This is a genomic window from Arthrobacter sp. B6, from assembly GCF_001663775.1.
Classification (GTDB): Bacteria; Actinomycetota; Actinomycetes; order Actinomycetales; family Micrococcaceae; genus Arthrobacter.
In genome coordinates this window covers 979665-1036776 of record NZ_KV467169.1, presented here as the reverse complement: position 1 = coordinate 1036776, position 57112 = coordinate 979665, and the positions used below count along the sequence as shown (strand labels likewise).

At 66.3% G+C, this 57112-nt stretch carries 54 protein-coding genes and 2 tRNA genes (2 of these 56 only partly in view); 32 read left to right on the top strand and 24 right to left on the bottom strand.

Annotation, left to right across the window (positions count from 1 at the left end; all coding sequences use genetic code 11):
• Nucleotides 1–795: the 3' portion of an AMP-binding protein gene (locus AU175_RS19475; protein WP_066293509.1), read on the top strand. 882 nt of this gene lie to the left of the window's left edge; only the last 795 of its 1677 coding nucleotides appear in the window; its start codon lies beyond the left edge, outside the window; it ends in the stop codon at nucleotides 793–795.
• Nucleotides 796–876: 81 nt separating this feature from the next.
• Here the strand turns inward: AU175_RS19475 and AU175_RS19470 are convergent, their stop codons facing one another.
• Nucleotides 877–1311 (bottom strand): ester cyclase, encoded by a 435-nt coding sequence (locus AU175_RS19470; RefSeq protein WP_066293506.1) that lies wholly within the window; start codon nucleotides 1309–1311, stop codon nucleotides 877–879.
• A gap of 267 nt (nucleotides 1312–1578) precedes the next feature.
• Here AU175_RS19470 and AU175_RS22575 point away from each other — a divergent pair, with 267 nt between their 5' ends.
• The gene (locus tag AU175_RS22575; protein WP_066293498.1) at nucleotides 1579–3267 is read left to right on the top strand and encodes a LuxR C-terminal-related transcriptional regulator; all 1689 of its coding nucleotides are present in this window, start codon (nucleotides 1579–1581) and stop codon (nucleotides 3265–3267) included.
• Nucleotides 3268–3288: 21 nt separating this feature from the next.
• On the opposite strand, the gene AU175_RS19460 is transcribed toward AU175_RS22575, so the two are convergent.
• From AU175_RS19460 to AU175_RS19450, 3 genes are read right to left on the bottom strand one after another with little or no spacing between them, the layout of a single operon-like run.
• Nucleotides 3289–3870, bottom strand: a complete 582-nt coding sequence (locus AU175_RS19460; RefSeq protein ID WP_156642474.1) for a hypothetical protein — start codon at nucleotides 3868–3870, stop codon at nucleotides 3289–3291.
• Nucleotides 3871–3899: 29 nt separating this feature from the next.
• Nucleotides 3900–5387 carry a multicopper oxidase family protein gene (locus tag AU175_RS19455; RefSeq protein ID WP_066293494.1) on the bottom strand — a complete coding sequence of 496 codons (1488 nt, stop codon included), beginning with the start codon at nucleotides 5385–5387 and terminating at the stop codon, nucleotides 3900–3902.
• On the bottom strand, nucleotides 5371–5853 hold the full coding sequence (locus tag AU175_RS19450) for a hypothetical protein (protein WP_066293492.1): 483 nt from the start codon (nucleotides 5851–5853) through the stop codon (nucleotides 5371–5373). Before AU175_RS19450 ends, AU175_RS19455 begins: the two co-directional genes overlap by 17 nt.
• Nucleotides 5854–6057: 204 nt before the next feature.
• On the opposite strand from AU175_RS19450, the gene AU175_RS19445 reads away from it, so the two are divergent.
• Nucleotides 6058–8076: a sensor histidine kinase gene (locus AU175_RS19445; RefSeq protein WP_066293490.1), complete on the top strand. Its 2019-nt coding sequence runs from the start codon at nucleotides 6058–6060 to the stop codon at nucleotides 8074–8076.
• A complete protein-coding gene (locus AU175_RS19440) occupies nucleotides 8069–8773 on the top strand; it encodes a response regulator transcription factor (RefSeq protein ID WP_231938656.1) in 705 nt (234 codons plus the stop codon). The genes AU175_RS19445 and AU175_RS19440 overlap by 8 nt, the downstream gene beginning before the upstream one ends.
• Nucleotides 8774–8843: 70 nt before the next feature.
• On the opposite strand, the gene AU175_RS19435 is transcribed toward AU175_RS19440, so the two are convergent.
• The 3 genes from AU175_RS19435 to AU175_RS19425 all read right to left on the bottom strand — a co-directional run bounded on the left by AU175_RS19435 (nucleotide 8844) and on the right by AU175_RS19425 (nucleotide 11756).
• Nucleotides 8844–9650: an ABC transporter permease gene (locus tag AU175_RS19435; protein ID WP_066293488.1), complete on the bottom strand. Its 807-nt coding sequence runs from the start codon at nucleotides 9648–9650 to the stop codon at nucleotides 8844–8846.
• The gene (locus AU175_RS19430; protein WP_066293486.1) at nucleotides 9650–10618 is read right to left on the bottom strand and encodes an ATP-binding cassette domain-containing protein; all 969 of its coding nucleotides are present in this window, start codon (nucleotides 10616–10618) and stop codon (nucleotides 9650–9652) included. Before AU175_RS19430 ends, AU175_RS19435 begins: the two co-directional genes overlap by 1 nt.
• 166 nt (nucleotides 10619–10784) lie before the next feature.
• Nucleotides 10785–11756 carry a DNA-3-methyladenine glycosylase family protein gene (locus AU175_RS19425; RefSeq protein WP_066293484.1) on the bottom strand — a complete coding sequence of 324 codons (972 nt, stop codon included), beginning with the start codon at nucleotides 11754–11756 and terminating at the stop codon, nucleotides 10785–10787.
• A gap of 144 nt (nucleotides 11757–11900) precedes the next feature.
• Between AU175_RS19425 and AU175_RS19420 the strand changes: the two genes are divergently transcribed.
• From AU175_RS19420 to AU175_RS19395, 6 genes are all read left to right on the top strand, one after another.
• Nucleotides 11901–12293: a VOC family protein gene (locus AU175_RS19420; RefSeq protein WP_066293483.1), complete on the top strand. Its 393-nt coding sequence runs from the start codon at nucleotides 11901–11903 to the stop codon at nucleotides 12291–12293.
• Between the two features lie 43 nt (nucleotides 12294–12336).
• Nucleotides 12337–13722 carry a cystathionine beta-synthase gene (locus AU175_RS19415; protein ID WP_066293482.1) on the top strand — a complete coding sequence of 462 codons (1386 nt, stop codon included), beginning with the start codon at nucleotides 12337–12339 and terminating at the stop codon, nucleotides 13720–13722.
• Between the two features lie 15 nt (nucleotides 13723–13737).
• Nucleotides 13738–14901, top strand: coding sequence for a cystathionine gamma-synthase (locus tag AU175_RS19410; RefSeq protein ID WP_066293480.1), 1164 nt, complete (start codon nucleotides 13738–13740; stop codon nucleotides 14899–14901).
• A complete protein-coding gene (locus AU175_RS19405) occupies nucleotides 14898–16184 on the top strand; it encodes a glycosyltransferase 87 family protein (protein ID WP_066293474.1) in 1287 nt (428 codons plus the stop codon). Before AU175_RS19410 ends, AU175_RS19405 begins: the two co-directional genes overlap by 4 nt.
• Nucleotides 16185–16315: 131 nt before the next feature.
• Nucleotides 16316–17755 carry a glycosyltransferase 87 family protein gene (locus AU175_RS19400; RefSeq protein ID WP_082979290.1) on the top strand — a complete coding sequence of 480 codons (1440 nt, stop codon included), beginning with the start codon at nucleotides 16316–16318 and terminating at the stop codon, nucleotides 17753–17755.
• 9 nt (nucleotides 17756–17764) lie between these two features.
• Nucleotides 17765–18538, top strand: coding sequence for an SDR family oxidoreductase (locus tag AU175_RS19395; protein WP_066293472.1), 774 nt, complete (start codon nucleotides 17765–17767; stop codon nucleotides 18536–18538).
• A gap of 103 nt (nucleotides 18539–18641) precedes the next feature.
• Here the strand turns inward: AU175_RS19395 and AU175_RS19390 are convergent, their stop codons facing one another.
• The 4 genes from AU175_RS19390 to AU175_RS19375 are packed head-to-tail and all read right to left on the bottom strand — an operon-like array spanning nucleotide 18642 to nucleotide 23272.
• Nucleotides 18642–19853 (bottom strand): acyl-CoA dehydrogenase family protein, encoded by a 1212-nt coding sequence (locus tag AU175_RS19390; protein ID WP_066293470.1) that lies wholly within the window; start codon nucleotides 19851–19853, stop codon nucleotides 18642–18644.
• Complete coding sequence (locus tag AU175_RS19385; protein ID WP_066293468.1) at nucleotides 19850–21388, bottom strand: APC family permease; 1539 nt, start codon at nucleotides 21386–21388, stop codon at nucleotides 19850–19852. Before AU175_RS19385 ends, AU175_RS19390 begins: the two co-directional genes overlap by 4 nt.
• A 31-nt stretch (nucleotides 21389–21419) precedes the next feature.
• Entirely contained in the window at nucleotides 21420–22631 is a 1212-nt protein-coding gene (locus AU175_RS19380; protein WP_066293466.1) for a glutathionylspermidine synthase family protein, read from the bottom strand.
• Nucleotides 22632–22633: 2 nt separating this feature from the next.
• Complete coding sequence (locus AU175_RS19375) at nucleotides 22634–23272, bottom strand: Tat pathway signal protein (RefSeq protein ID WP_066293464.1); 639 nt, start codon at nucleotides 23270–23272, stop codon at nucleotides 22634–22636.
• A gap of 171 nt (nucleotides 23273–23443) precedes the next feature.
• Between AU175_RS19375 and AU175_RS19370 the strand changes: the two genes are divergently transcribed.
• The 5 genes from AU175_RS19370 (at nucleotide 23444) to AU175_RS19350 (ending at nucleotide 27939) form a co-directional block, all read left to right on the top strand.
• Entirely contained in the window at nucleotides 23444–24097 is a 654-nt protein-coding gene (locus AU175_RS19370; protein WP_066293462.1) for an MOSC domain-containing protein, read from the top strand.
• A gap of 442 nt (nucleotides 24098–24539) precedes the next feature.
• Nucleotides 24540–26798: a DEAD/DEAH box helicase gene (locus tag AU175_RS19365; protein WP_066293460.1), complete on the top strand. Its 2259-nt coding sequence runs from the start codon at nucleotides 24540–24542 to the stop codon at nucleotides 26796–26798.
• A 257-nt stretch (nucleotides 26799–27055) separates the two neighbouring features.
• Nucleotides 27056–27613, top strand: coding sequence for a LysM peptidoglycan-binding domain-containing protein (locus AU175_RS19360; RefSeq protein ID WP_066293458.1), 558 nt, complete (start codon nucleotides 27056–27058; stop codon nucleotides 27611–27613).
• A gap of 119 nt (nucleotides 27614–27732) precedes the next feature.
• Nucleotides 27733–27804 (top strand) — tRNA-Thr (locus AU175_RS19355).
• 61 nt (nucleotides 27805–27865) lie between these two features.
• A tRNA-Met gene (locus AU175_RS19350) sits at nucleotides 27866–27939 on the top strand.
• A gap of 114 nt (nucleotides 27940–28053) precedes the next feature.
• On the opposite strand, the gene AU175_RS19345 is transcribed toward AU175_RS19350, so the two are convergent.
• The gene (locus AU175_RS19345; RefSeq protein ID WP_066293457.1) at nucleotides 28054–29238 is read right to left on the bottom strand and encodes an acyltransferase family protein; all 1185 of its coding nucleotides are present in this window, start codon (nucleotides 29236–29238) and stop codon (nucleotides 28054–28056) included.
• Nucleotides 29239–29459: 221 nt separating this feature from the next.
• Here AU175_RS19345 and yidC point away from each other — a divergent pair, with 221 nt between their 5' ends.
• The gene (yidC, locus tag AU175_RS19340) at nucleotides 29460–30290 is read left to right on the top strand and encodes a membrane protein insertase YidC (RefSeq protein WP_082979289.1); all 831 of its coding nucleotides are present in this window, start codon (nucleotides 29460–29462) and stop codon (nucleotides 30288–30290) included.
• A 71-nt stretch (nucleotides 30291–30361) separates the two neighbouring features.
• Here yidC and AU175_RS19335 read toward each other — a convergent pair whose 3' ends face one another.
• Entirely contained in the window at nucleotides 30362–31159 is a 798-nt protein-coding gene (locus AU175_RS19335) for an IclR family transcriptional regulator (RefSeq protein WP_066293453.1), read from the bottom strand.
• Nucleotides 31160–31308: 149 nt separating this feature from the next.
• Here AU175_RS19335 and AU175_RS19330 point away from each other — a divergent pair, with 149 nt between their 5' ends.
• The 3 genes from AU175_RS19330 (at nucleotide 31309) to AU175_RS19320 (ending at nucleotide 34009) form a co-directional block, all read left to right on the top strand.
• Nucleotides 31309–32631: a YjiH family protein gene (locus AU175_RS19330; RefSeq protein WP_066293451.1), complete on the top strand. Its 1323-nt coding sequence runs from the start codon at nucleotides 31309–31311 to the stop codon at nucleotides 32629–32631.
• An 84-nt stretch (nucleotides 32632–32715) separates the two neighbouring features.
• A complete protein-coding gene (locus AU175_RS19325) occupies nucleotides 32716–33273 on the top strand; it encodes a dihydrofolate reductase family protein (protein WP_066293449.1) in 558 nt (185 codons plus the stop codon).
• A gap of 76 nt (nucleotides 33274–33349) precedes the next feature.
• Nucleotides 33350–34009 carry an NAD(P)H-binding protein gene (locus AU175_RS19320; RefSeq protein ID WP_066293443.1) on the top strand — a complete coding sequence of 220 codons (660 nt, stop codon included), beginning with the start codon at nucleotides 33350–33352 and terminating at the stop codon, nucleotides 34007–34009.
• A 95-nt stretch (nucleotides 34010–34104) separates the two neighbouring features.
• Here the strand turns inward: AU175_RS19320 and AU175_RS19315 are convergent, their stop codons facing one another.
• Nucleotides 34105–35307 (bottom strand): ROK family transcriptional regulator, encoded by a 1203-nt coding sequence (locus AU175_RS19315; protein ID WP_066293440.1) that lies wholly within the window; start codon nucleotides 35305–35307, stop codon nucleotides 34105–34107.
• Between the two features lie 136 nt (nucleotides 35308–35443).
• On the opposite strand from AU175_RS19315, the gene AU175_RS19310 reads away from it, so the two are divergent.
• From AU175_RS19310 to AU175_RS19260, 11 genes are all read left to right on the top strand, one after another.
• Nucleotides 35444–36832 carry an ABC transporter substrate-binding protein gene (locus tag AU175_RS19310; RefSeq protein ID WP_231938655.1) on the top strand — a complete coding sequence of 463 codons (1389 nt, stop codon included), beginning with the start codon at nucleotides 35444–35446 and terminating at the stop codon, nucleotides 36830–36832.
• A gap of 26 nt (nucleotides 36833–36858) precedes the next feature.
• A complete protein-coding gene (locus AU175_RS19305) occupies nucleotides 36859–37797 on the top strand; it encodes a carbohydrate ABC transporter permease (protein ID WP_066293437.1) in 939 nt (312 codons plus the stop codon).
• On the top strand, nucleotides 37797–38693 hold the full coding sequence (locus tag AU175_RS19300; protein ID WP_066293434.1) for a carbohydrate ABC transporter permease: 897 nt from the start codon (nucleotides 37797–37799) through the stop codon (nucleotides 38691–38693). Before AU175_RS19305 ends, AU175_RS19300 begins: the two co-directional genes overlap by 1 nt.
• A gap of 53 nt (nucleotides 38694–38746) precedes the next feature.
• Complete coding sequence (locus tag AU175_RS19295) at nucleotides 38747–40459, top strand: glycoside hydrolase family 13 protein (RefSeq protein ID WP_066293432.1); 1713 nt, start codon at nucleotides 38747–38749, stop codon at nucleotides 40457–40459.
• Nucleotides 40460–40545: 86 nt separating this feature from the next.
• On the top strand, nucleotides 40546–41514 hold the full coding sequence (locus tag AU175_RS19290; RefSeq protein ID WP_066293428.1) for an aldo/keto reductase: 969 nt from the start codon (nucleotides 40546–40548) through the stop codon (nucleotides 41512–41514).
• Between the two features lie 167 nt (nucleotides 41515–41681).
• The gene (locus AU175_RS19285; protein ID WP_066293425.1) at nucleotides 41682–42545 is read left to right on the top strand and encodes an HpcH/HpaI aldolase/citrate lyase family protein; all 864 of its coding nucleotides are present in this window, start codon (nucleotides 41682–41684) and stop codon (nucleotides 42543–42545) included.
• 27 nt (nucleotides 42546–42572) lie between these two features.
• Nucleotides 42573–43514: a DUF2797 domain-containing protein gene (locus tag AU175_RS19280; RefSeq protein WP_082979288.1), complete on the top strand. Its 942-nt coding sequence runs from the start codon at nucleotides 42573–42575 to the stop codon at nucleotides 43512–43514.
• A 22-nt stretch (nucleotides 43515–43536) separates the two neighbouring features.
• Nucleotides 43537–43761: a DUF3188 domain-containing protein gene (locus AU175_RS19275; RefSeq protein ID WP_066293423.1), complete on the top strand. Its 225-nt coding sequence runs from the start codon at nucleotides 43537–43539 to the stop codon at nucleotides 43759–43761.
• A 56-nt stretch (nucleotides 43762–43817) separates the two neighbouring features.
• Nucleotides 43818–44279 (top strand): FAS1-like dehydratase domain-containing protein, encoded by a 462-nt coding sequence (locus AU175_RS19270; RefSeq protein WP_066293416.1) that lies wholly within the window; start codon nucleotides 43818–43820, stop codon nucleotides 44277–44279.
• A gap of 2 nt (nucleotides 44280–44281) precedes the next feature.
• Entirely contained in the window at nucleotides 44282–44719 is a 438-nt protein-coding gene (locus AU175_RS19265) for a MaoC family dehydratase (protein WP_066293415.1), read from the top strand.
• Nucleotides 44720–44761: 42 nt separating this feature from the next.
• The gene (locus tag AU175_RS19260; RefSeq protein ID WP_066293414.1) at nucleotides 44762–45829 is read left to right on the top strand and encodes a UDP-N-acetylmuramate dehydrogenase; all 1068 of its coding nucleotides are present in this window, start codon (nucleotides 44762–44764) and stop codon (nucleotides 45827–45829) included.
• On the opposite strand, the gene AU175_RS19255 is transcribed toward AU175_RS19260, so the two are convergent.
• Nucleotides 45810–46322 carry a hypothetical protein gene (locus AU175_RS19255; RefSeq protein ID WP_156642472.1) on the bottom strand — a complete coding sequence of 171 codons (513 nt, stop codon included), beginning with the start codon at nucleotides 46320–46322 and terminating at the stop codon, nucleotides 45810–45812. The genes AU175_RS19260 and AU175_RS19255 overlap by 20 nt on opposite strands.
• 111 nt (nucleotides 46323–46433) lie before the next feature.
• Between AU175_RS19255 and AU175_RS19250 the strand changes: the two genes are divergently transcribed.
• Both AU175_RS19250 and AU175_RS19245 read left to right on the top strand, forming a co-directional pair.
• Complete coding sequence (locus tag AU175_RS19250; RefSeq protein ID WP_066293410.1) at nucleotides 46434–47540, top strand: winged helix DNA-binding domain-containing protein; 1107 nt, start codon at nucleotides 46434–46436, stop codon at nucleotides 47538–47540.
• A gap of 185 nt (nucleotides 47541–47725) precedes the next feature.
• Nucleotides 47726–48703: a type IV toxin-antitoxin system AbiEi family antitoxin domain-containing protein gene (locus tag AU175_RS19245; protein WP_082979287.1), complete on the top strand. Its 978-nt coding sequence runs from the start codon at nucleotides 47726–47728 to the stop codon at nucleotides 48701–48703.
• An 81-nt stretch (nucleotides 48704–48784) separates the two neighbouring features.
• Here AU175_RS19245 and asd read toward each other — a convergent pair whose 3' ends face one another.
• From asd to AU175_RS19200, 9 genes are all read right to left on the bottom strand, one after another.
• Complete coding sequence (gene asd, locus AU175_RS19240) at nucleotides 48785–49915, bottom strand: aspartate-semialdehyde dehydrogenase (RefSeq protein ID WP_066293405.1); 1131 nt, start codon at nucleotides 49913–49915, stop codon at nucleotides 48785–48787.
• Nucleotides 49916–49955: 40 nt separating this feature from the next.
• A complete protein-coding gene (locus AU175_RS19235; protein WP_066293402.1) occupies nucleotides 49956–50219 on the bottom strand; it encodes a hypothetical protein in 264 nt (87 codons plus the stop codon).
• A 124-nt stretch (nucleotides 50220–50343) separates the two neighbouring features.
• Nucleotides 50344–50562, bottom strand: coding sequence for an NF038396 family protein (locus AU175_RS19230; protein ID WP_066293400.1), 219 nt, complete (start codon nucleotides 50560–50562; stop codon nucleotides 50344–50346).
• 1 nt (nucleotide 50563) lies between these two features.
• A complete protein-coding gene (locus tag AU175_RS19225) occupies nucleotides 50564–51148 on the bottom strand; it encodes a dihydrofolate reductase (protein ID WP_066293390.1) in 585 nt (194 codons plus the stop codon).
• Nucleotides 51145–51948: a thymidylate synthase gene (locus AU175_RS19220; protein WP_066293387.1), complete on the bottom strand. Its 804-nt coding sequence runs from the start codon at nucleotides 51946–51948 to the stop codon at nucleotides 51145–51147. Before AU175_RS19220 ends, AU175_RS19225 begins: the two co-directional genes overlap by 4 nt.
• Before the next feature lie 78 nt (nucleotides 51949–52026).
• A complete protein-coding gene (locus tag AU175_RS19215; RefSeq protein ID WP_066293385.1) occupies nucleotides 52027–52416 on the bottom strand; it encodes a GntR family transcriptional regulator in 390 nt (129 codons plus the stop codon).
• Nucleotides 52413–54050: a hypothetical protein gene (locus AU175_RS19210; protein ID WP_231938654.1), complete on the bottom strand. Its 1638-nt coding sequence runs from the start codon at nucleotides 54048–54050 to the stop codon at nucleotides 52413–52415. Before AU175_RS19210 ends, AU175_RS19215 begins: the two co-directional genes overlap by 4 nt.
• 90 nt (nucleotides 54051–54140) lie before the next feature.
• Complete coding sequence (locus AU175_RS19205) at nucleotides 54141–55109, bottom strand: NUDIX hydrolase (RefSeq protein WP_066294487.1); 969 nt, start codon at nucleotides 55107–55109, stop codon at nucleotides 54141–54143.
• A 10-nt stretch (nucleotides 55110–55119) separates the two neighbouring features.
• Nucleotides 55120–57112 carry the 3' portion of an RNA degradosome polyphosphate kinase gene (locus AU175_RS19200; RefSeq protein WP_066293382.1) on the bottom strand. It continues 257 nt past the right edge of the window, so 1993 of the gene's 2250 nt are visible here — the last part of the coding sequence; its start codon lies beyond the right edge, outside the window; its stop codon occupies nucleotides 55120–55122.

The following is a 57112-nucleotide window of genomic DNA, read 5'->3' as shown; positions in this document are numbered from 1 at the left end:
CTGTACGGAGTGCCCACCATGTTCATCGCCGAACTGGCGCTTCCCGACTTCGCTTCCTACGACCTCGCCACGCTCCGCACCGGCGTCATGGCCGGATCCGTGTGCCCCATCGACGTGATGAACCGGGTCATCTCCGACATGCACATGGCAGACGTTGCAATCTGCTATGGCATGACCGAGACCTCGCCGGTGTCCACCATGACCCGGAAGGGCGACACCCTGCAGCAGCGTACGGAGACCGTGGGCCGCACCATGCCCCGGCTGGAAAGCCAGATCATCGACCCCGGCTCCGGCGAGGTGCTGGAACGGGGCAGGATCGGCGAGTTGTGTACCCGCGGGTACGCGGTCATGTCTGGTTACTGGGGCCAGCCGGACAAGACCGCAGAAGCCATCGACGCCGACGGCTGGATGCATACCGGCGACCTCGCACGGATGGACGACGACGGCTACGTGGTGATTGAGGGCAGGATCAAGGACATGGTGATCCGCGGCGGCGAAAACATCTACCCGCGCGAGATCGAGGAATTCCTGTACAGCCATCCCTCCGTCCGGGATGTGCAGGTGATCGGGGTGCCGGACGCCAAATACGGCGAGGAGCTCATGGCCTGCATCATCCTCAACCCGGGCGCGGAACCCTTGGACGAGGCCGCGGTCGCCGAATTCTGCCGGGGGAAGCTGGCGCACTACAAGATTCCGCGCTACGTGGACGTCCGGGAAAGCTTCCCGATGACGGTGTCAGGGAAGATCCGCAAGGTGGAGATGCGCGAGGAAGCCGTGGCCCGCCTGGGACTCTGACGCTTGGGCGCCAATTGTACGTTCGCGCCCCACGAACCCTCGTTTAGCGCGAACGTACACATGTGGCCCTGTCCGCAGGGCTCAGGTTGCCGGCGCCAACTCGATCTGTGCGATCAATCCTGCAACATCGTAGTAGCGGCGTTCCTCGATGACTTCTCCGGCAGCGTTGAACTTCGAGAAGACAGCCCCGTTGTTCTTGATGGAATTTCCGGTAGGGGGAATCTCACCGTCGGGCGCCGCCAACGGACCCAGGTGCGTCCCGCCCAGGGTGAACTCGCCCGCTACCGTCTCACCGTCCTGAAGCAGTTGCCCGACGGTGAAACGGGCATCCGGAAACGCCCGCAGGAGTTCCACCATGTCCTGCTCAATGGCGTCCCGCCCCTTCAGCGGCTGCGGATAGAGCGGATCGTGGACCACCGCGTCCGCTGCGTAAGTTGCAGCAAAGGCCTTCGCATCATGGGCGTTGACGGCTTCCACTGCCTTGGCAAATGCGCTCGTGAGTGCGCTGGTGCTCATTGTTTGCTCCTTGATTGTTCCTGTTTGTCCGTTTTTCGGGACACCTTCAGACTCCCCGGATCCGCTGCCGCAGGGATCGGTCAAATGACCCATTTCTGAGCCCAATTGGAGATTTTGTCCACATATGGGGAGTTCGCGCCGCCGGAAGTCGCTGCATCTGGACAAAAACTCCCCGGGATGCGAGCGGCAGGAGGGTCGGAGACGAACGCTGTCCCGGGCCCAGCCTGTTCCCTAGGGAACGGCGGTATGAGGTGCTGTAATTGAAGCGTGACGCTGGAGGATCTGACAGCGAAAGGCCACCAGGCACTGGACGCGGGACGGTGGACGGAGGCCCGCGCCGCGTTTGAGGAAGCACTTGCGGGCACGGGATCGGCGGACGCCCTCGCAGGTCTGGGCGATGCCCTATTCTTCCTCGGCGACGTCGGCGAAAGCGTCCACTGCCGCGAGCGCGCTTACGCTGCCAGCCGCCGAGCCGGCAATGTTCCCGAGGCCATCGATTCAGCCGTCTGGCTGTGCCTTGTCTACGGGATGTCCCTTGGCAATGAAGCGGCGGCGCGGGGCTGGCTCGCCCGTGCCGAGAGCATGGCGGACCCCGACGACGGGCTGTCGCTGGCGTGGGTCGACTACTGCGCGGCGCTGCTGGCTACGGATGCCCAAACCTGCCGGGAGCTGATCGAGCGGGCGCTGGCCACGTCGCACGAGTTGGGCGACCCGGACCTGGCAGTCTGTGCGCTCGCGGAGCGCGGGGTGGTTCTGGTCAAGGAGGGAGAGGTCCAGGCCGGGCTTCGCTGCGTTGACGAGGCGATGGCGAGCGCCCTGGGCGGCGATGGTTCGAGCTTCTACACCGTGGTCATGGCGAGCTGTTCGATGCTGACGGTCTGCGACCTCCTCAGCGATCTTGGACGGGCCACCCAGTGGTCGCAGGCCGCCGACGACTATATGAGGTCCTACGGCTGCCCTTACCTTTACGCCCAGTGCCGCATGGTCCACGGGCGCGTCCTCCTCCTGACCGGTCACTGGGCCGAAGCCGACGACGAGCTGCGGCGGGCGGCGGCCGGTACGAGGGGCGTCTTCCCAGGCATGTTCCACCGGGCTATAGCCAGCCTCGCCGAGCTCCGCGTGCGCCAGGGACACTTCGACGAGGCGAGGGCACTGATTGAGGGCATCGGCGCGCCCGTCGAGACCAGCCTGGCGGCGGCAGGCCTGTCCCTCGGAATTAATGAACCGGTGGCGGCCGTGGCTCTGGCAGAACGTTGGCTTCGTTCGGAAAATGGCAGCACCGACGACGTCGTTCCCCAGCTGCACGCCGGCGGCCAACGGACGTCCCTCGAGACAGCCGGTGCACGCGGGCTGCTGGTGGAGGCACAGCTGGCGGCCGGTAATCCCGCCGCTGCCGCTGCGGCTGCCCAGCACCTCGCCGAGCTCGACGCCGGCGCCGGCGGAGTGCGCTTGTTGTCTGCACATGCCGCTCTGGCCAGAGGGCGCGTTGCAGCCGCCGAGGGCCGGCAGGAGCCTGCCACAGTTTACTTTGAAGAAGCCCTCAAATGGTTCGGGCACTTGGAGCTCCCACTGGAGGCAGCGCGCTCGCGGCTGGAACTTGCGCGTGTCTTGGCGCAGGGTCAACCGTCGCTCGCTGTCTCCGAGGCCCGCGCAGCCCTGTCGGTGCTCGACAAGCTGGGGGCGTCCCATGATGCCGACGTGGCCGCGGCGCTGTTGCGGTCGTGGGGAGCCGGAGGCAGGTCCGTTCCCCGCGAAGCCGGCGTCCTCACCCGGCGTGAGCAGGAAATCCTGCGGCTCCTCGTCCAGGGCTATTCGAATCATGAAATTGCGGGGCAGCTGTTCATCAGCAGCAAGACGGTGGCCCACCATGTGAGCAGCGTGCTGGAGAAGCTGGGCCTGCGCAACCGCGCCGAAGCCGCAGCTTACGCCGCCCGCCTCCCCGGCCAACTCAGCTGATCAGCTGAGCCAGGGGCGTGGTCAGGCCAGCTCGGCGCGCACAGGCGCAGCAGAGCGGATACCGCTCAGGGACCAGCCAAGCAGGGTCCACAGCACAGCATTTAGCGCCAGTGCGACTATACCGAGCTGAACCGGCCCCAAGGCCAGGGCCAGGAGCATCACCACGTTGTAGGCTCCCAGGGCGAGAGGGAGGAACCGGCCCGGGCCGTTCCACGTCCTCTGGTGCAGCACGGAGCCCCCGGCTATGGACAGACCGACGACAGTCAGCAGGGACCCGAGGCCGAACGCCGTCTCGGAGCCGGGTCGGCTGACGAGCAGCGTCAGCTCGGCGACGGCGAAGGTGGCGGCGCCTGCCGCCGCCAGCCACAGACCGACCATACCGGCGCGGCCGACGGCCCCGGTGAGGCCGATTGCCGCCATCCCGGCCATCTGGCCCACGTGGAGGACAGCCAGGAGGACCTGGAGCCACACTACGGGCGGGGCCCCCGGCGCCAGCGCGGGTACAGCCAGGGCTACGATCGCAAGGATGAAAAACCCGGCCCCACCGGCCATGCAAGCGCGGGCAGCGAGACGGACCTGGGGAGTGACGGACATTGATGGCATGGGATTCTACTTTCTACGGTTGAGCGGATTTACTCGGGCTGATTGCCGGCGCCGCCGTTGATGGTGAAAGGCGTAGAGACTCCCTCGTACATCACGTGGGCCACGAGGCCGTCGACGGCGTGGGGGAGGGTATGGCAGTGGTCGCTCCAGATGCCGGGGTTGTCGGCAATGAAGGCGATCTCGTACTTCTCGCCGGGGTGGACGTCGAGCGAGTCGACCCACCACGGGCTTCCCGATGCCGGGTTGCCGTCGCGTGAGAGCACGAGGACGTGGTGGCCGTGCAGGTGCATGGGATGTACCTCTCCCGAGTCGTTGACGACGCGCATGACGACGACGTCACCCTCGCGAACGTGGAACATCGGTACGTCGGGGAAGAGCCGTCCGTTGATCGTCCAGAAGTTGCCGGGGCGGCCGTCGATGAGGCCCAGACGACGTCCGATCACGTAGTCGAACGTGCGGTCCGGCGACTGTGGGTCGAAGCCGGGAGGGGCAGGATCGCCATATGCCAGCAGGTCGAGGGTCTCCGAGGACTGCCGCGCTGATGGCGTTGCGCCGGCATCCCCGGCGCCCGGATCGCCGATGGAGATGCTGCGGGCCCCGCCGACGTGCAGTCGCCCCGAGCGGTGCGCGGGGGCCTGCACCGCGAAGTCCACCCGCCCTCCGGCGGGAATGAGTACTTTGCGGCCTTCGACGACGGCGGGGCCGTTGACCTCGTGCCCATCGGTGGCGACAACACGGAAGGGAGAGGCTGACCAAACTGCGGCAGTTCCCTGGTCGGTGTTGATGACGCGGATCCTCGCTGTGGCACCGGGCTCTGTCGGCAGGTGTTCGTCCTGAACGCGCCCGTTGAGTGTGTGCTGGCCACCGTAGACGTGCAGCAGCGCGACGGCGTCCGTGTCGCCGGTGCCCGCCGGCGGCTGGACGGGTTCGATCACGATCGCACCGAGCAGCCCGCCCTCGACCTGTTCATGTGACACCTGGTGGGAGTGATACCAGTACGTGCCGGCGTCGTCTGCAGTGAACCGATAGGTATGGTGTCCTCCGGCTGGAACTGCGTCCTGGGTGATTCCCGCGACCCCGTCAGCCGCGTTGGGCACGTCAATGCCATGCCAGTGCAGGGTGGCACCGGCGGCTACTGATTCATTGCGGAATTCCACCTCGACGAGATCGCCCTGCCGCGCCCGGATCGTCGGTCCCGGGGAGGTGCCGTTCACGGTGTACCCCTCCACCGGGCGCCCACCAGGAATTTCGATCGTCTGCTGGCGGGCAACAAGTTCGACGCGCACGTCAGGCACCCGGAGGGGATCCGCGACCAGTTCCGTCACGCTGAGGCCACTGCCCGGGCTGCCCGGGCCGGTGCGGGTCCCGTGGGCATGGGCGGCCTGACCGCCACCCATGTCCATAACCGAGTACTCGCCAAGCAGCGTTGAGCCCCATCCGAGCGCGCCGAGGCCAAGGGCGCTGGTCACCGCGATGGCGGCGGCTGCCCGATGGACGAGGTCACGTCGTGATGGCATTGGCCGCGGGTTCCTCAGCAACGGACAGGGCTGCCCGCCTGACGCGCAACGCCGCGTAGACCGCAGCGAGCAGCACAGCCAGAGCGTTCGCACCGTGGATCAGGCCGAGGTAGGGCATGTCGACGATCGAATAGCCCAGGGTGATCTGAAGCGCGACCAGACCGAGCACGATGCCTGCCCACAGCCGTGCACCCCGCACTCGGGCGCCCTGCGCCTTCACGAAGAACGCGACGATGAGCAGCGCCACGGCCGCGAGCGGTATGACCATCCCGCCCACGATGCCGTGGATGGGGAAGCCGAGGTCACCGGTGAATGTTGCCTGGCGGCTCTCGACGAGGGCCTTGTCGATGACACCCCCATCCTGGACGTAGCGGCCGATGCCACCGAGGGCGAAGGCGATCGAGGCTGCCTGCACCACAACGCCGCCGGCGATGATCCAGGCGATGGCCGAGTAAATCCTGCGCATGATGTCATCCTCCTTGTTGTGCGGTCACCGTTCCGCGGCATCCGCTCGAGCCCACCGTAGGCGCCAGCAGGATGTGCCCGGAACGCGGGTGGCCGCAGGGTAGTTGGAGGCCAGCCACCATAGGGGTTGGGTAGGTACCCCCTCCCGGGAATCGGGCCAAGGGCGGATCATAGGAGTGTGCTCCGCAGATGGGGATTGCCCGCAGTGCTGGCTCCGATCGGGGCGGCGTCGCTGCTCTACGTCGTCATCACCCGGGGATTTGTCGACTCAGCTGCGGACCACGGCCTGGCCTGGCCGCTCCTTGGCGTGCTGCCTACACTGGTTTTTGGCATTTGGCTGCTCACAGTGTCGTCGTCCCGGTCCGCCGTCTTCATCGCGACGGCATCCACCGCCATGGCTGTAGGCTCCGCGTGCGAGACCTTCGTGCAGCGGAACGTTGAGCTGATCCAGCAGCCGTGGTTCCCGCTCTTCAATATGCTCGGGCTGACGGCGGATGCAGTGGCAACCGCCGCCTTCCTGGCCCTGTTCGCTACCTACCCGACCGGCACGCCGGAGCGGAGATGGCAAAAAGTCGCGGTCGCCTTCGTCTGGGTACCGGTGCTGGTTGGCCCGCTCACGCTGCTCACTACCCCGCACGTCGTGATGCAGCCGTACGTCGGCATCAGCGGTGATGCTGTTCCGAATCCGTTCGCCGTGCCCTGGCTCGAGTGGGCCGCCCCTGCGGTGCAGTACGCCATCTACCAGCCGTGGCCGAGCGTCCTCCTGGGACTCAGCGTCCTCTACTCGCGGGCGCTCTTCGGCGATGCCGAAGTCCGTGCGCGCACGCGCGTCATGACCTGGGTTGTTACAGCGGCACTGGCCAGCTTTGTCATGTGGACGTTCGCCCCGCTGACTTGGATCACCACGGCCGCCGTCTTCGCGTCGCTGGCCGCCGTGCCGCTCGCAGCCATCCACGGCATCCTCCGGTACGGAGCATTTGACATCGCACCGGATGACCGCGGTCGGCTGGTCTCCCGCTCGTCGAACCTGCTGATCACAGTTCTCTTCGGGGTCGCCACCGCGACGCCGGCCGTGCTGCTCGCCGGCAGTCTTTCGGTCACAGGTGCCATCCTGCTGACCACGCTCCTTGCCGTCTGCCTGCTTCCGGCGCGCGGGTGGCTGAGGGGCTGGATCCAGCGCGCCGTCTTCGGTGACCGGGAGCGCCAGTTCACGCTGCTCAGCCAGCTCGGCACCCAGCTGGATCAAGCGGTAGACCCGAACGACCTTCTCACCCGGCTGGCCGGCGCCGTGCGCGACGGCCTGGACGCCACCTGGGTGCGGATCAGGCTGTCGGGACACGACGGCAGTCTCGCTCAGTCCCCGGAAGGCGCCGCCGGCGAGGCAGGCGGGGAGCCGGTCGTCTCATGCGGCCTGGTGAGGGGCGATGAGACCCTCGGGCGCATCGACGTCGGCCCGCGCCGGAAAGGGGAATACAGCGACGCCGAACGTGACCTGCTCCGGACCGTCGCCAGCCAGGCCTCGCCATCCGTGGCCAACGTGCGCCTCAGCGCCCAACTCGCCCAGCAACTCGATGATCTGACCGCGTCCCGGGAACGGCTCGTCGCCGCGCAGGACGACGAGCGCAAGCGCCTGGAGCGGGACCTGCACGACGGGATCCAGCAGAACGTGGTCGCCCAGATAGCCGGCCTACGCCTGGCCCGCAACAGGCTGCAGCGCGGCGAGCTCACGGCGGACGAGCTTGCGGGACTGCAGGATCAGGCCCGGGAAACGCTCTCCGACCTGCGGGAACTCGCGCATGGCATCCATCCGCCCGTGCTGAGCGACAACGGCCTCGTGGCGGCCATCGAGTCGAGCGCGGCCAGGTTCCCCATCCCGCTAACAGTGGAAGCCGACGACGGCGTCCGGGCTGAGCGGTTCCCCGAGGATGTGGAAACGACGGCGTACTACGTTGTCCGTGAGGCGCTCGCCAACACGGCGAAGCACGCGAACGCCACCACGGCCTCAGTGGGGCTCGCACGGGAGAACGGGCATCTGCAAATCGCGATCACCGACGACGGGTGCGGCATCGGAACCCTCCCGCCGGCGGCCAGTGGCGGCCTGGCGAACATCCGTGACCGGGTGGCAGCGCTGCGGGGCAGCCTGAATGTTTCGGACCACGACCCGTCGGGCACCACCGTGCTGGTCGAGCTCCCGGTGAAGCGGGAGGGGGAGCACCTTGGGTGAATCCGGTGTGCTGCGGGTGGTGATCGCCGAGGACAACTACCTCGTCCGCGAGGGAATCCGCCGTTTGCTGGAAGACTCCGGCGAGATCGACGTGGTCGCCTCCACGGGCAACGCAACCGAACTGCTCGATGCGGTGCGCCGGTTTTCCCCGGACGCGGTCCTCACCGACATCCGGATGCCGCCAAGCCATCATATGGAGGGTATAGAGGCAGCCCGCGCCATACGTGCCGCGCACCCGGAGACAGGGGTTGTTGTGCTGTCACAGCACGCCGACCAGAGCTACGCGCTCGCGCTTTTCGCCGACGGCTCGGCGGGCCTCGGCTACCTGCTCAAGGACCGGATCGGTGATCTGGAGGACCTCGTACACGCGCTCCGCGAGGTTCGGATGGGCGGCTCGGTCATCGACCCGCAGATCGTGGACACGCTCGTGCGCCGCCGCAGCGCGGGGGCGACGAACCCGCTCTCCGAACTATCCCCGCGTGAAATCGACGTGCTGCGCGAAATGGCCCAGGGAAGGACAAACGCCGGCATTGAGCAGTCGCTCTACCTGTCGTCCTCCACCGTGGAGAAGCACGTCAACTCGATCTTCACCAAGCTCCGCCTCCCCGCGACGGGCGTGCACCGCCGTGTCGCCGCGGTGCTTGCCTTCCTGCAGGGCGACGGCCGCGAAGCCGGTTCCGGGGAACGCGATCAGTAGGGCCGCAAGTGTACGTTCGCGCCCCACGGACAGGCGGGATGCGCGAACGTACAGTTGAGGCCCTCCCCGCTCAGCGGATGTTGCGGTTGATGGCGCGGATCCCCACTGCAAGTCCGACGGCGGCGCTCACCACCGCGGCGAGCAGGCCCAGGAGCGTGTCCGTCCCGACGCTGCCGGCGAACAGTTCCCGCTCCGCGTTGACCAGGTACGTCAGGGGATTGAAGAGGCTGGCCGTCTTCATCCAGCCCGGGCCGGCTTCGATGGGCAGCATGATGCCGGACAGGATCATCAGCGGGAACAGCAGCGTCTGCTGCACACCCCAGAAGATCCACTCCTTGTTCTGTGACACCAGGGCAAGAGCGTAGGAGAGGGCGCCGAGGCCTATCCCGAAAATCCCCAGGATGACCAGGCCCGCCAGCACATGCAGCGGATAAAAGACAAAGCCGAACGGGATGCACACCAGGGCGATGAGCAGCCCCTGGGCCACCAGCGGCGCCCACTCCTTCAGGGCCCGCCCGATCATCAGCGAGGAGCGCGACAGCGGTGTGGCGAGGATCCGCTCGTACGAACCGGTCATCAGCTCGTACTGCAGGTTGGAGCCAGTCATGGACGTGCCGAACAGGGCAATCATGACTACGACGCCGGGCAGGAACCACTGGAGCGTGGACTGGCCGCCGAACGCCGGGGCACCCACGGCCGCGCCGAGCAGCGGGCCGAACAGCCCCAGGAACACCAGCGGCTGGATCAGCGAAAAGATCAGCGAGAATGGGTCCCGCAAAGGCAGCAGCATCTCGCGCCAAAAGACGTACTTCGTGTCACGCAACACCTGGCCCAGGCTGGGCTTCTCCCGTACTTCCGTGGTGCTTTGCACGGCCATCAGCGGTCTGCTCCTTCCCGGAGGTTGCGGCCTGTCAGTTCCAGGAACACGTCGTCCAGCGTCGGCGGCTTCAGCTCCAGCGACTGGGCGGGAGCGCCGGCGTCGTGCATCTCCTTCAGCAGCGCCGGTGCCAGCCGGGCGCCTTCGGTGAGCCGGAGACGGAAGCGGACGACGCCGTCGTACGTGTTTTCATTGATCTCCCCTCCGGCGGCCGCCCGGCCCAGCAGCCCGCGCACTCCGTGCGCCGAATCCGCCGCCACCTCGACGGCCAGCAGGTCACCGGCGAGGTTGGCCTTGAGCCGGGCCGCCGTGTCGTCGGCGATGATCTGCCCGTGGTCAATGACGATGACGCGCTCGGACATCAGATCGGCCTCGTCCATGTAATGCGTGGTCAGGACGATGGTTGTCCCATGTTCGGCGCGCATCCGCATGATGTGCTCCCACAGGTTGGCCCGGTTCTGCGGGTCCATGCCGGTGGACGGTTCGTCCAGGAACAGCAACCGAGGTGAGTGCATCAGTCCCAGTGCCACATCCATGCGCCGCCGCTGGCCGCCGGACAGTTTGATGACCGTGCGCTTGGCCAGGTCGGCGAGGTCCAGGGACTTCAGCAGTTCCTCGGCCCGCGCAGCGGCATCGGCCGTGTTCATGCCGTAAAAGCGGCCCTGCATCACCAGTTCGTCGATGACCCGGAAGCTGTGGCCGCCGCCGTTGCCCTGGCCGATGTAACCGATCCGCGCCCGGACGCCGGCCGGATCCGCGGTGACGTCCACCCCTGCCACGGTTGCCGTACCGGAGGTGGGCCTGAGCAGCGTCGTCAGCATCCGCAGGGTAGTGGACTTGCCGGCGCCGTTCGGCCCCAGGAAGGCCACAAGTTCGCCGGGGGCGACGTCGATGTCGACGCCCTTGACGGCTTCCACCGTTTCCTTCTTTACGACGAAGGTCTTGGTCAGTTTGTCAGTGTGGATCATGGGTGACTCCAGAGAATTTCGGCATTCCGGGGCTCTGGTGCGGGCTCCATGGCGCCACGGTATACCCATTGGTGGCACGAGTCCACGGAAAAGGGGCTGTGGAGCCGCGCGGAAAAAGCTGCGCGAACGGACACTTCAGGCCCCCGCGCGAACGTGCGCGCCAGCGTCAGTGCCCGCGGTGGTCCTGGATGGTCATCCGCGGCCCGAACGTGGGTTTGCGGAAGCCGCTCAGCCCGATCATCCGCACCACGCGCTGCCGGTGCCCTTTCCACGGTTCCAGCAGCGCCAGCATCCCCGCGTCATCGGTCCGCCGGCCAGTGAGGGCGGCGCCCACGTAAGCCGCGAGGTGGTAGTCGCCCACGGCGATCGAGTCCGGGCAGCCGTGGGTGCGCTGCACCACCTCCGCCGCGGTCCACACCCCGATGCCGGGGATGACCTGCATCTTCGCCGCCGCCGCCGCTGCCGGCAGATCTGCTAGCCGTTCAAGTGCGACGGCGGAGCGCAGCGCGCGCATGACGGTCGCCGAACGCTGCGGTCCAACGCCGGCTTTGTGCCATTCCCAGGACGGGATGCGCAGCCATTGTTCGGCAGTGGGCTGGACGCGGAGTTGGGCCGGCCCGGCGCTGCCTGCGGCCGGGGCCGCCGAACCGTAGCGGTACATCAGGTACCGGTAGCCGCGGCGGGCCTCGATGACGGTGACCTTCTGCTCCAGGATGGTGGGCACGAGGCAGTCAACCACCCGGCCGGTGGAAGGCAGGCGCACGGCCGGGTTCCGGCGTCGGGCGTCACGGACCATGCGGGGGAGTGAGCCGTGGAAGGCCGGTTCGTCGAACGCCGACCAGTCGTCCCCGGCGCCCAGGAGGCGGGGAACGCCGGCGATTCCGGCGGCGGAACCGGGCCCCCACGCCTGGGCATCGACAGCCCCGTCCTCCGCCGTAGTGAGGCGCAGGGTGACCGGGCCGTCGGGCGTCGTGAATGCGGTCCACAGGCCGTCCGGCCGGGAACAAAACGACGGATCGCCGGCGCCGCGCAGGAGCGTGCCCAACGTCTGATGCAGGCTGTAAGGGCCGTCCGGATGCCACCGCAGGGAGGCGTCCGCGGCGGCGGCCAGCCGGGCGGGGGCATCTGCGATGGTCATGGTTTCATCGTCCCACGGCCGGCTGACAATGCCGGTTCCGGATCCCTCTTACGGGCAACGGATGCCGGGACTAGACTCCATCGTGTGGTGCGGGGAGTCCGCGCCTTTCCCTCGCTTTCAAACTCGCATTCAAAGGAGCATGCCGTGGCTGGAGTTGTGCATTTCGAGATCCCCGCAGATGACAAGGAACGCGCCAACACCTTCTACCAAAGCGCGTTTGGGTGGAACCTGTCCCCCATGCCGGAGATGGATTACACCATCGCCATCACCACGCCGTCGGACGAACAGACAGGCATGCCAAGCGCGCCCGGAGCCATCAACGGGGCCCTGTTCCCGCGCACGGACAACCTCAAGACGCCCGTCATCACCATCGATGTGGAGGACCTTGACGCCGCCCTGGCGCAGGTCGAAGCTGCCGGTGGTTCAGTGGCGCAGGCCAAGGATGCCGTTCCAGGGATGGGCTATTATGCCTACTTCAAGGACACAGAAGGCAACATCATGGGCCTCTGGCAGACAGATTCCACAGCAGGGAGCTGAGCCCGGGGCAAGGCCCGTCACGGGAGACGGTAACTTTGTACCTATGAAGTACGCCCAGTCCATCCTGGACCTCATCGGCAAGACCCCCCTCATCAAGCTCAACCACGTGACGGACGGCATCAAAGCCACGGTCCTGGTCAAGCTGGAGTACCTGAACCCCGGCGGGTCTATCAAGGACCGCATCGCGGCCAAGATGATCGAGGACGCCGAGCGGGACGGCAAGCTGCTCCCGGGCGGAACGATTGTGGAGCCCACGTCCGGCAATACCGGCGTGGGGCTGGCCCTGGTGGCCCAGCAAAAGGGCTACAAGTGCATCTTCGTGGTGCCGGACAAGGTCGGCGAGGACAAACGCGCCGTCCTGGCCGCCTACGGCGCCGAGGTAGTGGTGACGCCCACGGCCGTCGCCCCCGACAGCCCGCAGAGCTACTACAGCGTCTCGGACCGGATCGTCTCCGAAACCCCGGGCGCCTACAAGCCGGACCAGTTCTCCAACCCGGCCGCTCCCGGCAGCCACTACGAGACCACTGGGCCGGAGATCTGGCAGGACACGGACGGAAGGGTCACGCACTGCGTCATCGGGGCCGGTACCGGCGGCACCATCACCGGCACCGGCCGGTACCTCAAGGAGGTCTCGGCGGACCGTGCAGAGTCCGACGGCGGCCGGGTCAGGATCATCGGGGCGGACCCCGAAGGTTCGGTGTACTCCGGCGGGACCGGGCGGCCCTACTTCGTCGAGGGCGTGGGCGAGGACATGTGGCCGGCGAACTACGACAAGTCGGTTCCGGACGAAGTGATCGCCGTCAGCGACGCCGATTCCTTCGCCATGACCCGAAGGCTGGCCCGAGAGGAAGGGCTGCTGGTGGGCGGCTCGTCCGGCATGGCCGTTTCGGCTGCGCTGCGGACCGCCCGCGACCTCCCGGAAAGCGCCGTTGTGGTGGTCATCCTTCCCGACTCCGGCCGCGGCTACCTCGCCAAGATCTTCAATGACCAGTGGATGCGTTCTTACGGCTTCCTCTCCGGCGGCGAGGAATCGTCCGTGGGCGAGGTGATCAAGTTCAAGACCGGAGAACTCCCGGACCTGGTGCACATCCACCCGAACGAGACGGTCCGGGACGTCATCAACATCATGAACGAGTACGGCGTCAGCCACATCCCGGTCCTCTCCCAGGAACCCCCCGTGGTGATGGGCGAGGTCCTGGGCGCCGTGGACGAACGGACCCTGACCGCCAAGCTGTTCCGCGGCGAGGCGAAACTGACGGACAAGATCTCCGAACACATGGGCCCGAAGCTGCCCGTCATCGGCTCGCTGGAAACCATCTCGGCGGCCCGCGCGCTGCTGTCCGATGTGGACACGGTGATGGTGACGTTCGTTGGGGCGCCGGTGGGCATCCTGACCCGGCACGACCTCCTCGCCTACCTCAGCAACTAACTCCAAAGGAGCACCATGCCTGTTTCTGAAAACCAGGGCTTCAACACCCGCGCCGTCCACGCCGGCCAGGCCTTCGAACCCCGCACGGGTGCCGTGGTGCCGCCGCTGCACTTCAGCTCCACCTACGCGCAGGACGGCATCGGCGGGCTCCGGGACGGCTACGAGTACGGCCGCGGCGGCAACCCCACCCGCGACGCCCTGCAGGAACAGCTTGCCGCGCTTGAGGGCGGAACCCACGCGTTTTCCTTCAGCTCCGGCCTGGCCGCGGAGGACTCCCTGATCCGGGCCCTGACCCGCCCCGGGGACCACATCGTGCTGGGCAACGACGCCTACGGCGGCACCTACCGTTTGATCAACGGGGTGCTCGGCGACTGGGGGATCGGCAATACTCCCGTGGACATGGCGGACCTGGATGCGGTTGCCCAGGTGGTGCGTGCCAACAAGACCCGCTTTGTCTGGGTGGAAACCCCCTCCAACCCGCTGATGAGGATCACGGACATCGAGGCCCTGGCCAAGGTGGCGCACGACGCCGGTGCCCTCCTCGTGGTGGACAACACCTTCGCTTCCCCCTACCTGCAGACCCCGCTCGCGCTGGGTGCCGACGTTGTGGTGCACTCCACCACAAAGTACATCGGCGGCCACTCCGACGTAGTGGGCGGGGCCCTGGTGGTCAAGGATGCGGAGCTCGCAGAGAAGATTGGCTTTGTCCAGTTTGCCGTGGGCGCGGTGTCCGGACCCATGGACGCGTTCCTCACCACCCGCGGCCTGAAGACCCTGGGCGTGCGGATGGACCGGCACAGCTTCAACGGCCAGGCCGTGGCGGAGTGGTTGCTGGAACGCCCGGAAGTGGAGGCTGTTTTCTACCCGGGCCTGCCCACCCACCCCGGCCACGAACTGGCGAAGAAGCAGATGAAGGGCTTCGGCGGCATGGTGTCCGTCCAGTTCAAGGGCGGCGAGGCGGCGGCCCGCACCGTCGCGGAAAACACCTCCGTGTTCACCCTGGCCGAGTCGCTGGGCGGCATCGAATCGCTGATGAACTATCCGTCGGAGATGACCCACGCCTCGGTCAAGGGCACGGAGTTGGCCGTCCCCGTCAACCTGATCCGGCTGTCCTGCGGCATCGAGGACATTGAGGACCTCATCGCTGACCTCGAGCACTCCTTCACGTTCCTCCGGTGACCGCAACTACCCCCGTGCTGTCATCCGGAACCACCCGGGGCTGGATCGCGACGGCGGCCGGTGCTGCCGCCGTCGTTCTTGCCTTGGTGGTGCTGTACTCCGCCTACAACCCGCTGATGAACGATTTCGAGGTGTACTACTACGGCGGTACCCGCGTGCTGGAGACCGGCGAGTCCGGCGCCAATGAGCTGTACGCACCGCGCGACGGCCTGCCGTTCACCTACCCGCCGTTCGCGGCGTTGCTGTTCGCCGCTCTGGCGTTGCTGCCTATGGGCACCAGCAGCCTGATCTTCAGTACGACGGCGCTCGTGGGGGCCGCCGTCGTGGCCGCCTGGCTGGCCCGGCACTACTTCGGGCTCCGCAGCTGGCGCATGTCGTTCGCCGACTGGCGGTTCCGCACCGTGGCGCTGGCGGGCACCGCGGCGATCCTGCTGCTGGGACCGTGGCGGGACACTTTCGACTTCGGCCAAATCAACATCATCCTGATGGGCCTCATCCTCGCCGACTTCGCGCTCCACGGGAAAGACCGGGCGGGGGAGATCCGGTGGCCCGCAGGGCTGCTGATCGGCATCGCGGCCGGGATCAAGCTCACGCCGCTGGCGTTTGGCCTGTACTTCCTGGTGCGGCGCGACTTCAAGGCCTTGGGCTGGATGGCGTGCGGCTTCTTCGGCTCCATCGCCCTGGCCTGGGCCGTGCTGCCCCACGCTTCACTGACTTTCTGGACGAAGATTTTGCCGGACACCGGCCGGATCGGCGGGCCCGCCTACCTGGACAACCTCTCGGTCAAGGGGCTCCTGCTCCATGTGGGCCTGCCCGACTCCGGGCTCACCAGCGTCCTGTGGCTGGTGCTGTCCCTGGGCCTTGCCGGGCTGACGGCCCTGGTCATCAAATGGGCCGTGGCTGCCGAGGAGAACTTTGTGGCGGTCTCCGCCTCGGCCGTGCTGATGCTGCTGATCAGTCCGGTTTCGTGGTCCCACCACTGGGTGTGGATCGCCGTGGCGCTGCCGTCCATGGCGTTCGCGATGCACCGCGTGCCGTCCCGCAGCGGGAAACTCCGGTTGTACGGCTGGGTTATCGTGGCTGTTTCGGCAGTGGCGTTCTACCTCACGCCCAAGTATCTGGCCATGATGGCCGGCGCCAACGAGTGGGGCAAGGACCCGCAGACCCAGTGGCAGCTGGCCGTCACCAGCCTCGGCGTTCTCTGCGGCGTGGCGCTGCTGGCGTATTGGGCAGTGGCCTACAGCCCGTCCCGGGCATTGCTCCGCCAGCGCCGCCACTCCTAGATCCTGCTGCTGCGGCCTTGCCGGGAATCCTCCGCTTGCATATGTAGTATGTAGCTACGGCCGGCCGCCGTTCCAACGCTGCAACCGACGGATACGGCCTGCCTGCAGCTAGCGACCTTGGGGGACAACGGATGGCACAACTGGACCTGGATTTAGCGGCTGTCGCTGCAGCGGATGATCCGAAGGCTTCCCGCCCGCGGCTGGGGAGACTGCCCGCGTTGAGGAGGACCGCATCCCTGTGGCTGCCCGCCGCCGTCGTCGGCGTACCGGTCTGGTTCCTGCTGGCCGGGTGGAACCAGCAGGGCCTCGACTTCAGCGTGTACTGGCATGGCGGCAAGATCCTGAACGACGCCGGCTGGGCCGCCTCAGGGCTGTACGGGCCAACCGTTGAATGGGCCGGAGGTCCTGGGCTGCCGTTCACCTACCCGCCGTTCGCTGCACTGGTCTTCAGCCTCCTGGCGAGGTTCCCGGAACCGGTGGCCCTCCAGCTCTTCAACGCCGGCGGGGTGGCGGTTGCCGCGTGGCTGTCACTCCTGGCCGTACGCTACTGGACCGCCAGGGCGGACTGGCGCCGGACATTCGAAACGCCGCGCAGCCGGTGGATCGCCGCCGCCGCCGTCCTGGCGATGCTGTCCCTCGGCCCGTGGCGGGAGACGCTGGCATTTGGCCAGATCAACATCCTGCTGATGGGCCTCATGGCCGCCGACCTGCTGTCCCGGAACCACCGCTGGAACCGAAGCATGCCCGGGAGCGGATTCCTGGTGGGCGTGGCGGCCGGCATCAAGCTGACGCCCCTGGTGTTCGGACTCTACTACCTGGTGCGCAAGGACTGGCGAGGCCTGGCCAACATGGGTGCCGGCTTCGCCGCCACCGTGCTGCTCGGCTGGCTTCTGCGCCCCGCCGAGTCCCTGCAGTTTTGGCTGGAGATCCTGCCGGACACCTCCCGGATCGGTGGGGCGGGCTACGTGGACAACCTGTCCATTAAGGGCGCGCTGCTGCACTTCGGGGTCCCGGCCGCCGCGGTCACGCTTCCCTGGCTGCTCCTGTGCCTGCTGGTGGTGGCGTTGGCCGCCGCCGTCATTAAGCTCGCGACTGACCAGGGCGCCCGGGCGGTGGCCATGTCCGCGACGGCCCTGGCCATGCTCCTCATCAGCCCCGTTTCCTGGTCCCACCACTGGGTCTGGGTTGCCGCCATCCTTCCCGCCTTTGCCTGGACGCTGCGGGAAACGCCGGACCGCAACCGGCGCCTGCGCACGGTGATGACGGCCGTGCTGCTGTTCTCGGTCCTGGTGTTCTTCTTTTCACCCAAATCCATCGGGATGGCGTTCGATGCCGAAAACCTTGACGTCCAGACGCCAGGGCTGTGGATCATGGCGTCCAGTTCCGGCGTGTTCTGCGCAGTGGCGGTCCTGCTGTGCTGGCTGACTGTCCTCCGCCGTGGTGCCCTGGCCCCGGCTGAACCGTTGGCCACAGTTTGGGCTGAACCTGTTGTCGAGGCGGCGGCCGCGCCCGTGGCGGAACCTGCCTTGGCGGGGCCAGCCGTTGCGGGGCCCGCAGCCAGCCCCCGCTAGGCTGACGTCATGGAATCCACCCCTGTCGAATCCACCCCACGGAAAGCAGCCCTGGTCACCGGTGCCGGCAGGCTTGCCAGCATCGGCGCAGGCGTCGCCCGGCAGCTGGCCGCCGATGGCTGGGACCTGGTCCTGAGCTACTGGCATGACTACGACGCCCGGATGCCGTGGGGGAGCCAGCCCGACGACGTCGTGCGCCTCACCGCCGAGCTGGAAGCGATCGGTGCGCGTGTCCACCCAGTGCCGGCGGACCTGCAGGACCCTGCCGCCCCGGACCGGCTCATGGCCGAGGCCACCCAGCTGGCCGGGCCGCTGGCAGCCATGGTGCTGAGCCACGCCGAGTCCGTGGATTCCGGTGTCCTGGACACCACCGTGGAGGCGTTCGAGCGCCACTTCGCCGTGAACACCCGGGCCAGCTGGCAGCTCATCGCCGCGTTCGCCCGGCAGGCAACGGAAGACGGCGGGGCGATCGTGGCGCTGACCAGTGACCACACAGCATTCAACCTGCCCTATGGCGCCTCGAAGGGTGCCCTGGACCGGATCGTGATCGCCGCGGCGCGGGAGCTCGGGCCGCGGGGAATTTCGGCCAACGTGCTCAACCCCGGCCCAGTGGACACCGGCTGGATGGACCCGGAGCTGCGCGAGGAGCTCTCCCGCCGGCAGCCGGGTGGCCGGCTCGGTACCCCGGCCGACGTCGCCGGCACCGTGGCTTTCCTCGTCTCGCCGGCAGGCCGCTGGGTCTCGGGCCAGCTGATCAAGTCCGACGGCGGCTTCTCCGCCTAGGTGCGCTGCCGTGGGTTTGCGGGGAACCCCTCCCAACTAGGTAGCAGCAGATGTCGTTATGAGCCCTCAAAACGACATCAGCTGCTACCTAGTTGGGGTGGGGTCAGCGGAACGCGCCGAAGCCGGTGATGTGCTGGCCCAGCACCAGGGTGTGGACCTCGTCGGTGCCCTCATACGTGCGGACCGACTCCAGGTTGGCTGCATGCCGCAGCGGTGAATAGTCCAGCGTGATGCCGTTGCCGCCCAGGATGGAGCGGGCTTCCCGTGCGATCGCCAGGGCCTCCCGGACGTTGTTGAGCTTGCCCAGCGAGATCTGTTCTGGCTTCAGGGCGCCTGCGTCCTTCAGCCGTCCCAGATGCAGGGCCAGCAGGGTGCCCTTCTGGATCTCCAGCAGCATGTTGACGAGCTTCTCCTGCGTCAGCTGGTACCCCGCCAGCGGCTTGCCGAACTGGAGCCGCTCCTGCGAATACGCCAGTGCGGCCTGGTATGAATCACGGGCCGCTCCCATGGCTCCCCAGGCGATGCCGTACCGGGCCTCGTTCAGGCAGGTGAACGGTCCGCGCAGGCCGCGGGCAGCCGGCAGCAGGGCGTCCGGTCCCAGCCTGACGCCGTCGAACACCACATCACACTGGATGGAGGCGCGCATGGACAGTTTCTGCGCAATGGGTGTGGCGGTGACGCCCGGGGTTCCGGCCGGCACCAGGAACCCGTGGACGCCGTCGTCGGTCATGGCCCACACCACCATCACGCCGGCGACTGACGCCAGTCCGATCCAGCGCTTAGCGCCGTCCAACACCCAGCCTGCCCCGTCTCCGGAGCCATCACGGCGGGCAAAAGTGGTCATCGACGACGGGTCCGAACCGGCGGTGGGTTCGGTCAGGGCGAAGCAGCCAATCACTTCGCCGGCAGCCATCCGGGGGAGCCATTCCTGTTTTTGGTCCTCCGAACCCCACCTGTGGATGGCCGTCATGGCCAGCGACCCCTGGACCGACACAAAGGTGCGGATGCCGGAGTCGCCGGCCTCCAGCTCCATCGCGGCCAGGCCGTATTCGACGGCGGACCGGCCGGGACAGCCATAGCCCTCCAGGTGCATGCCCAGCACGCCCAGTTCGCCGAGTTCCGGAGCCAGCTCCAGCGGAAAGACGGCGTCGTCATACCAGCGGGCAATGTCCGGTTTGATCCGCTGGTCGGTGAAGTCGCGGATTCTCTGGCGAACCTGCAGCTCTTCCGCGCTCAGCAGCGCATCAAGGGCCAGGACGTCAGAAGGGTCGACGGCGGCGGCTACTTCGGCGGATACGTCGGCGGCGTCTGTCACGGGAGATCCACAGCCCTGGCGGAGGCAGCTGCCGCGGCGGCGGGCCTGCCCGTGAAGTATCCGCGCGTCGACGGCAGGAACCGGCAGACCACGGCCAGCACCACGCCCAGGGACAGGAGCAGCACGCCGCTTACGAAGGCCCCGCCGATCCCGAAGATCTGCGTGTCACCGTACGCCGGATCCCACATCTCAACGGCCGAGACGAAGAACGCCGCGGTCAGCATCAATGCGCCGAGCAGCGGGAAAATTCCCCGGAACCACAGATTACGGGCCGATTCACGCAGCGTCCGGCGGAAATACCAAACGCAGGCGAAACCGGTCAGCGAGAAGTAGAAGGCGATGAACAGACTGATCGAACTGATGGAGTCCGACAGCAGATTCTCGCTCAGGACGCTCATGGCCACGTAGTAGCCAATCGCAGCCGCACCCATGACCTGGGTGGAGAATCCGGGTGTCTGGTTGCGTGGATGCACCCTGCCGAACTTTGCGGGAAGTGCGCCGTGGACGCCCATGGACAGCGTGCCACGGGCGGTCGGAAGGATGGTGGTTTGCGTGGAGGACAACACCGACGCCAGGACTGCCACCACGATCAGCCAGCCCCACGGGCCCAGTACGACGTCTTTCATGGCCACGAAGACGTCGTCCTGGTTCTCGCTGTTGCCCAGGCCGATTCCTTCCGTGCCCACCGTGGCGTACATCATGACCAGGAGGGCCATCGAAACGTAGATGGCCAGCAGGACGAACGCGGAGATGACGGCGCCGCGCCCAGGCGTTTTGTGAGGGTTCTCTGTTTCCTCGTTGACCGCCAGGCACGTGTCCCAGCCCCAGTAGATGAACAGGGCCAGCAGGGCGCCGTGCACTACAGCACTCGGATCGGCAAAGGCTCCCACGGGGTTGAACCATTCAATATCAAAGGCCTGGCCCTCAGGGGCTCCTCCCGCGATCCGGATGATCAGGGCCAGGGCAAAAATCCCCAGCGAGATGTACTGGATGTACGTCAGGACCCGCTGGACGTGCTCGCCCAGCCTGATGCCGCGGTAGTTCACCAGCGTCATCAGTGCAATGAACAGCACGCCCGTAACGGTGACCAGCAGGGCGTTCCCGGCAAGGGCTCCGTCGCCCACCAGCAGCCACAGGTACTGACCCGCCACCTGGGCCAGGTTGGCCAGGACCACGATTCCCGCCAGGGCCAGGCCCCAGCCGCCCAGCCAGCCCGCCCAGGGACCAAATGCGCGACGGGCCCAGATGAACGAGGTGCCGCAGTCGGGCATCGCACTGTTCAGCTCGCGGAACGCATACGCGATGAACAGCACGGGGATGAATCCCAGCACCAGGACCAGTGGGGTGTAGTTTCCGTTGACGGCCACGATCAGGCCCAGAGTGGCGGCGAGCGAGTACACGGGCGCAGTCGAGGCGAGGCCCAGCATGACGGAGTCGCCGAGGTCCAGGATTCCCGCCCGGAGGCCTTTGGCGGGAACGGCACCTCCGGACGGTCCGCCGGAACCGCCACCCGCCGTCGTCGTCTCCGTACTCATGGTGTGACCGGGCTCGGGAGTGTCAGGGGGCTCATAGGGCGATACCTGCCTTGTTGGAGTGGGCCTGCGCTGAAAGTGGCGCCGGGGCGTCAATGGTGTTGGGCACAAAACGGCAGAAGTAGTCGGTGATGGGGCCGTCCGATTCCCGGATACCGCACCCCACGGATTCGCCGTCCACTACCCAGAGGCCCAGGACGGGGTGGTTGCCGTCGAAGTCCGGCAGTGGATGGAACTGCTGGTAGCACCAGCCCTCCCGGCCGTATCCGCCCGGCTGCTCCAGGCTGATGCCCTCGGAATGGATCCTGATGTTGTCGCCTTCGCGCCCGTGCAGCGGTTTCGCCACCCATTCCTTCAGGGGCCCCGGTTCGTTGAGGTAGGCCGGCAGCAGGTTGGGGTGGTCCGGATAGAGGTGCCACAGTGCGGCGAGGAGGGCCTTGTTGGACAGCAGCATCTTCCAGGCCGGCTCCACCCAGCGGGGATTGTGTGCACGTTGCAGCAGCCGGTGCCCGAACGGTTCCTTCATCATCAGCTCCCACGGGTACAGCTTGAACATGGTGCTGATCATGAAATTGTCCAGGTCCACGAACCGGTTCAGGTTGGGATCCCAGCCGATGTCGGACATGTTGATGCCGATGGTGGTCCAGCCGGCCTGGCTGGCCACGTCCCGCATATATGCGGCCGTCATCCAGTCCTCGCCGGATTCCTCGGCCTCTGAATGGGCGATGTGGAGGGTGCTCATTCCCGTGCGGTACTGCAGCTTCCTCCATTGCCGGATCAGGGCTTCGTGGATGCCATTCCATTGGTCCTTCTCGGGGAACACGTCCTGCAGCCAGAACCACTGGGCCACTGCAGCCTCGATCAGGCCAGTGGGAGTGTCGGCGTTGTACTCCAGCATCTTGGCCGGTCCGCCTTGGCCATCGTAGATGAAGTCGAAGCGCCCGTAGATGTCCATGTCCCCCGCCTGCAGGGACTCGGCGGCCAGCTCCAGGGCCTGCGGACCGATGCCGATGTTGCCCATGGCCCCCGTCGCCAGGAACTTTGCCGCTTCAAGGCACATCCTGTGCATGTCTTCGGCCGCAACCTCCAGGGCCTCCACCTCGTCCATGGTGAATTCGTAATAGGCCGCCTCGTGCCAGTATTCGATTTTCCGGCCGTCGGGCATGGTGGTGGTGGAGAAGACCAGGCCCTGCTCTTCGATCTTCTGCTTCCAGCCGGGACGGGGCTCCGATAACAACCGCTTCACGCCTAGCCCCCCGTGCTTCCGCCCTTGGAGCTGCTGCCGAAGCCGCCCCTGCTGACGGTGCCGCCCCTGGTGCTGTAGCCGGTGGAGGCTTTCGCGTCGCTGGGTATGGTCCGCGTGAAGTTCGGGGCAGTGGACCGGTTCTGGCCAACTGGCGGGACGTAGGCGCCACGCGAAAAGAAGTACCAGGCGTACAGGCCGCCGGCGCGACCGGCGGAACTGTTGCACTGGGTATCCTCCACCCGCTCGCCGGTTTCGTCGTTGAAACAGACCTGGGCGTACTCGGGTTCATCCTGGTTGCTGGAGACCACCGCCGTGAGGGTGCCGGCAAGGAGGGCCGTGACACCAAGCCCCACGACAACCGTCCGCCGCTGGGAACGCTTTTTTCGGGCCGCCGCCTCATGCATCTCGCGGTCGCGGTCCCTGGCGAAGGGATCCACCATCGGCGTGGGTTCATTCAGGAGATCAGGGCGCAGCTCCGGCTTGGGGACCTGCCACGGCGGTGGTTTTGGTACGTCGGGTTTTGGTGCGTCGGAAGGAGCGGCGCCCGCGGCGTTGTGGCCAGGGCCGTCGCCGCTGTCCTGCGGGCTGTTGCCGGCCCGGTCCTTCTGTGGATCGTGCTCCGGATCCTTGTTCGGGTCCACGGCGTCCCCCTCGGTAGTCCATGTTGAATGCGGGCGCACCTGCGCGCCGGAATCTCAATCCTGAATTCAGCGTAGTCTCTGCCCGGTCCGGCTGCGAGCCGCAAAAGGCAGGGAACCGCCCATCTCCGCCTGCAACGGCGGCAGGGCGCCCGGGAACCCTACACTGGAGCCATGGAAACCGCATCAGTGCTCGCAGTCTGCCGCGTCCACCAGCTCCTTCCAGACGAAGGCAGCGTGGGAGTCACCGCCATCGACAAGCGGCCGGTGGAGGGTCCCCTCAAGGTCCACAAACTTGGCCTCCACGGTGATATCCAGGCGAGCCGGATCCACCACGGCGGCGAGGACCAGGCCGTCTACGCGTACTCCCAGGCGGACGCCGACTACTGGGCGAACGAGCTGCAACGGGACCTCCCGCCGGGCATATTCGGCGAGAACCTCCGCGTTGCCGGCATTGAAACCACCGGGGCGGTGATCGGGGAACGCTGGAAGATCGGTCTCGACGTCGAACTGGAAGTCACATCGCCCCGCACGCCCTGCGCCGCGTTCCAGCGCCGGATGGGGGAGCCGCAGTGGGTCAAGCGCTTCACTGACGCCGGACGTGTGGGCACCTACCTCCGGGTGATCCGGACCGGGACCATCCAGGCCGGCGACTACATCCATCGCCTGTACGTCCCGAAGCACGGCATCACCATTGGCAGGTGGTTCAGCGACCCGGACCTGGAGATCATGGAGGCGCTGCGGGATGCCGAAGCCGACGGCGAGATCCGCCTGCAGCCCGAGTACCACGACAGGTTCGAGGCCATGCTCAGGCGCGTGGGGAAGTAGCCAGGCCGGGCCGTCAGGTGCCCGGTCCGATCGCCTGCCCGGGTACCTTGTTCGGCGGAAACCGACGTGGATGTGCGCAAGCTCACCGCCGCCGTCGGGCGTTAATTAACTCCTGGGGGGATCTGTGCCTTACACTTGAAACATCCCCCACTCCGGAAATCCCTTTATTCTGCCCAATTTTTGAGGCAGGACTGGCAAGTGTTGGGGCCCGCAAGTGAAGCGGGCATTTTCATAGGGAGAGCCGGCTAAAGAAAACGCTGTACAGACTGCTGGGATAGCAGCCAAGAGATGCAGCGGGAAGTCCTGCCACGGGATTGCGAAAGCGCCGGACTTCTACGTGACCGGCCGGTCAATGTTTGCCCGGCATCCACGGCACATGTACTGCGGCTCCGCTCACCTCGGGTAGTGCCGCCTGGCCCCCTATGGATGAGGAAACTTCCCTATGCCCGAAAATCAGAACGACGCCGCCGCTGAAGCGGTAACCGCCGAAACCGCCGCCATCGAATTCACCGAGGCCGCTGTTCCCGCAGCCGAGACCTCCGCTGCCCCCGCCGGCGAACCGGCCGTTGAAGCCGCAGCTGAGCCGGCCGTTGAAGCCGCAGCTCCCGCCGCTGACACCGCAGCGCCCGTGGCCAAGGCCGAGGAAGCGCCCGCCGCCAAGGTTGAGGAAGCGCCCGCCGCCAAGGTTGAGGAAGCTCCCGCAGCCAAGGTTGAGGAAGACGAAGAAGAGGGCATCAAGTTCGCCGATCTGGGCATCGACGGACGCGTCCTTGCCGCCCTGCAGGATGTCGGCTACGAGAAGCCTTCCCCCATCCAGGCAGCAACCATCCCGCTGCTGCTCGAAGGCCGCGACGTCGTGGGCCTCGCCCAGACCGGAACCGGTAAGACTGCAGCATTCGCAGTACCGGCACTGTCACGCCTGGCCGAGCTCCACGACCTCAACGGCCCGTCCCGCAAGACCCAGGCCCTGGTGCTGGCTCCGACCCGCGAGCTGGCGCTCCAGGTTGCCGAGGCCTTCACTTCGTACGCCAAGCACATCGATGACTTCACCGTCCTCCCCGTCTACGGCGGCTCCGCCTACGGTCCCCAGCTCGCCGGCCTGCGCCGCGGTGCCCAGGTTGTTGTTGGTACCCCCGGCCGTGTGATCGACCACATCTCCAAGGGTTCCCTGGACCTGTCCGAACTCCAGTACCTGGTGCTGGACGAGGCCGACGAAATGCTGCGCATGGGCTTCGCGGAAGACGTGGAGCAGATCTTCCAGCAGACCCCGTCGGACCGCCAGGTGGCACTGTTCTCGGCCACCATGCCGAGCCAGATCCGCCGCATGTCCAAGCAGTACCTGAACAACCCGGCCGAGATCTCGGTGAAGTCCAAGACCACCACCGGCGCGAACACCCGCCAGCGGTACCTGCAGGTTATGGGCCCGCACAAGCTTGATGCCCTGACCCGCATCCTCGAAGTTGAAGAGTTCGACGGCGTTATCGCCTTCGTGCGCACCAAGATGGCTACCGAGGACCTGGCTGACAAGCTGAAAGCGCGCGGCTTCCAGGCTGCGGCCATCAACGGCGACATTCCGCAGCAGCAGCGCGAACGCACTGTCGACGCGCTGAAGGAAGGCCGCATCGACATCCTGGTGGCCACCGACGTCGCGGCCCGCGGCCTTGACGTGGAGCGCATCAGCCACGTGGTCAACTACGACATCCCGCACGACACCGAGTCCTACGTCCACCGCATCGGCCGCACCGGCCGTGCAGGCCGTTCCGGCGATGCCATCCTGTTCATGACGCCGCGGGAGAAGTACCTGCTGCGTTCCATCGAGAAGGCAACCCGCCAGCCGGTGGAGCAGATGCACCTGCCCACGGCCGAGACCGTGAACACGCTGCGCCTGGGCAAGTTCGCCGAGCGCATCACCGAGACCCTTGAGTCCGAGGACGTTGCCGCTTTCCGTGACCTCATCTCCTCCTACGAGGAAGAGCACAACGTTCCCGCCTCGGAGATCGCTGCTGCACTGGCTGTCATGGCCCAGGGCGGACAGCCTTTGCTGGTCAAGGAACTGCCTGCGGCTCCCGAGTTCCAGAAGCGCGAACGTGCCAAGGACGGCTTCGGCTCCCGTGGCCCGACCCGCTCGCTCACCGAGGGCAACGCGACCTACCGGATCGCCGTCGGACGCCGCCAGCGCGTTATGCCGGGCTCCATCGTGGGCGCCATTGCCAACGAGGGCGGCATCTCCTCGGCCCAGATCGGTGGCATCGACATCCGCTCGGACCACTCCCTCGTGGAGCTTCCGGCGGACCTCAGCGCCGAGCAGCTGCGCGCACTGTCCCGCACCCGGATCGGCGGCGAGCTGATCCACCTCGAGCTGGACAACGGCCGCAAGCCGTCCGGCGGCGGCGAGCGCGGCGGATACCAGGGCAACCGTGGCGGGGACCGCGGCGGTTACTCGGGCGGCGGCGACCGCGGCGGTAACTTCAAGGGCAACGGCGGGTTCAAGAAGGAATTCCGCAAGAGCGAAGGCGGCGCTGCTGACCGCGGCGGCCGCTCGTACAGCGAGCGTTCGGAGCGCAGCGTTGGCGCCGACAGCGGATCCAGCCGCGGCCAGGCCAGCGATTCCCGCTTCGGCGGCCACGGTGACGGCTCACGCAAGCCGCGCCACGGCAACGAGGGCGGACAGCGTGACTTCAACCGCAAGGGCAAGTGGTAACCGTCAGCTAGCCTGACACCTGCTCCGATGGGCCGGCTTTCGAGCCGGCCCATCTGCATTTAACGCACGACGCCGGGCTGCCGCACCGGGTGCCCAGCGCCGGGACGCGAGTGCCGCCGTCGCGCTTTACAGCTGCCGGGGAGCGCTGGTACTAGGACAAGGCGGATTTCCGACCTACCATCGAAGGGCTACCAACGGCGTAGTTGCCGGACTTCCGTGAAGGACAGGCCGGCACGGCACAGTGGAAGGCATCACCAGTGGGATTCCTGGACGACCTGAAAAAGAACCTCGGCCTTGCAGACAAAGCAGCGCAGAACCAGCCAGAGTCCGGACCCGGAGTCGACGCAACTGTCACGCGCAGTTCCAGCGCCGAAACGCCCGCCGAGGCGCCCGGGGAGGTCCCGGAGTCCACCCACCAGGAAGACGCGGCCGCCCGCGCAGCCGAGCAGCGCCAGGCTGCGGACGAATCGGCTGCCGCCCAGCAGGCCACGGCGGCCCAGGCGGCTGCTGACGCCGTTGTGAACCATCAGGCAGATGCTCAGACGGTCGACGTGCCGCCGGCGGCCGAAGCCGTGGTGGAGCCCGTTGCCGAGCCCGAACTGGCGGAACCGGTTCTGGCGGAGCCGGTACTGACTGAACCTGTCGCTGCGGAGGCCCCCTCAAGCGCTTCCGAGGTGGTTGTCGAACAGGGGGACACGATGCGTGGAATCGCAACGCAGTACGGCGTCGACCTGGATGAACTGATCGCCGTCAACGCCCGTACAGTGCCGAATCCGGACCACATTTACCCCGGACAAGTGCTTCACCTGCCCTAGTTTCCGACGGCGGGCCGAGGCCACAAAATGCCTGCCGTTGCAACTGTTTCGGCGCCCCGGGACCGGCCCCAGCGCCGATTTGTTGGTGGCGAAATCTTCCGGTAGAGTATTTACTCGTTGCCCCCCTAGCTCAGTGGTAGAGCGCGTTCTTGGTAAGAACGAGGTCACCGGATCGATTCCGGTGGGGGGCTCTGGATGAGGGCCTGTGTCAAGGCGGTTTTGACCGGCTTGGCGCAGGTTTTTCTCATTCGTGGCGGTGTAGCTCAGTTGGTTAGAGCGCACGACTCATAATCGTGAGGTCGGGAGATCGAGCCTCCCCACCGCTACATGGAAGAACCCCCGGATTCCTTGAGAATCCGGGGGTTTTTCGGTTAATAGTGCCTTGGGGCTATTGCACCAGGACACCAGGGGTCCGGGGCCATGAAGGCGGAAAGCGGACGTTAGGTGTCCGGCCAGAGCCGCGGAGCCCGCTTAGCGGCCACGTCCTCGATCCAGCCGATTGTGAGGAAAAGGACGGCAAGGAGCAGCCAGATGCCGGCGAACAGGGTCCACTCGCTTTCCAGCAGCCAGGGTATGGCGTCGCCAATCTGGTTGTTGGCGTAGAGCGTGTCGACGATGATGTACATGACCGACAGCAGCAGAGTGTGCCAGAGATAGATGGTGACTGCCCTGTTGTTGATGAGGGTGACTGGCTTGTCGAGGAGCCTGATCGGCCGGGGCATCGACTTCCAGGATGGCGAGACCCGCAGGAGCATCGCGCAGAAGCCGAGGGCATACAGGCCATTTGCCCCCCAAATGTTGTTCAGGTCCCAGCCCTCCTCCTCAAGGTGGGGTGCGGCCCAGAGGAGGCCCAGGGCCATCATCACGGGCCCGGCTGAGAAAACGATCCATCGCGGGATTCTGCGCAGCATGCCGGAGTAGTGGGCGAAGCCGAGAACCCAGCAGGAGCCGTAGGTGGCGAAGTCGCTGACGCCACTCTCCGCCCAGACCGGAAGCGTCACCCAACCGGCGGCGATGGGCATCAGGAGTCCCAGAGGCGCCGCCAGAGTGATCCATGGCAGCCGGCGGAACGCCGCGAGCATGAGGGGCGACAAAAGCATGAACCAGAAGTAGGCACGGATGTACCAGAGGATGACTCCGGCCTCGTGAGCCCAGAAGCTGTCGATCGGACCTCCGTCTGAGCCGTCCGGGTACGGCGGGTCGCCGAGCGGGACGAACCAAAAAAGGATTTCGGGCCAGGAGCGGCCCTCTTCCTGGTCCGGACTCCAGCCCTGCCAGAACAGGAGCAGCAGAACTGTGGCGCTGTAGACCCACAGGGGCAGCAACAGGCGCCGGGTCCGGCTTTTCAGAACAGCCAGGGCAGGCCGCTCAAGGGAGCGCGCCATCAGGGATCCGGCGAGGGCGAACATCACGCCCATGGAAGGGAAAACCAGGCTCAGCCATGCTGCGGTGAAGGTATGGTAGGCGACAATCCGGATGAGGGCGATCGCGCGCAGCAGGTCCAGGTACCGGTCGCGGCCGGACGGGCCTGGGGCGGGCTGGCCCGGGGTGACCTGGTCCGGTCCGGCACCACGTCCAAGGGCGGCGGGGGGTGCGGGATTTGTGCTGGCTGTCGGTTTCTCCATCGCCTGGTCCCTTTGCTGGTGCCTGCAGCCCCTGAACGGCGGACGCAGGAGACGCTACGGTCAACCTGTACCCGACGGTATCAGCGGCCGCGTCCGAGGGCACCGGTTCGGAGTACTCGAATTTTCGGCAGGGGGCTACCTGTTTGCCATCCCACCCCGGAAAGCGTGACAAGTTCCCCGTTTGGCCGTAGCTTTGCGGCATCTGACGAACGGGGATATCGGTGGACTTCTTTGAGACAATCATGTTTCCGTTCAAGTGGCTGGTGTCCTTCATCATGGTCGGTTTCCATGAGGGGCTCAGTGGCATCGGCATGCCGGCGGCGGACGGCTGGACGTGGACGCTGGCCATCATCGGGCTGGTGCTGGTGATCCGTGCCGCCCTCATCCCCGTCTTCGTCAAGCAGATCAATGCCCAGCGCCGGATGCGTCTGCTGCAGCCGGACCTGAAGAACCTGCAGGACAAGTACAAAGGCAAAACTGATCCGCTGTCCCGCCAGGCCATGGCGCAGGAGCAGATGGCGATATACAAGAAGCACGGCACCAACCCGTTCTCGGCCTGCCTGCCGTTGCTGATCCAGACGCCCTTCTTCTTTGCGCTGTTCCAGGTGCTCGCAGGCATCGGCACCAACGCCAGGGAGGGGCAGGGCGTCGGTGCCATGAGCCACGAACAGGTGGTGCAGTTTGACCAGTCCAGCATCTTCGGCGCCCCGCTGTCCGCGTCCTTCCTGCACGGTACCGGCGGTGATCAGGTTGCGGTCACAGTGCTGACCATCCTCATGATCCTTGCCATGACGGCGGCACAATTCATCACGCAGAAGCAGATCATGGCCAGGAACGTGTCAGAGGAGGCGGCGGAGAGCCCGTTCATGCAGCAGCAAAAGGTGCTGCTCTACATCCTGCCGATTGTGTTCGGCGTGGGTGGCATTATCTTCCCGATCGGTGTCCTGATCTACTGGACGGTCAGCAACTTCTGGACCATGGTCCAACAGTTCTTCGTCATTGGCCGTGAGCCGGGCCATGGCTCCGTCGAGGGGCGGGGTGGCGGCGCATAGGTGTGGCTGGGCCGGGATCCGCCCCCCTTCGTCCCACCCAGGCCCACCCCGGCTGCCTCGTCCGGCCGGCGTCACCCCAATCCCTGCGGATCCCAGCCAAGCCTTCGGCTGAGTTCCTTCGCCGCCCGTTCAAGGGCCGCCAGGATGGTGTCCTGCGTGGCCGACTTCGGCGGGGGAGCAACAGGGGCCTGGGTGCTGTAAGCAATGGTCACGGCGATCGAGGCCACAGTCCTTCCGCTCCTGTCCCGGACAGGCTTGGCAACGGAAGTCAGCCCTTCTGTCACCTCGCCGAACTCACGGGCGAAGCCCTGCCGGCGGGCAACGTCCAGCTGCCGCATCAGCTCGGCGTACGAGTCCGGCCCCCGGCCGGTCCTTTGGACGAATGCGAAGTTTGGCGGAAACAGGGCCCGCAGCTGCTCATTCCCCAACCCCGCCAGTATCACTCTCCCGGAGGCCGTCAGGTGGGCAGGGAGGCGCACGTCCTTGGCGGTCACCAGCGGCGCTCGCATGGGGGCGGTCTGCTCATGGATGTACAGCGTTTCGTGGCCGTGCAGGACAGCCAGGTGGGCGGTTTCGCCGAGTTTGAGGACCAGGCGTTCCAGGACAGGCCGCCCGTACCTTGCCAAGGGCGCCTGGATGCCAAAGGCCTGGCCGATCTCCAAGGCGGCGAGCCCCAGCGCGTAGGCCTGCTCCTCCGGAATGTGGGTGACATAGCCCAGCGACTGCATTCCCCTAAGCAGCCGGAACGTCGAGGATCTGGGTGCTCCCACTGCCTCGGCGATCCGGGCGGCAGGAACCGGGGTCGCCTGCGTGGCGAGGTAGCTCAGGATGCGGAGGGAACGCAGGGAACTGTCCGTTTCGCTGCCCATGGTCGCCTCCTGTGAGTTGAATCTCATATGTGAGACTGCATCCTGCGCAATTCCATTGTCCTTCCTGACGGTTCGCGGTGCGATGGAACTATTCAAAGAAACGGCCGCGTCCACGACGGAGAGCGGCGAAGATACCAGGAGACAAACCGATGGCCATCACCTCGGAGGCACCGCGCACCGCATCGCGCCATATGTGGAAACTGTTTGTGTACAGCGGAATCGGGGCGTTCATGTTCTTCGTTCCGCTGACGATCGCCGGCAGGAACACCATCATGTTGGACCACATCGTCACCTTCCTCCAGGCGAGCATAGGCCCGGTGCTGCCGTACTATGCACTGGCAGTCATAGTGGCGGGAGCGGTGTATCCCTTCGTCACCGGTACCTGGAAGAAGTCCGTCGTCGAGATAGTGTTTTCGCTGCTCAAAGTGATGGGCATGATCGTCGGTTTCATGATGGTGTTCCGGGTGGGCCCCGCATGGCTGTTCGAGCCGGGCATGGGGCCATTCCTGTTCGAGAAGCTCGTGATCCCGGTGGGCCTGTTGGTCCCCATCGGCGCCGTTTTCCTGGCGCTTCTGGTCAGCTACGGTCTGCTGGAGTTCATCGGCGTGATGGTCCAGCGGGTCATGCGCCCCATCTGGCGCACCCCGGGGCGCTCCGCGATCGACGCCGTCGCCTCTTTTGTGGGCAGCTATTCCCTTGGCCTGCTCATCACCAACCGGGTCTACAAAGAGGGCAAGTACACCGCCCGTGAGTCGGCCATCATCGCCACCGGATTCTCCACCGTGTCCGCCACCTTCATGGTCATCGTGGCCAAAACCCTTGACCTGATGGGCCAGTGGACCGCCTATTTCTGGATTACTTTCCTGGTGACCTTCCTTGTCACGGCCATCACTGTCCGAATCTGGCCGCTGAACAGCATCCCGGACGTTTACCACCCGGAGGCAACGCCGCAACCGGAGGAGGACGTCACCGGCCGCCGCTTGTCCGTGGCCTGGCGCGAAGCCCGGGAAACAGTGGCGTCTGCCCCTTCGCTTGCCGTCAATGTCTGGACGAACGTCCGGGACGGCGTGCTGATGGCGATGGCCATCCTGCCGTCCATCCTGTCGATTGGCCTGCTGGGCCTGGTACTGGCGACGTATACGCCGGTCTTCGACTGGCTGGGTTACCTCTTCTATCCCTTCACGTGGGCGCTCCAGCTGCCCGAGCCGATGCTCGTGGCCAAGGCCAGTGCGGTAGGCGTTGCGGAGATGTTCCTGCCGGCACTCCTGGCAGTGGATTCCGTCCCGGTGGTCAAGTTCGTCGTTGGTGTTGTGTCTGTTTCCGGCATCATCTTCTTCTCTGCACTGGTGCCCTGCATCATGGCCACGGACATCCCGATTCCGCTGTGGAAAATGGTGGTTATCTGGTTCCAGCGGGTGGTCCTGACCCTGATTCTGGTAACACCGATCGCCTTCCTCCTGTTCCCTGCATAGTGTCCGCCGGCTCCGGGTCTCCCATCCCCTGAACAGGGAGCAGGGCCTGTCCAACCGCCCGTGGCAGGGGGCAGAATGGGGCGCATGGCTCAGCTGACGTACACAGGCATCACTTCGCTGGACGGGTACATCGCGGACCGCGAGGGCAACTTCAGCTGGAGCGAGCCGGACGAGGAGGTCCACGCCTTTGTCAACGACCTGGAGCGGGAAGTCGGCGCGTACCTCTTCGGGCGCCGGATGTATGAAGTCATGGCTGCCTGGGAAAGCCTCGGCGGCAACGGCGAGCCGGGCTACATCCAGGACTATGCCCGCATCTGGCAGACGGCGGACAAGGTGGTTTACTCCACCACATTGACCACCGCGTCCACAGCCCGGACCCGGATCGAGCCCGTCTTCAATCCGGAAGCCATCCGGCAGCTGAAGGAGAGCAGCAGCCGCGAGATCGGCGTCGGCGGCGCCACCCTGGCCGCCTCCGTCCTTGCGGCCGGGCTCGTGGACGAGTGCAGGCTCTTTCTCAATCCTGTGGTGGTGGGCGGCGGCAAGCAGTACCTCCCGGACGGGCTGGGCCTGAAGCTGGAACTTCTCGAGGAGCGTCGGTTTGGCAACGGTGTGGTCTACCTTCGTTACCGCACCCTCCCGTGATGCCGGAAGTCCTGAGCACGGCTGAAACCGTCGCCGCCATGCCCCTGCCGCTGGACGCGAGGGGCAGAATAGGTCCATGACCCGCATCGCGATTATCGGCGGCCACGGAAAAGTGGCCCTCCTTCTGTCAGCCCTCCTCACGGAGGAAGGCCATACGGTGACTTCCTTCATGCGCAGCCCGGACCACGCCGGCGATGTGGCCGCAACCGGCGCAACGCCGGCGGTCCTGGACGTTGAACATTCGACGACGGCGGAAATCGCCGAGGCGCTCAGGCACCATGACGCGGTGGTCTGGTCCGCGGGCGCGGGCGGCGGCAACCCGGCACGCACATATGCGGTAGACCGGGATGCCGCGATCCGGTCGATGGACGCAGCGGCGGAGGCCGGCGTCGGGCGTTACATCATGGTGTCCTATCTCGGTGCGCGGCGGGACCACGGCGTCCCGGCGGACAGCAGTTTTTTCGCCTACGCCGAGGCCAAGGCCGCCGCCGATGAGTACCTGCGCGGCACCCGGTTGGCGTGGACCATCCTGGGGCCAGGTTCCCTGACGGACAAGCCTGGGACTGGACGAATCGACGTCAACCCCGCACCCGGGGAGGGTGGCAGGGAAACGTCGCGGGGCAACACGGCGATTGTGGCGGCAGCGGTGCTGGACCTGCCGGAGACTGCCGGCAGGACGATCGAATTCCGCGACGGCACCCTGCCGGTGTCCGCCGCGCTGCAGCCGCGAAGCTAGCAGCCCCGCCGAAGCGCGAACGTACACTTGTGGCCCTAAAACGCCGCGGATTTGGGGCTACAAGTGTACGTTCGCGCCATTTCGCGGAGAGGGGGTCAGGCCTGGGCCGTCAGCTCCAGGTCCAGGCTGTTTGCCTCCACGTAGTCGAGGGCGCACCGGACGGCGCCAACGGTGACTATCGAATCACCCAACGGGGAGACCGCCACGCGTGGGGGAGTGGCGGTGAACTCCTTCAGGCGTTGGGCGATGGGCTCAAGCAGCACCCCGGCGGAGTTGGCCACGGCGCCACCAATGACCACCAGTTCGGGGTTGATGATGGTGGCCACGGCCCCGATCACCCTGGCCATCCGGTCGGCCAGCCGGTCAAGGATCTTCAGCGCCACGGCATCGCCGGCCGCGGCGGCCGCGAAGACCTGCTCTGCTTCTGCGCCCTGGGCGGCGTACTCCCGCAGTGAGGTCCTGGCTTTGCCCGCCAGCGCCTCAGCGGCCCAGCCCCTCGCCAAAAAGGCTATGCCGAACATGTCTCCCACTCCCTCCACCATCTCGAGGAAGGCGAGCTCGCCGGCGCCTCCGCCGCGGCCGTGCAGCAGCCTCCCGCCGTCGATTACTCCCGACCCAAGGCGTTCACTGGCGAGGATGACCACGACGTCGTCCACACCGGCAGCGGCGCCCTTCCAGCGGTCGCCGAGGGCGGCCAGGTTCGCGTCGTTTTCCAGCAGTACCGTCCAGCCCCGCCGGTCACGCAGTGCAGACTTCAGGTCGACGTCGAACAGGCCCCAGAAGTGCTGCGTCACCAGCACCTCGCCGTTGCGGTCCACGGGCGCCGCAATGCCGGCGCAGACGGCCAGAACGGAGTCGGGTGTTGCGCCTACGCCCTGCAGCGCCATCATGGCGGTGCGGTCGATGACCGAGATCCGCTCTTCGGCCGTAATTTCGGCGTCCGCGAACGGCTGGCTGGCCCTGCCCAATGACTTCCCGCGGAGGTCGGCCACCACCACGGTGGCCTTGGAGATGCCCACGTCCATGCCCAGCACGTAGCCGGCGCGTTCGTTGAGCTCAAACCGCCGTGCCGGCCTGCCCTTCTGGTAGCCGCCAAATTCCCGCTGGTTCTCCAGCTCCCGGATCCAGCCGCGCTGCATGAGGTCCTCACAGACAGCAATCGCTGTGGCGCGGGTGAGTCCGGTTGCTTCCATCACCTCGGTGACGGTCACAGCGTCCGACGTGCGCATGAAATCCAGGACAGCTCCGGCGCTCACGCGCCGCAGCAACTGCGGTGTTGCCGCGGACATTTCAGACATGGTGTTGACCTCTCTGTGCTTTGCACCACATAATACTTGAGGAACTAAATTTAGATTCCAAATTAACAACTCCAAGCCTGGTTAACCGGACGGCCGCCGACCACCGGGCCGCGTTTCCAACCCTTCATTCAGCCTTTTGCAAAGGAGCAACTGTGAACTGCATCCCGAAGCACTGCCCGCCCTCGCCCCGGCCGCGCCACTCCGCCACGTCGGCCCCTGCCCGGTGAACGCCTCCGTGCCCGCATCACTGCCCAGCAGGCGTTCCCTGCTCCGGGCTGTCGGCCTGGCCGGGGCAGCAGCCGTCCTTCCCCTCACTGGCTGCGGCGCCGAAGCCGGCCGGCAGAACGGCGTCACCACCCTGCGTTTTATGCAGAACAAGCCCGAGGTAGTGGACTACTTCAACCAGGTAATCAAGGACTTCGAAGCGCTGAACCCGGATATCCGGGTGATCCAGGACTTCAACGAGGGCAACTTCGTCCCCGGCCTGGTCCGGAACGATCCGCCCGACGTCGTGACCCGCGGCTTCGCCCAGGCCACCGCAGACTTCGTGAAAAAGGGCATTTTCGCCGATCTCGCCGACCTCCCTGCAGCCGCCACCATCAACCCGGAGATGCAGGAACTCATCAGCTCCTGGGGCCGGTACAGCGGCAACGAGACCAGCGCCCTGCCGTTCTCCGTCGCCGCGGCCGGCGTCATCTACAACAGGGACATCTTTGACGCCAACGGCGTGGCTGTCCCCACCACCTGGGACGAATTCGTGGCAGCCTGCGAAACCTTCAAGGCGGCAGGCATCGCACCAATTTACGGGACCTACAAGGATCCCTGGACCCTCGCGCAGGGCATGTTCGACTACGTGGCCGGCGGCTCGCTGGACGTGGCCGGGTTCTTCGCGAAGCTCACGGCCACCGGCGCTGACATCAGCACGGCCGCCCCGGAATCATTCACCAACAACTTTGGCCCCGCACTGCCCAAGATGCTGCAGTTGGCGTCCTTCGCCCAGGGCGGTGCCGAAAGCAAGAACTATGCGGACGGCAACGCCGCGTTCGCCAAAGGCCAGGCAGCGATGTACCTGCAGGGCCCCTGGGCTCTCTCCCAGCTCATCGCCGCCAACCCGGGAATCCGGCTTGGAACCTTCCCCCTGCCCGTCACCAACAACCCGGAGGAGACCAAGGCGCGGGTCAACGTGGATATGGCCCTGTCCATCACCCGGAACACACCGAACATGGCAGCCGCGCAACGATTCGTCGGCTACCTGCTGGAACCGGCAGTGGTGAACACCTACAACGAAAAGAACGCAGCCTTCTCCCCGCTCAAGGACGCCCCGGCCGTGACGAATCCGCAGATCAGCGGGCTCAACCACTCCATCAAGGAAGCCCGCTATTTCCAGGGCGCCGTCACGTACTTCCCGCCGTCGGTGCCGGTCAACAACTACATCCAGTCGTTTGTGTACAGCCAGAACGGCGACCAGTTCCTCTCCGCGCTCGACGACGAATGGCGCCGTGTCGCCGAGCGGACGGCGGCCTGATGCCCACCACGATTCCAGGAGCCCCCATGACCACAACTTCCCTGGCGGCCGAGGCAGCCCCGTCCCCGCGCGCAGACTTCGCCGATTCGCCGGTGATCCGGTCCAGGCGCCGCATCGACCCCACCTACTACTGGATGGTGGTGCCGGTCCTGGCACTCTTCGCCTTCTTCATCACCCTCCCCGCCCTGGTGGGTGTGTTCTTCAGCCTGACCAACTACGCCGGCTACGGCGACTGGAAGTTCATCGGGCTCTCCAACTACGTCAACATCTTCAAGGACCCCGCCGTCCTGCAGTCGTACATCTTCACATTCGTCTTTGCCCTGACCACCACCGTGGTGGTCAACATCGTGGCCCTGGCCATCGCCCTGGGCCTCAACGCGAAGATCAAGTGGCGCACCGGGATCCGCACCGTATTCTTCATCCCCATGGTGCTTTCGGCCCTTATCGTGTCCTTCGTGTTCAACTACCTGTTCTCGAACACGCTTCCGGTCCTGGCTGAGAGGTTCGGATTCACCCCGCTGGCCACCAGCATCCTGGCCAACGAAAACCTGGCCTGGCTGGCCATCGTCCTGGTCACGGTGTGGCAGGCGGCGCCCGGCGCCACCATCATCTACCTCGCCGGCCTGCAGAGTGTCCCAGCCGAAATCTACGAAGCCGCAGACCTGGACGGGGCCGGAAGCTTCCGCCAGTTCCTCAACCTCACGCTGCCCCTCATCCTTGGCTACCTCGTGATCAACGTCATCCTCGGCTTCAAGGGATTCCTGGGGACCTACGAGATCATCGTGGGACTCACCGGAGGCGGGCCTGGCATGGCAACCCAGTCAGTGGCCATGCGCATCTTCTCCGGCTTCACGGGCGGGGACTACTCCTACCAGATGGCCAATGCCGTCATCTACTTCCTGATCACCTTGCTGATCTCCGTCATCCAGCTGCGCCTCATCCAGCGCCGGGGGGTATCTCTCTAATGGCTTCATCGACACTGACCCGCCCTTCGCTCCCTGCCACCAAGGCCCCTGCCAGGAGCCGCACGTCCGGCCGTGAAGGCTTCAAGATCAACTGGTGGCTCACGGCCCTGATGCTCGTGGCATCCCTGACCGTCCTGCTTCCGCTGTACTTCACCGTGGCCATGGCACTGAAGTCGCCGGACCAGATCGGCACCGGGACCGGGCTTGCCTGGCCCACCCCGATGAACTGGGAGAACTTCGCCGCAGCGTATGTGGCCACCAACTTCCCGCGAGCGTTCATGTCCACGGCCTTTGTCACGGTCTTCAGCGTCCTGGGCTCGCTGGCCTGCAGCTCGCTGGTGGCCTACGCCATCGCACGGAACTGGAACCACCGGTTCTTCCGCGGTTCCTTTGTGTACCTGCTCTCGGCCATGTTCATCCCGTTTCCGGTCATCATCCTGCCCCTGATCAAGCAGACTGCACTCCTTGGCCTGGACAACCCTGCCGGCGTCGTCTTCCTGCACGTGCTGGGCGGTATTTCGTTCAACGCGCTGCTGTACATCGCCTTCGTCCGTTCCATCCCGGTGGAACTTGAGGAATCGGCGCGGATGGACGGCGCCACCACCTGGCAGGTGTTCCGCAAGATCATCTTCCCGCTCCTGGCTCCCATGAACGCCACGGTGGGCATCTTCGCCTTCCTGGGCTCGTGGAACGACTTCCTGCTGCCGCAGATGATGATCGCGGACCCGGCGCTGCAGACCCTTCCGGTGGTGCAGATGCTGTTCCAGGGCGAATTCAACACCAACTACAGCCTCGCGTTCGCGTCCTACCTGATGGCCATGGCACCCACCCTGGTGGTTTACATCCTCGCCCAGCGTTGGGTACTGTCCGGAGTAATGCGCGGGGCCGTGAAATAGCCAGAACAATCCACCCGGCAACAACAAATCAAACAAGAGAAAAGGATCATCCTTTGTCCACCACTGCCACTCTGGCAACCCTGTCCGATTCTGACCGCCTGGCCGATCCCAACTGGTGGCGCCAGGCTGCGGTCTACCAGATCTACCCGCGCAGCTTCGCCGACTCCAACGGCGACGGCATCGGTGACATCAAGGGCATCACGGCCAAGGTCCCGTACCTGAAGGAACTGGGGATCGACGCCGTGTGGCTGAGCCCCTTCTACCCCTCGGCCCTGGCCGACGGCGGCTACGACGTGGACGACTACCGCGACGTGGACCCCAAGCTGGGAACCCTGGCGGATTTCGACGAGATGTCCACGGCGCTGCACGCCGCCGGCATCAAGCTGATCGCCGACATCGTCCCCAACCACTCCTCGAACCGGCACGAGTGGTTCAAGGAAGCACTCGCCTCGCCGAAGGGCTCCGCCGCTCGTGAGCGCTATATCTTCCGCGACGGCAAAGGGCCGAACGGCGAGTTCCCGCCGTCGGACTGGGACTCCGTATTCGGCGGACCCGCGTGGGAACGCATCACCGAGCCTGACGGCACCCCCGGCCAGTGGTACATGCACATCTTTGCGAAGGAGCAGCCGGACCTGAACTGGTCCAGCCGCGAGGTCCGCGACGACTTCCTCAAGACCCTGCGATTCTGGTCCGACCGTGGCGTGGACGGGTTCCGCGTGGACGTGGCCCACGCCCTCACCAAGGACCTCACCGAACCGCTGCTCTCCAAGCTGGAACTCAGCGCGGCCAATACAGGCACCGACGGGTTCGACGACGGCTCGCACCCCTTCTGGGACCGCGACGAGGTGCATGACATCTACGCGGAATGGCGCGAGGTGTTCAACGAATACAACCCGCCGCGCACCGCCGTTGCCGAAGCCTGGGTGCACGCCACCCGCCGAGCCCGCTACGCCAGCCCCCAGGGCCTCGGCCAGGCGTTCAACTTCGACCTGCTCCAGGCCGATTTCAACGCCGACGATTTCCGCGAAGTCATCACGCACAACCTTGCCGAAGCCGCCGCCACCGGTGCGTCCTCCACCTGGGTTTTCTCCAACCACGACGTCGTCCGGCACGCCACGCGGTATGGCCTGCCGCAGACGGCCGCCGGAAAGAAGCACGCAAAGGGCCAGGACGGCAAGGACTGGCTGCTGGCGGGCGGCCCCAAGGAGGACCTGGATGTGGAGCTCGGCGAGCGCCGTGCCCGCGCCGCCACCCTGCTGATGCTCGCGGTTCCCGGTTCCGCCTACCTCTACCAGGGCGAGGAACTGGGCCTGCAGGAAGTGGCGGAAATTCCCGACGCCGAACGCCAGGACCCGTCCTTCTTCCGGAACAAGGGAGTTGAGGTGGGCCGCGACGGCTGCCGGGTTCCGCTGCCCTGGAAGGTTGAAGGAACCTCCTTCGGCTTCGGCGACGGCGGCGCGCACCTTCCGCAGCCGGACTGGTTCAGCAAGTACGCGGTTGAGGCACAGGACGGCACGGAAAACTCCACCCTGGAGCTGTACCGCAAGGCCCTGAAGCTGCGCCGGGAACTGCAGGCCGACGAAAAGCTGGAATGGGTGGAGACCGGCAACCCCGAGGTCCTGCACTTCCGCCGCCCGGGCGGCTGGCAGTCGATCACCAACTTCGGGGACACCGCCGTCGAACTTCCGGCAGGAACTGTCCTGGTCACCAGCTCCCCGCTGGAGGACGGCAAGCTGGGCGCCAACGCCACCGCATGGCTGCGCTGACCTAACTCAAGAGCAAGCACAGGTGGCGGGGCCCGGCGGGGCCCCGCCACCTGTGCGTCTGCCGGGACTCATGAAAGAGTGACGCAATGACTGAACACCACGTTCCACCGTCCGCGCAGGAACTCATCTACGGATGCATGGGCCTGGGCGGCAGCTGGTCCGACGAGCCCCATGGCGCCGGCCATGTGGATGAGGCCGCTGCCGCCGTCGACGCTGCGCTGGCCGCCGGGATCACGCTGTTCGACCACGCGGACATCTACCGCAGCGGCAAGTCCGAGGCCGTGTTCGGTGAGGTACTCGCGGCAACGCCCGGCCTGCGCGAGCGGATCCGGCTGCAGACCAAGTGCGGGATCCGGCTCAATGAGCGCGGCCTGGCTACGCACTATGACCTCAGCCGGGAGTCCATCCTGGAGCGGGTCGACGGCAGCCTGAAGAGGCTGCAGACGGACTTCGTGGATGTGCTCCTGCTGCACCGCCCCGATCCGCTCGCGGACGTTGCCGAGGTGGCGGCCGCCGTCGGGCAGTTGCTGGCCGAAGGCAAGGTGCGGGCGCTGGGCGTGTCCAACATGTCCGGCGCACAGATCCAGGCGCTGCAGGACCGGCTTGAGGTGCCCGTCGTGGCCAACCAGCTGGAGATGAGCCTGCTGAAGCGCGCCTGGCTGGAGAGCACGGTCCTGGTCAACCACGCCGAGTCGCTGGATCACGGGTTTCCGCACGGGACGCTGGAGTACTGCACCCGCCACGGCGTTACCCTGCAGGCCTACGGTGCGCTGGCCCGCGGGCTATACACCGGTGCGGGGCCGGAAGACCCGACGGCGGACGAGGCTGCCACTGCCGTGATGGTGGGGGAGCTGGCACGGGAGCACAACACCACTGGCGAGTCCGTCCTCCTGGGCTGGCTGATGAAGCACCCCGCGGGCATCGCGCCCGTGATCGGCACCGTAAATCCCGCCAGGATCGCAGCGTGCGCGGACGCCGCCCGGGTGGCGGAAGCCATGACGCGGGCCGAGTGGTACGGGCTGTGGGTCACCGCGCGGGGCAGCAACATCCCCTGACCCGCCCCAACCAGGTAGCAGCAGATGTCGTTATGAGGGCTCATAGGGACACCTGCTGCTACCTACTTTCACGCAGGCGCAGGACATATCCCGTTTAGTTCGTATTGATCCTCACATGCTGGCCGTTTTCTGCGGCGTGCCGGTTGCGGGGCGGATACGGTAGATACATGACGTCAACCACCGCCACCGAGACCGTACGGCCGGAACGCAATATCCCCGCAGAGATCGCCCGTTCGTGGCTTCTCGTCAATGCCATGAAAACGGAGCTTTTTGACCAGTCGGCCATCTCGCGCGCCGACTCGATCATCCTCGACATCGAGGACGCTGTTGACCCGTCGCAGAAAGACCGCGCCCGCGGCCACGTGGTGGACTGGCTCTCCGGCGGCGGCAAGGCCTGGGTCCGGATCAACGATGCCACGAGTCCGTTCTGGGCAGACGACCTCGCCGGCCTGCGCGGCACGCCCGGCCTCCTGGGCATAATGCTGGCCAAGACCGAGTCCGCTGACCAGGTCACCGAGAGCTTCCACCGGATGGACGGTAAAACGCCGGTCATCCCGCTGGTGGAATCCGCCCTGGGCATCGAGGAAGCCAACAACATCGCCAAGGCACAGGGCGCCTTCCGCCTTGCCTTCGGTTCCGGTGATTTCCGCCGCGACACCGGTATGGCCGCCACCCAGGAAGCCATGGCCTACCCCCGCGCCAAGCTGGTGGTCGCCAGCCGCGTCGGCAACCTGCCCGGCCCCATCGACGGACCCACCGTGGGCACCAACCACCCCATCCTCCGCGAGCAGACAGCCGTCACCGTCATGATGGGCATGACGGGCAAGCTCTGCCTCGCCATCGACCAGACGGCCATCATCAACGAGGTCATCAGCCCCACGCCGTCGGACGTCGCGTGGGCCACCGACTTCATGGCTGACTTCGAGGCCAACGGCCGCGTCATCCGTGACGGCTCGGACCTGCCCCGCCTGGGCCGTGCCGAGAAGATCATGAAGCTCGCGGTAGCTTTTGGCGTGCAGCCGGCGCTCTAGCCGCACCAGTCCAGTTCAGGAGACCCCGTGACCGATACCCGCTATCTGGTGCACGGGGTCTTTTGGGACGGGGAGCCGGCCGCGGGTTTGGAGCACGACGGCGGCAGCCCCGTTCTGCGCCTCCAGTCGCCTTCCGGCACCTTCCGGGAGGTCAGTCTCCACCCGGGTGCGAGGCTCGGCTTCCAGGTGGCCGCCGGCGGAAGGTTCTGCCTGGGCCACCACAAAGTCCACTCGGAGTCCCGCCGCGACCACGCGCCTTGTCCGGCAGCCGCACCGGCTGCCAGGGGCAAGCAGTGCGAGCGCTGTTTTGTGCTGGACGACTCCAGGCTCATCCATGACTTCCACCGCGGCGGCCGCGTGCCGGCGGGCCTGCGGACCTACCTCATGCAGCAGCACTGGCTCTACGTTGCCACGTTCGCCAGCGGCGCCAGCAAAGTGGGAACGGCGTCCCACCTGAGGAAATGGAACCGGCTCGCGGAGCAGGGCGCCGTGGTGGCCAGGTACGTCGCCAAGGCGCAGGACGGTCGGGTGGTGCGGATTCTCGAGGACCTGGTCTCCGCGGAAGCCGGACTTACCCAGCAGGTCCGTTCCGCCGCGAAGGCGGAAGCCCTCGTGCAGCCCTTGCCGGGACCCGGCCTGGATGCCCTGAATGCCCGCCACGCAGCCGCGGTCCGGGCGCTGCTGGCTGGCGCCGCCGTCGAAGGTTTCAGCACTGTCGATGAGCAATGGGTCCGGCCCGCGCAGGCCTCCGGCCTCTGCGGGTCCACGCCGCGCCACGCCTACCCGCACGCGCTCGACGGCGGGCGGCACGGCTTCGGAATCACGGCGCTCAGCGGGACGAACGCCCTCGCCAGGCTGGACGGAACGGACGCTGCCTTCGTGGTGAACCTTGGCCGGCTGGCTGCCCGGACCATCGTGCTGGGCGACTTCGCCTCGGACGTGCCCGCCGTGCAGGAATCACTGTTCTGAGCGTGCTCGGTAGACTTGGACGGTGCTGAACGAATTCTGGAACACCGCGCCCACCGCCTACAAAGTCATGGTCTTCACCGCCATGGGGCTGATCGGCGTCGGAATCATCCTGAACCTCGTCGGCAACACCACGGGAAACCAGGGCCTGGCGACCGCGTCATTGCCGCTGATCGGGCTCGGCCTCCTGTTGCACATCGCCGGTATTGTGGTCCGTGGCCAGGCCATCCGGAAGAAGCTGCGGCGCTGACCCCGCGGCGCCGACTCTTTTCTGTCCGTTGCCGGGCTGGCGATAGGCTTGAAGCCATGACTATCAATCCGGACCTGCAGGGCCGCAGTTACCCTGCCGCAGAGGTATACGACGTCGGCCGCGAGAAGATCCGCGAGTTCGCCCGCGCCGTCAAGGCCACGCACCCTGCCCACTTCGACGTCGACGCGGCCAAGGCCCTGGGCCACACCGACCTGGTGGCGCCGCCCACGTTCGCCATCATCGTCGCGCAGCGCGCCGACGCACAGCTGATCGAAGATCCCGAGTCCGGCATCGACTTTTCCCGCGTGGTCCACGCCGACCAGCGGTTCACCCACCACCGCCCCATCTTCGCCGGCGACCGGCTGGTGGCGGAACTCCACGTTGACGGCGTCCGCGCCATGGGCGGCGGCGCCATGATCACCACCCGCCAGGAGATTTTTGCCCTTGCAGCTGATGACTCGCGTGAGAGCGTCGCCACCACCACGTCATCCATCCTGGTCCGCGGAGAGGGACAGTAACCATGAGCCCCACGTTCAACGAACTCACAGCCGGCCAGGATATCGGCAGCCGCACGGTCGAGGTCAGCCGCACGGACCTGGTCAAGTACGCTGGCGCCTCCGGCGATTTCAACCCCATCCACTGGAACGAGGCCTTCGCCACCGGCGTGGAACTGCCGGGCGTTATCGCGCACGGCATGTTCACCATGGGTGCGGCGGTGCAGCTGGTGACCGACTGGGCGGGCGACCCCGCCGCCGTCGTCGACTTCCAGACCCGCTTCACCAAGCCAGTGCTGGTGGCGGACACCACCGGGACCCCGGAGCCCGGGGCCACCATCGAGGTCAGCGGCGCCATTGGAAAGCTCGACGCCGATGCCGGCACCGCCCGCGTTGACCTCACCGTAGTCTCGGCCGGCCAGAAAGTGCTGATGAAGGCGCAGGCCGTCGTCAGGCTGAGCTGAGCAACAAAGTTCCGGACCGTTCCGCTGAGCTAGGGTTGATGGGTGACCCACACATTGCTTTCTGCCCTGACTACGGCCGCCGTCGGAGGCCCAGCCGGCAAGTTCGTTGAGGCCCGGACCGAGGCGGAGATCATCGAGGCTGTCCGGTCCGCGGACGATGCCGGGGAGCCGCTGCTGCTTATCGGCGGCGGCTCCAACCTCCTGATTTCCGACGACGGGTTCCCCGGCACCGTGGTCCGGATCGCTTCCGAGGGGTTCACCGTCAACGCCGAAGACTCATGCGGCGGGGTGTCCGTGGTGGTCCAGGCAGGTCATAACTGGGATGCCCTGGTGGAGCACGCGGTGCTGCACGCCTGGTCCGGGATCGAGGCCCTCGCCGGCATCCCAGGCGCCACGGGCGCCACGCCGGTCCAGAACGTGGGGGCCTACGGCGCTGATGTGTCGCAGACCATCGCCGCGGTACGGACCTGGGACCGGACCCGGAACGCAGTCAAAACGTTCACCAACTCAGAGTTGAAGTTCGGCTACCGCGATTCCATCCTTAAGCAGACCACTGTGAACGGCTCCCCGCGCTATATTGTGCTGACCGTTGAATTCCAGTTGCCGCTGGGCCGGATGAGCGCCCCCATCCGTTACTCAGAGCTGGCCCGCTCCCTGGGTGTGGACCCCGGCAAACGTGCCTATTCCACCGATGTCCGCCGGGAGGTGCTCCGCCTGCGTGCCTCCAAGGGCATGGTGCTGGACCCCGCCGACCGGGACACCTATTCCACCGGCTCGTTCTTCACCAACCCCATTGTTCCGGCGGACGTGGCAGGACGGCTGCCGGAGTCAGCGCCGCGGTACCCGGCCGGCGCCGACGGGCTGGTGAAACTGTCCGCGGCCTGGCTCATCGACCAGGCGGGCTTCCGTAAAGGCTACGGGCTGGAGGAAGGCAGTGTGTCCGGCGGGCGGGCCTCCCTGTCCACCAAACACACACTGGCAATCACCAACCGCGGCTCTGCCAGCGCCGGCGACATGGTGGCAGTGGCGCGCGAGGTGCGCTCCGGCGTCGTCAAGCGATTTGGCATTGAGCTGCACCCGGAACCGCTGCTTATTGGCCTGGCGCTTTAGTGTCCGCTGGTTGGCCGGCATCACCGTTGCGGCCGTGTTCACCGTCTGCAAGGCGGAGGTTCGCCGCCGTCCCGAGCACTGCCGTGGCCCAGCCGGTCAGGGCGAGGTAGGGGCCCATGAAGAGCCAGACCAGAAGTCCCGGCAGGGACGGATTCCCACCGCCGGCACGGATGCACGCCACCAGGCCGGCGACGGCCACGGCGTGGGACAGGATCCACAGGACTTTCCCGCTGAGGGGATGGTGCTTCCAGTCGCGGTAGATGAGGAGATCCCCTCCGCTGACGCGGATTCCGGGAAACAGGACGGCGTAACCTCCGCCCAGGCTGCAGGCGAGGGACAGGAGCAGCAGGGCAAGTTCTGATTCCCCGTTTGCCGGGAATCCGGTGACGGCCGGAAGTCCCACCGCCACACCAACCAGGACCGAAACGGTCCCTCCCACCATCCATCTTTTTGTTTCGCGCGCGAACAACCGCCACAAACTCCCCAAAGTCATGGTTCTACCCTAGCGGCCAGGCCCCGGGGCCAGGACCAACCCCGGCAGCCCTGAACCAACCGCAGGTGTTCAACCGTGTTGGGGAGTTCGTCGAGAACCTAGGATGAGGGCATGGCAGGAACGTCATCAAAACGCGTAAGCCCCACCGTTATGGGGCGGCTCCGGCTCGCCTCACAGGGACTGCTGGGGACCGGGCTGGGATCCGTCCCGGACGCCGTGCGCTGGATGACGGCGTCCCAGGCCCAGGATCTGCAGGCGGCGCTGTGGGCCGTGGGCCTCCGGGTTCCGGGTGCGGGGCTGATGGACGTTCGGGCAGCACTGGACAGCGGCAGCGTGGTCCGGTCCTGGCCAATGCGGGGAACTCTGCACCTGGTGGCACCGGAGGATCTGCGCTGGATGCTTGGCCTCACCGCCGAGCGGCTCACGCGCAGCATTGCGGGCAGGCACCGGGAGCTGGACATTACGTGGACCGACATCGAAAAGTGCCGCGACATTGCGCTGGAGCACGTCTCAGGTGGCGGGTCCCTTAGCAGGGCTGAGCTGTTCGCTGTCTTTGACGCTGCCGGGCAGCCCACGACGGGCCAGCGCGGGATCCACATCCTGGGGACCTTGTGCCGCCACGGGTGGCTGGTCCAGGGACCGCTCGCCGGCAATCAGCAACGGCTGGTGGCCTTCGATGAGTGGATCCCGGTTTCGCGGCAACTTGGGCGGCAGGAGGGGATCGCCGAGTTTGCCCTGCGCTACTTCCGCAGCCACGGCCCGGCCACAATCCGTGACTTTGCGTGGTGGACGCAGATTCCCCTGACCGATGTGCGCCCGGCGTTTGAACAGGTCAGCGGACAGCTTGTGGAGCTGGAACTCGGCGGCACGAGCTACTGGATGTCACCGGAAACCGCATCACTGCTCGACGACGGTGTGCCCGGGCAGCGGTCCGTCCTCCTCTTGCCCGGGTTTGACGAGTTTCTGCTCGGGTACCAGGACCGGAGCCTGGTGTTGGCGCCGGAGCATGCCAACAAAATCGTCCCCGGCGGGAACGGCGTGTTTAAGAAGACCATCGTGGCCGGGGGAGCGGTGATCGGCACCTGGGCGGCAGCGGGCAAAGGCCGGAGCGCCGCCGTCGTGCCCGAACTCTTTGACGAAGCCAAGCCCCTGGGCGCCGGGGCCAGAGCCGCTTACGACAAAGCCGCCGCACAGTACCTGGCGTTCCTTGCACGCTGACGGGCGAGGCCGCTCCCCGCATGAGCGGCCGTTCCCCGCACGAGCGGTGCTGGGCAGCGCCGCTTATGCGGGCCAGGGCCGCTGAAGGCCGCATCGAGCCGGGGTACCCGGGGACGAAGCCGGCCTTTTCCACATAGAACGCCTCCCCGCTACCGGGGCCACCGGCGGTCAACGAGCCTTGGACGATGAACGTCGACAAGATCCACGCCCTCGTGGACGCATGCTGGCCAGCAGCTCCGGTCGCTTCGACCCGGCAGCTGGGCGCGGCCGGGCTGGATGAACGGGTCCTGACGGCTGCAATCCGGAGCGGAATCCTCCTCCGGCTTCGGCGGGGGGCCTATGTCCGGAGTGGCTACTGGCAAGTTGCTGAACCCTGGACCCGGGACGCCTTGCTGATTCAGGCGCACTTTGAGTCCACCGGAGGATTCTCCCGCTACAGCCATGTCAGTGCTGCCAGGCTCCATGAATGCCACGTCTGGGAGGCCGGGCCCCGGATCCACGTCACCACGCAGTACGCGAACTCCCTGAGAAGTGCTGGAAGAGACGTCCGGACCCACCGGGCGGACCTTCCATCTTCGGAACTGGCAACGCTTTGGACCCCGGACGGCAGGGAGATCCTGACCACCAGCATTGAACGGACTGTCCTGGACTGTGCACTCATCTTGCCGCTGGAACAGGCCGCAGTGATCGGAGACCATGCGCTGCGCAAGGGAGCCACGGTCGAGAGCATGCGTCAAATGCTGGACCGGAGCCCGGCCAAACGCGGGAGCCGGCGTGCCGCGGACCTGTTGGGTGTCCTGGACGGCCGGTCGGAATCGGTGGGGGAGACCCGGACCAGGCTGCTGCTGCGGTCATTTGGCCTGCTGATGTTCATTCCGCAGTTTGAAATCCCGACGCCGATCGGCCGTTTCCGCGCAGACTTCGCCGATCCAAAGACGCGGGTGGTGATCGAGTTTGACGGCAGCGGAAAATACACCGACTACAAACCCACCGAGGAAGTGCTGCTCGCCGAGCGGCGGCGCGAGAACGCGCTGGTGGAAGAAGGCTGGCTGGTCCTGCGGCTTGAATGGAAGCATCTGGCCTGCCCTGCCGAAGTGCGACGGCGGGTGCTGTCCATGATGGACCGGTCCCGGTTCCTGCGCGGACGGGTGCCGCCTTTATGAAACAAAAGCGGCCCTGCCCCACACGAGCGGTGCTGGGTAGCACCGTTCATGCGGGGCAGGGCCGCTGACGTACGTTTCGGGCTACAGGTTCCCGGTGGCGATGTTGAGCATGCGGCGCAGCGGCTCGGCGGCGCCCCACAGCAGCTGGTCACCCACGGTGAACGCGCTGATGTATTCCGGGCCCATCTCCATCTTGCGGATCCGGCCCACGGGGATGTCCAAAGTGCCGGAGGCGGCCACAGGGGTGAGGCCGGCCATGGAATCTTCCTTGGTGTTCGGGATGACCTTGGCCCACTCGTTGTCCCCGGCCACGATCTTTTCGATCTCAGCCACGGAAAGGTCCTCACGAAGTTTCAGGGTGAGGGCCTGGGAGTGGGAGCGCATGGCACCGATCCGGATGCAGAGGCCGTCCATGATGACGCGGTTCTCTTCCGAGGTGCCCAGGATCTTGTTGGTCTCAACCCCGGCCTTCCACTCTTCCTTGGACTGGCCGTTGCCGAGGTCGGCATCGATCCAGGGGATCAGGGAGCCGGCGAGCGGCACGCCGAACTGGGTGGCGTCGATGCCGGTCCGCTGGTGGGCCAGGACCTTGCGGTCGATTTCCAGGATGGCCGACGCCGGGTCGTCCAGCTCCGAGCTCACTTCGGCGTTGAGCGTGCCGAACTGGCTGAGCAGTTCGCGCATGTGCCGGGCGCCGCCGCCGGAGGCAGCCTGGTAGGTCATGGACGTGCCCCATTCAACGAGGCCGTTCTTGAACAGCCCGCCAAGTCCCATCAGCATGCAGGACACCGTGCAGTTGCCGCCGATGAAGTCCCTCGTGCCGTTGACCAGGCCCTTGTCGATGACGTCGCGGTTGATCGGGTCCAGCACGATGATGGAGTCGTCGTTCATGCGCAGGGTGGAGGCGGCGTCGATCCAGAGGCCGTCCCAGCCGCGGCTCCGCAGCTCGGTGTGGACGCGCTTGGTGTAGTCCCCGCCCTGGGCGGTAACAATAATGGGCAGCTTAGCCAGGGTGTCGACGTCGAACGCGTCCTCGAGCTTGCCGGCCCCATCAGCAAAGGACGGGGCGGCACCTCCTGCGTTCGAGGTGGAGAAAAACACCGGGTTGATGCTGGCGAAGTCGCCCTCGTCCTGCATGCGCTGCATCAGGACGGAACCGACCATGCCACGCCAACCGACAAGTCCAACGGACGGAGTAGCTGCTGTAGTCATTCGTACAGTTTAGACTTCCGAACCGGCAGGACGCAGTCGGTTACGTCACGCCGGTGGTGGATGGAGTACGGCGGTCAGCCCTAATTTGTTTCACCGGGGAACGGACGCGGTGCTGTCGGGGAAATTTTCGCGGGTAATTGCATTCCCGGAGGAGGGCAAGAAGGATGCTGAGGCTGGCTACGCCGATAATCAGGACCAGGGGCGCCACGATGGCGGGAATCGTCATCAGGATCGTGAAGATGTACAGGCCCGTTGTGGTGTGAACCGAGTAGTTGCCGGACGGCTGCGACCCGCCGATGCCCATTCTTCCTGCGTATAGGCGTACACGGTCCGTTCCATCCCCGTGGCGTAGTAATAGGGGCGGTCTAGTATCGGCACGGCGGGGCTGCGATGGGCTGTCCTCCCCATCCGCCCCAAGCCAGGATGCGTCAGCTGCGGTCGCTTTCCTTCACCACTGCGGCTTTACGGAGCCGCAAGGCGTAGAAGGCCCCGAACGCGAACACCTGCGTCACCACCACGAGCACAATCGCTCCGGAGATCTTGTTGCCGCCCAGGATCATGGTCAGGCCAACGATGGCGGACAAGAGGGCAAGCAGCGGCAGCAGCATGTAGCCCAGGACAAAAAGCGTCTCCGGTTTCTTCAGCATCTCAGCCCGCCGTCCGTACCCATTTGGTGAATCTGTACTTCGTCCCGTTGGCGGCGGTGAGCCAGCCGTCCGGGGGAACGGCGGTGGCCGCCTCCCAGGTTTCGCCCAGCTCGGGAGCGAACGTGTCGCCGTCGGCCTCCACATCGATGGTGGTGACCACGGCCACGTTGGCAAGATCCGTGGACTGGCGGAACACCTCGCCGCCACCCAGGATCCACACCGTCTCGCCGCCGTCGACGAACTGCGACTCCAGGAGGGCGTCATCCAGGGAGGGAACCACGACGGCGCCCTCCGCCTCGGGCGACTCGCCCCAGCCTTTCTGCCGGGTAATGACGATGTTGGTCCGGCCCGGGAGCGGACGGTACTTGTCCGGGAACGACAGCCATGTCTTGCGGCCCATGATCACCGGGTGTCCCATGGTGAGCCGGTTGAAGTGCAACAGGTCCTCGGGCAGGTTCCAGGGCATGTCGCCGTCCTTGCCGATCACACCGCCGGACGTCTGCGCCCACACCAAACCAACGCCGGTGACGGACCCGGCAAGTTCCTCTGTAAAAGCTTTGGCATCTGCTGTGTTCTCGGTGCTCATACGGCGATCGGAGCCTTAATCGTCGGGTGGTGCTGGTAGCCGACCACTTCGAAGTCCTCCAGCGTGTAGTCGAAAATCGACGCCGGCTTCCGGGTGATCAGCAGTTGCGGGTACTCGTACGGTTCGCGGTCCAACTGCTTGAGGACCTGGTCCATGTGGTTCTCGTAGATGTGGACGTCCCCGCCGGTCCAGACAAATTCGCCAACGTCCAGGCCGGCCTGCTGGGCCACCATGTGGGTGAGCAGGGCGTAGGAGGCAATGTTGAAGGGAACTCCCAGGAACATGTCCGCCGAGCGCTGGTACAGCTGGCAGGACAGCTTGCCGTCTGCGACGTAGAACTGGAAGAAGGCGTGGCATGGCGGCAGCGCCATGTCCTTGAGCTCCGAGACGTTCCACGCAGACACGATGTGCCGGCGTGAGTCAGGGTTGGACCTGAGGTTCTCCACAAGCTCGGCGATCTGGTCGATATGGCCGCCGTCCGGCGTGGGCCAGCTGCGCCACTGGACGCCGTAGACGGGGCCGAGCTCGCCTTCGGCGTCAGCCCATTCATTCCAGATGGTCACACCCTGGTCCTGCATCCACTTCACATTTGATTCACCGCGCAGGAACCACAGCAGCTCCACCGCCACGGACTTGAAATGCACGCGTTTAGTGGTGATCAGCGGGAAGCTCCTGGCCAGGTCGAAGCGGATCTGCCGGCCGAACACGCTGGTGGTGCCCGTCCCCGTACGGTCGGATTTGTGCGTGCCATGGGCCATGACATCGCGCAGGAGGTCTTCATAAGGCGTAGGAATGCTCACGGCTAAAGTCTACCGGGGAGGTCTGCCCGAGGCCGCCGGCGACATCGCGGTGAGCCGAAAAACGCCAGGGCCAGACCGTCAGCCCTTCCGCAGCTTCCCACGGACCAGGTCCAGCAGCAGTTCATCGCTGAGCCGGGCGTCCCGGCCGGCACTGACCAGGAGGTCGACGGCGGCAGTCACCGCTTCCGGCACGGTGCCGCGTGTGAGCCCCTCCCCGCCCGGCGCCGAGTGCGCCACGACGGTGCCGTTCCGCCGTCGGGATTCAATGAGGCCGGCCGCCTCAAGCTCCTTGTAGGCCCGGGCGACTGTCCCGGCCGCGATGCCAAGATCGGCCGCAAGGCTGCGGACTGTGGGCAGCCGGCTGCCCAGCGGGAGTGCGCCGGTGGCAATCAGGGAGCTGACCTGGGAGCGGATCTGCTCATACGGCGGGGTTGCCGACCGCAGGTCCACGAAGATTCCGGCGTTCACCGGGACCCTTCCGGCACGGACTGCACCGGGGCTGCAGGAACCCGGGCGAATCCCCTGACCGGGATAACGGTAATGACAACCCCGGCAACCGCGAGCGCGGCCCCTGCGATGGCCGCCGGCTGCCAGGTGGAGGACGACGCAGGCAGCCCCAGCAGCGGCGGCAAGGCGTTACTGGCCGTTATGAGCAACACCCCGCTTTGGGCCACGCAGTACGCGGCAACGGTCCGCACCACACGGTGGACCAGGATCGCCCGCAGCGCTGCGTCGAGGCCGGGGACGCCGGTCGCGATGCCGCGGCGCATCCTGGCCGCGGCCACTGGCAGGCAGGCGGTTGCTGCCACGGCCACGGCGACCAGGATTGCGGCCACCCAGCTTCCGGACGCGTTGCGCCCGGACTGGCGCAGCTGCAGTTCACCCGCGGCAGCCACCACCGTGACCGCCATGAAAAGCGCGACGGCGGCGATCGCCGTGGTCAGCAGGGCCGGGCTGACCGCCTGCCGCGGCCACGTCCTGGGCACTTCGGTGGAGCCATAGTTGCGGTGCAGCAGGAGCTCGCCCGCAGCCGCCACGAGCAGCAGGGCGGCAGCCATCAGCGCAACCAGGACCACCGGCTGCGCCCGAAGGCCGGGAAAAAAGAACCCCACCGCGCCGGCGATGAGCGGTGCGAGCCCCATGGCTGCCCCGAGCGAAACGGAGAGGCGCGTCGCCGGGTGTGCGGCGGCCGGAGGCTCCACCATTCCCACGCCGCCTCCCACCTGCGCGCTGGGCAGTTTGGGCGGCGCCCACGCCCACATGAGCAGCAGCACCACGAATGCCGCCAATCCCGCAGGGTTGGTCCAGCTGGTGACGTTGGCTGAGGGGTCAGGCCGTGCTGCGAAGTTTCCCCCTATTGCGGCAAGTCCTGCGGCGATGGTTGCGACCGTCCGCAGGAGCCTGTTCATGGCGATGGTCCGCAGCAGGTCGTTCTCCGCCGCGTCCAGGGCCTCGAGCTGCCTCCGGCGGCTGATGAGATTCAGCACCAGGACGGTGCCCAGGGCCAGCGCAAGCCAGCCGGCGCCCAGGCAGGCCGCGAGGACGGAACCCTGGATCCGTCCGTCCCCGCCGATCCGGCTGAAGCCCTGGTCGTGCTCCTGGCCGGTGAACGGGACGGCCTCATACCCGGGGAGGGTGGCAACCCAGCCGATGTGAAGTGCCGAGGCAGCGAAGATCGCCAGCACTGTCCACCCCAGGGCGCGTGGCAGGAAGTCCCGGACGCGGCGGACCTCCAACGTTGCCAGCCTGCGCGGACGCTGCGGCCCCGGATAGCTCAACTGCCCGATGGCATGGACGGCGAGGCAGCCGAGGATGGGCCAGGCCAAAGCAACCAGGATGCTTAAGGGGGTGGCAAGCGGGGGAGTGGTGCTCCCGGCGGGAAGGATGCCCGCACTTCCCGCGGTCTGCAGGGAGCTTGCGAGCCAGCCGATCACGCCGATCCACAGCGAATGCTGGGACACCGTGACGGCAGTGGTTCCCCCAGCGGGTGCCCGGATCACCCACCGCAGCAGCAGGTATAGGCCTGCTGCCAACAGGAAGGGCCCCAGCAGGGCCAAGGGCGGAACGTTGTGGATGGCAATTTCGAGACTGTCGTTCGGCACTCTATCCCCCAGACGGTGCGTCAATGTATCAAGTATTTGATACAAAGCCTCCGGGGTCAATGCGCGGCACGCCTGGGCCGGTGTTAAGTCCTAGTCGTCAAACGGTTTGAACTGTTCCACGGCGACGATCCGCTGCTTGCTGCGGTGGGCGACGTGGAATACCAGGATCTCTCCCGGCGCCAGGTAGGGATCGGACGTCGGCAGGAGTCCGCGCAGCCGGGATGGCATGGTCTTGCCCAGCTGGTCCAGGACGGTGGGCAGTGCGGGCCGGTGCGTGCAGACGGCAACCCCGCGCTGTTTGTCCATCAGGGCGGACACCACGGCAGCGGTTTTCTTCGGGTTCCGGGCGTGGCGGTGTTCCGTCAGGGCGTCCGCCAGCTTGATTTTTGCGTCTGTGGCCTTGGCATAGGGCGCGATGGTGGCAACACAGCGAAGCCACGGACTGCTGACCACCTTTTGCGGCTTCCAGACCTGCAGCAGGCGCCCTACCGCCTGGGCCTGCCTGATCCCGGTGGCGGCCAGGGGCCGCTCTCCTTCGGCCTTGGTCCAGGATGAGCGCGGCTTGGCTTTGGCGTGCCGCACCACAATCAGCGGCCACGTGGCCAGTTCGTGGCGCTCGTGTGCCTCCCGGAGGTATTCGAGGGGGGCGACGTCGGACGGGTTGGACAGCAGCTCGGCAGCCTTTTCCGGGGCGCACCACATCACGCTGTCAACCTCCTTGCCGTCCGGCCGCAGGGTTGCACCGTTCACCTGGACTGCCCAGTAATGGACCACTTTCAGGCCTGACGCCACGTGATAGTGGATCGGCGGAAGCGGGATGCCAAGCTGGGCGGTGAGCCCGATCTCCTCCTGGATCTCGCGGACGGCACACTCGGGAATGGTCTCGCCGGCGTCAATCTTTCCCTTGGGCCAGGACCAGTCGTCGTACCGTGGCCGGTGGATCAGCAGGACCTCCAGCCGGTCCTTGTTTATCCGCCAGGGCAGTGCCCCGGCAGCGGTGACCGCCACCGGCTCACCGGGATGGTCTGTCTGGTCTGCTACCGGTGTATCGCTTGCCAACACCGCTGCCCTACCGGCGGCTCAAGGAGCGCTGGCGCGGCCTCGATGCAAGCAGCCAGGACTGGACGTCGTCGAGGTGCGTGCCGTCGTCGGCGATGTGGTGCCGGCTCCAGTCGCCCTGGTTGTCCAGGTGCCAGCTCGCCGTCTCCGGGTCCATGTAGCGGCGCAGCAGGTCCAGGACGTAGGTGATGTCATCGGGGCTGGCAAGCTGCACCAGTGCCTCGACCCTGCGGTCCAGGTTGCGGTGCATCATGTCGGCGGAGCCGATGTAAACCACCGGGTCCCCACCGTTCGCGAAGGCGAACACGCGGGAGTGTTCCAGGAACCGTCCCAGCACGGAACGCACTGTGATGTTCTCGCTCAGGCCCGGCACGCCGGGACGCAGCGAGCAGATGCCGCGGACTATGACGTCCACTTTCACGCCCGCCTGCGACGCACGGTACAGGGAATCGATGATCGCCTCGTCCACCATCGAGTTGACCTTGATCTGGACGCGGGCGGACAGGCCTGCGCGGGCGTTGCGGATTTCCGTCTCGATGCGGTCAATGAGCCCGGAGCGGACTGACCTGGGAGCCACGAGCAAACGCTTGAACGTGGACTTGGGCGCGTATCCGGAGAGCTGGTTGAACAGCTTGGATAGGTCCTCACCCACTTGGTCGTTCGCGGTCAGCAGGCCGAGGTCCTCGTAGTAGCGGGCGGTCCGCGGGTGGTAGTTTCCGGTGCCGATGTGGCAATAGCGGCGAAGCCCGTCCACCTCCTGCCGGACCACCAGTGAAAGCTTGCAGTGGGTCTTAAGGCCCACGATGCCGTAAACCACGTGCACACCAGCCTGCTCCAGCTTCCGTGCCCAGGAGATGTTCGCCTGCTCATCGAACCGGGCCTTGATCTCCACCAGGGCCAGGACCTGCTTGCCGGCTTCGGCGGCATCGATCAGGGCATCCACGATGGGCGAATCGCCCGAAGTGCGGTACAGGGTCTGCTTGATGGCCTGGACCTTCGGGTCCGCGGCCGCCTGTTCCAGGAAGGCCTGGACCGACGTGGAGAAGGAGTCGTAGGGGTGGTGGAGCAGGATGTCCCGGCGGCGCATGGCGGCGAAAACATTGGCTGCCTTGGACGTCTCGGACTCGTTGAGGTACCGGGAGGTGTGCGGCACATGCTTGGGGTAGTGCAGGTCCGCCCGGTCGATGCCAGCAATCACGGACAGGCCACGGAGGTCCAGCGGCGCAGGGACGGAGTACACCTCGGACTCTTCCACGCCGAGCTCGCGGATCAGCAGGGCACGGATGTTCGGATTGATGTCGTTGGTGACCTCAAGGCGGACGGGCGGGCCAAACCGGCGGCGCAGCAGTTCCTTCTCCAGCGCCTGCAGGAGGTTCTCGGCGTCGTCCTCCTCCACTTCCACGTCCTCATTCCGGGTGACGCGGAAGATGTGGTGTTCCAGGACTTCCATCCCGGCGAAGAGCTTGTCCAGGTGCACCGCAATGACTTCTTCGAGGGCGATGAACCGGGCGACCCTGCCCGCAACGGCGCCGGCACGCGGTCCGTCGATGGAGATCAGCCTGGGAAGCTGGTCAGGGACCTTGACGCGGGCGAAGAGCTCCTTGTCGCTGACGGGGTTGCGCACCACCACAGCCAGGTTCAGTGACAGCCCGGAAATGTAAGGGAAGGGGTGCGCAGGGTCCACGGCCAGCGGCGTCAGGATGGGGAAGACCTTCTCGGCGAACATGGCGCTGAGCTGCTGCTTCGCGGCGTCGTCCAGTTCGTCCCAGTGCATAACGTGGATGTGCTCGTACGCCAGCGCCGGGCGGATCTGCTCCGCGAAGACCTGGGCGTGGCGCTGCTGGAGCCGGTGGGCTTCCTCGCCGATTTTTTCCAGGACTTCCACCGGGCTGAGGCCGGCGGGGGAGGGCACAGCCAGCCCCGTGGCGATGCGCCGCTTCAGTCCGGCCACGCGGACCATAAAGAACTCGTCCAGGTTGGAGGCGAAGATGGACAGGAAGCTG

Bases quoted from the DNA above. Each gene is read 5' to 3' on its own strand.
- AU175_RS19470 (WP_066293506.1), bottom strand. From the start codon at position 1,311: ATGAGCACCAGCGCACTCACGAGCGCATTTGCCAAGGCAGTGGAAGCC.
- AU175_RS19460 (WP_156642474.1), bottom strand. From the start codon at position 3,870: ATGCCATCAATGTCCGTCACTCCCCAGGTCCGTCTCGCTGCCCGCGCT.
- AU175_RS19455 (WP_066293494.1), bottom strand. From the start codon at position 5,387: ATGCCATCACGACGTGACCTCGTCCATCGGGCAGCCGCCGCCATCGCG.
- AU175_RS19450 (WP_066293492.1), bottom strand. From the start codon at position 5,853: ATGCGCAGGATTTACTCGGCCATCGCCTGGATCATCGCCGGCGGCGTT.
- AU175_RS19435 (WP_066293488.1), bottom strand. From the start codon at position 9,650: ATGGCCGTGCAAAGCACCACGGAAGTACGGGAGAAGCCCAGCCTGGGC.
- AU175_RS19430 (WP_066293486.1), bottom strand. From the start codon at position 10,618: ATGATCCACACTGACAAACTGACCAAGACCTTCGTCGTAAAGAAGGAA.
- AU175_RS19425 (WP_066293484.1), bottom strand. From the start codon at position 11,756: ATGACCATCGCAGATGCCCCCGCCCGGCTGGCCGCCGCCGCGGACGCC.
- AU175_RS19415 (WP_066293482.1), top strand. From the start codon at position 12,337: ATGAAGTACGCCCAGTCCATCCTGGACCTCATCGGCAAGACCCCCCTC.
- AU175_RS19410 (WP_066293480.1), top strand. From the start codon at position 13,738: ATGCCTGTTTCTGAAAACCAGGGCTTCAACACCCGCGCCGTCCACGCC.
- AU175_RS19400 (WP_082979290.1), top strand. From the start codon at position 16,316: ATGGCACAACTGGACCTGGATTTAGCGGCTGTCGCTGCAGCGGATGAT.
- AU175_RS19395 (WP_066293472.1), top strand. From the start codon at position 17,765: ATGGAATCCACCCCTGTCGAATCCACCCCACGGAAAGCAGCCCTGGTC.
- AU175_RS19385 (WP_066293468.1), bottom strand. From the start codon at position 21,388: ATGAGTACGGAGACGACGACGGCGGGTGGCGGTTCCGGCGGACCGTCC.
- AU175_RS19370 (WP_066293462.1), top strand. From the start codon at position 23,444: ATGGAAACCGCATCAGTGCTCGCAGTCTGCCGCGTCCACCAGCTCCTT.
- AU175_RS19365 (WP_066293460.1), top strand. From the start codon at position 24,540: ATGCCCGAAAATCAGAACGACGCCGCCGCTGAAGCGGTAACCGCCGAA.
- AU175_RS19345 (WP_066293457.1), bottom strand. From the start codon at position 29,238: ATGGAGAAACCGACAGCCAGCACAAATCCCGCACCCCCCGCCGCCCTT.
- AU175_RS19335 (WP_066293453.1), bottom strand. From the start codon at position 31,159: ATGGGCAGCGAAACGGACAGTTCCCTGCGTTCCCTCCGCATCCTGAGC.
- AU175_RS19330 (WP_066293451.1), top strand. From the start codon at position 31,309: ATGGCCATCACCTCGGAGGCACCGCGCACCGCATCGCGCCATATGTGG.
- AU175_RS19325 (WP_066293449.1), top strand. From the start codon at position 32,716: ATGGCTCAGCTGACGTACACAGGCATCACTTCGCTGGACGGGTACATC.
- AU175_RS19320 (WP_066293443.1), top strand. From the start codon at position 33,350: ATGACCCGCATCGCGATTATCGGCGGCCACGGAAAAGTGGCCCTCCTT.
- AU175_RS19315 (WP_066293440.1), bottom strand. From the start codon at position 35,307: ATGTCTGAAATGTCCGCGGCAACACCGCAGTTGCTGCGGCGCGTGAGC.
- AU175_RS19305 (WP_066293437.1), top strand. From the start codon at position 36,859: ATGACCACAACTTCCCTGGCGGCCGAGGCAGCCCCGTCCCCGCGCGCA.
- AU175_RS19300 (WP_066293434.1), top strand. From the start codon at position 37,797: ATGGCTTCATCGACACTGACCCGCCCTTCGCTCCCTGCCACCAAGGCC.
- AU175_RS19290 (WP_066293428.1), top strand. From the start codon at position 40,546: ATGACTGAACACCACGTTCCACCGTCCGCGCAGGAACTCATCTACGGA.
- AU175_RS19285 (WP_066293425.1), top strand. From the start codon at position 41,682: ATGACGTCAACCACCGCCACCGAGACCGTACGGCCGGAACGCAATATC.
- AU175_RS19270 (WP_066293416.1), top strand. From the start codon at position 43,818: ATGACTATCAATCCGGACCTGCAGGGCCGCAGTTACCCTGCCGCAGAG.
- AU175_RS19265 (WP_066293415.1), top strand. From the start codon at position 44,282: ATGAGCCCCACGTTCAACGAACTCACAGCCGGCCAGGATATCGGCAGC.
- AU175_RS19255 (WP_156642472.1), bottom strand. From the start codon at position 46,322: ATGACTTTGGGGAGTTTGTGGCGGTTGTTCGCGCGCGAAACAAAAAGA.
- AU175_RS19250 (WP_066293410.1), top strand. From the start codon at position 46,434: ATGGCAGGAACGTCATCAAAACGCGTAAGCCCCACCGTTATGGGGCGG.
- AU175_RS19245 (WP_082979287.1), top strand. From the start codon at position 47,726: ATGAACGTCGACAAGATCCACGCCCTCGTGGACGCATGCTGGCCAGCA.
- asd (WP_066293405.1), bottom strand. From the start codon at position 49,915: ATGACTACAGCAGCTACTCCGTCCGTTGGACTTGTCGGTTGGCGTGGC.
- AU175_RS19235 (WP_066293402.1), bottom strand. From the start codon at position 50,219: ATGGGCATCGGCGGGTCGCAGCCGTCCGGCAACTACTCGGTTCACACC.
- AU175_RS19230 (WP_066293400.1), bottom strand. From the start codon at position 50,562: ATGCTGAAGAAACCGGAGACGCTTTTTGTCCTGGGCTACATGCTGCTG.
- AU175_RS19225 (WP_066293390.1), bottom strand. From the start codon at position 51,148: ATGAGCACCGAGAACACAGCAGATGCCAAAGCTTTTACAGAGGAACTT.